This window comes from Acinetobacter sp. CIP-A165, assembly GCF_000367985.1.
Classification (GTDB): domain Bacteria; phylum Pseudomonadota; class Gammaproteobacteria; order Pseudomonadales; family Moraxellaceae; genus Acinetobacter.
Window position 1 is genome coordinate 465,683 of sequence record NZ_KB849202.1, and the last position, 57,671, is coordinate 523,353.

The window sequence follows — 57,671 nt, forward strand, 5'->3', positions numbered from 1 at the left end:
CACGGCGGTACACGCCATTTAGAAAATGTCATGTACATCATTAGCATTGCAGATAAGGTTCATGGCGGCATACGCCATTTAGAAAGTAATATGTCGAAATAAAGGGCGCTGTCTTTTGTTCATGGCGGTACACGCCATTTAGAAAGCTTTCTTGGTACACCAAAGAGGCAGAGAATTGTTCATGGCGGCATACGTCATTTAGAAATCAGCTAGACCAACAATAGGGTATTCACCCAAGTTCATGGCGGCACACGTCATTTAGAAAGACATGCGCTTCTATGCCACGTTGTTCAAGTCGTTCATGGCGGCATACGCCATTTAGAAAATTGTGTTATCGAGTACTGTCTCACCCTCATTGTTCATGGCGGCATACGCCATTTAGAAAGTGATGAATTGGGTATGGACCCTGTTCAAGATGTTCATGGCGGCATACGCCATTTAGAAATCGTAGTCTGCGATGGCTTGCAAATCTTCTTGGTTCATGGCGGCATACGCCATTTAGAAAAATGTCAGGCGCGTAAATCTCTTTGAGTAAAGGTTCATGGCGGTACACGCCATTTAGAAAGCCAGTAGCAGCCACAGCTTTATTCGCAGCTTGTTCATGGCGGCACACGTCATTTAGAAAAGACGAAACGGATGGCGTGATTGATGGCATGCGTTCACGGCGGTACACGCCATTTAGAAAAGTTACTGATTACTTTGCATGTCCTGTCGATGGTTCACGGCGGTACACGCCATTTAGAAATAAGTCGGCTTGAGCGGTTATGTCACCTGATTGTTCACGGCGGTACACGCCATTTAGAAAATCGAGCATATTTTTTAATGTTTGACCGTCAGGTTCACGGCGGTACACGCCATTTAGAAATTGAATTCATCACGTAGTACGATTAGAAAATTTATAGTTGCACCATAACAATTAGGATAACGTTCATGGCGGTACACGCCATTTAGAAAAGTTGAGATTCTAGCGAAGATCACGGGTCATAGTTCATGGCGGTACACGCCATTTAGAAAAGGGAATAGATCCGCTTTATACTCGAATGTAGGTTCATGGCGGTACACGCCATTTAGAAAAAACGGGTGTGAATCTTTAGATAATACGCCAAGTTCACGGCGGTACACGCCATTTAGAAAATGCTTTGGTGTCCATGTTGCTATTCTTGCGCGTTCACGGCGGTACACGCCATTTAGAAACTTTTGAGCGCATGTTCGTTTATACTTTAAGTGTTCACGGCGGTACACGCCATTTAGAAATTGCTGATTGATAAAACCTAAATGCTTCAGGTGTTCACGGCGGTACACGCCATTTAGAAAGATAGATAAATCAACTTGTTCAGGTTGCAAGTGTTCACGGCGGTACACGCCATTTAGAAACATTAGAAAGCGTGGACTCCGCAAAAGTCGATGTTCACGGCGGTACACGCCATTTAGAAAAAAAACTGAACCTGAATTATTAGAAGCATATTGTTCACGGCGGTACACGCCATTTAGAAACTAATGCTCGCTCACATAAAAACGCCCAAGGTGTTCACGGCGGTACACGCCATTTAGAAATAGCCCATCTTGCATATTGCCCCAATCGACACGTTCACGGCAGTACACGCCATTTAGAAATTAGAAAGTTCGTCGGGAGGGTTGGAAATAAATTGGAGCAGTTCACGGCGGCATACGCCATTTAGAAATATCTGATCAGCAGATCAGCCATTTAAGAAGTGTTCATGGCGGCATACGCCATTTAGAAAGCGTGAAAACTTAGCAGCGGGGGCTGCGTTATGTTCATGGCGGCATACGCCATTTAGAAAATTCACGCCACTTAGTTACGTCTCCAAGCGCTGTTCATGGCGGCATACGCCATTTAGAAAAGTGTAGGTCAACGGGGAAGTGAGGAGTTCACTGCCATGTAGGCAGCTTAATTTTGATCACTAGCACACAACCTCTCTTTAAATTTCCGAATAGAAAATATAATCTGATGTGAACTTACTTATAGTGAAATTCTAATGCGCGGCGTTTACCTCATTACCAATGATGATCCTCTCCAATTATTACTAGAAAAATTAAATGCAGCATTGGGGACAGGGCATATTGCCGTTTTGCAATATCGCCGTAAAAAAGTAGCGAAATTAGATCAACCAACCGAAGTCGAACAAATCAAAAGCCTTTGTGAAAAATACCAAGTTCCTTTTGTGATTAATGATGATTTGGCAATGGCGGAAAAATTTGGTTTAGGTGTTCATCTTGGACAGTCAGATGGTGAAATTACCGAAGCGACTCAACGCTTAGCGCAAGATGTCATTATTGGGCGTACTTGTCTCAATTCATTAGAGCTGGCTGACAAAGCAATTGCCGATGGGGCAAGCTATGTTGCTTTTGGTGCCGTATATGCAACGACAACCAAGCCTGAAGCAGGAAATGTTGGCATAGAGGTTATTCAACAAGCCAAACAAAAATATCATGTGCCCATTTGTGCAATTGGTGGTCTAACTGTGGAAAATTCTCAAGCTGTGATTGATGCGGGGGCGAGCCTTTGTGCGGTGATTAGTGATATATTAGGACGATCAACAGCCGAAATTCCTGCTCGTGTAGACGCATGGGCCAAGTTATTTGCATAATTTTTTCATTCGCCTTGTGGAACTGTAGTCGTTCCTCATTTTCGATTTAGGTTGAGTCTTTTATGAGTTTATCTCCAAAGCAAGAACAGTTATTTAAACAAGCAAATAAACATATTCCGGGCGGTGTAAATTCGCCTGTACGTGCATTTAACGGTGTTGGCGGTACGCCTGTCTTTATTGAAAAGGCAAAAGGTGCGTACTTATGGGATGTAGATGGCAAGCGTTATGTCGATTATGTTGGTTCATGGGGACCGATGATTTTAGGCCACGCACATCCTGATATTATTCAAGCAGTCCAAACTGCGGCTGAAGATGGTCTGAGTTTTGGTGCGCCAACAGTTCATGAAACCACTTTAGCGGACACGATTTGCGACATCATGCCTTCAATTGAAATGGTTCGTATGACCAGTTCGGGTACTGAAGCGACCATGACTGCGATTCGTTTGGCTCGTGGTTATACAGGTCGTGACAAAATCGTGAAATTTGAAGGCTGCTATCACGGTCATTCAGATTCGTTATTGGTGAAAGCAGGTTCAGGCTTGCTGACTTTAGGCGAGGGCGAACCAACATCGAAAGGTGTGCCAGCCGATTTTGCTAAACATACACTTACTTTACCGTATAACAATATTGAAGCTTTAAAGGAATGCTTTGCTAAGTTTGGTCATGAGATTGCCGGCGTAATCATTGAGCCTGTAGCGGGTAATATGAACTTAGTCACACCAATTGATGGTTTCTTACAAGCCATTCGTGATGTCTGTGATGAATACAAATCTGTGTTTATTATCGATGAAGTGATGACAGGTTTCCGAGTTGCTTTAGGCGGCGCTCAGTCAGTCTATAACGTAAAACCAGATTTAACCACTTTAGGGAAAATTATTGGTGCAGGTTTACCTGTTGGTGCATTTGGTGGTAAACGTGAAATCATGGAATGCATCGCACCTTTAGGTGGTGTCTATCAAGCAGGAACATTGTCAGGAAATCCATTGGCAATGCGTGCGGGTATCGCCATGTTCAAGCATTTACGCGAACCTGATTTCTATGCAAAGCTCGCTGCGCAGTTAGCAAAATTATTGAATGGTTTACAAGCTGCGGCAGACGAAGTGGGGATTCCATTTAAGACCCAACAAGTCGGTGGTATGTTCGGTTTGTATTTCACAGATCAAGATGACATTACCAGCTTTGATTCAATGTTGGCTTGTGATGTTGAAGCATTTAAGAAATTCTTTCATGGCATGTTAAAACGTGGTGTCTATCTTGCGCCATCCGCATTTGAAGCAGGATTTATTTCTTCTATGCATTCAGATCAGGATATTGCGGAAACGATTCAAGCGGCAAAAGAAACTTTTATTGAAATGAAATAATGCTGTGATGCCTACATAAGCCCGATTTTTTCGGGCTTTTTTAATGGACTAGATTTAGGTTGATCTGAATAAAAAATAGACATTGATCGATTTAAAATAATCAATAATCGGAATGCACTCTTACTGAGTTTCCAGTTATTTGTATGATAAACCTCAACTACGAACAGCAAAGTTAAATAATCTTTACTGTACCGCAAGATAAAATAATGCTTGAATAGTAAACTATATTTGCGCTTATCTTTAGCTGCCCCAAAGCCATAACGTTTTGGCTTGTGCAAGCTGTAGATAGGGCTTCTATGGATCATATTTTAAATAAGCTTTTGATAAAAAACTCATAGGAATGGAGTAACAATGAAAACTAAACATTATTTAACTGCGGCGGATGTGGAAATTCTGGTTGATGCGGCATTGCAATATGCAACAGAACATAGCTTTAATGTCAGCGTTGCTGTTGTCGATGACAGTGGAACACTGTTGATGATGAAGCGTATGGATGATGCATCGGTATTATCGACAAAGATTTGCCAAGAAAAAGCACACTCTGCTGCGGTCAGTCGTAGGGCAACCAAAGTATCAGAAGATCTGATTCGTGATGGTAAAATCGGTTTTTTAACAATAAATGCAGCGAATGGCATGTTAGAAGGCGGTGAGCCGATTGTCTATCAAGGGCAGGTTGTAGGGGCTGTTGGTGTTTCAGGTGTGCAATCTTTTCAAGATGCAGAAATTGCTCAGCATGCGATTCAACAATTTTTAGGGAAACAGGCCTAAATTATCGTTTAAATTCGATTCTGGATGAAATATCGAGAGAAACACGAAAAAAATCAGTAAAAATACGTGTCATGCATTGTAATTCAGCGCCAAGCTTTTTATGATTGCCCGCTTGTTTTCATCCAGTCGTTGGAAAGCTACCTTGAATGATTTTCTAAGTGAACATTTGATTCATCGTGATGAAGATTTTATGGTCATCCATAAACCAGCAGGCTTACTCACAGTACCGGGTAAAACTGCTGATTTACAAGATTGTTTGATCAATCGTTTACTAGAATTAGAAGCAAAAACGTTGCTCATCCATCGTTTAGATCGAGATACTTCAGGTATCCTAGTGTTTGGCTTATCTAAGTTCGGTCAAAGCACTATTTCACGTCAATTTCAAGATCGTCAAACCTCAAAAATTTATCAAGCATTGGTGGCAGGACATTTACAAGGTCAGGGCACGGTCGATATTCCTGTGATTTATGATCCAACTCGTCCACCACTTCATATCGTCGATGCCTCATATCACAAACCTGCATTAACCGAATGGCAAGCGATTGAGCATTTTGAAATCCAAGGGCAACCTGTTACACGCGTCAAACTAACGCCAATTACAGGGCGTTCCCATCAGCTTCGTGTGCATATGCAATATCTAGGTCATCCGATTCTTGGCGATACATTATATGCCACAGCACAACAGCAACAGCTTTATGCGCGTTTATGTTTACATGCAACGCAATTGAGTTTTGCTCACCCTAAAACTGGTGCAACACTCACTTTTGATTGTGCTGTGCCGTTTTAGCAGTAGATTTTTTGATTAAACAGGATATAGAGCACGCCATTTGAGCTTGCTTTATGTCAAAATATTGGGGTTATTAGGTGGTTCAATCACACCATAATACCAAACTTAAAACTACATAAAATAGCTTAAACTTTCGTCGGTTTAACGCATACAATATGTAGGCTAACATGAGATAAAGGTGGAATAAATTGCAGCAGTTTGCTATTGGTCAACGTTGGTTATCAGATACAGAAACTGAACTTGGTTTAGGTGTTCTTATTGATGTAGATGAACGTTCTATCAGCATTTTATTTCCAAAAAGCGATGAGACCCGTGTTTATGCGCGCAATAATGCACCTTTGTCTCGGATCATCTTTAATGTAAAAGATGAAGTTCAAGACCAAGAAGGCGTTAAATGGATTGTTGAGTCCATCGAAGATCGTCACGGTGTATTGCGTTATGATGTGATTCGCAGCCTAGAAAATGGCGAACAAGAACGTAAATCCCTGAACGAAACGCGTATCGGTGCGCAAATCCAGCTTTCAAAACCATTAGAACGTCTGTTAGCCAGTCAGGTCGATTACAAAGAATGGTATGACCTTCGCATTGAATCTATGCTGTTGCAAGCCCAAATGCACACCAGCCCATTACGTGGTTTTCTCGGTGCGCGTGTTGGACTGATTCCACATCAGCTTTATATTGCGCATGAAGTCGGTAAGCGTTTTGCACCACGTGTTTTATTGGCCGATGAAGTGGGGTTAGGTAAAACCATTGAAGCGGGTTTGATTATGCATCAACAACTAAAAACAGGGCGTTCAGAACGTATCCTGATTTTAGTGCCTGATTCATTGCAATATCAGTGGATGATTGAAATGCGTCGCCGTTTCAATTTGCAATTCTCTTTATTTGATTTGACCCGTACTGCTTCGATCAAAGAACATGATCCTGATCTCAATCCATTTTTAACTGAGCAATGCATTATTGCCAGCGTAGATCTGATGGTTGACCATGAAGATTTACGTGAACAAGCCATCGAAGCTGGTTTCGATTTGCTTGTGGTTGATGAAGCACACCATTTAATGTGGAGTGAAGAAGAGGGCGGCAATGATCGTTATGATCTGGTCGAAGAACTTGCAGAACAAACGGCGGGTGTATTATTGCTTACAGCGACACCTGAGCAGCTTGGCGTAGAAAGTCATTTTGCCCGTTTACGTTTGCTCGATCCGCAACGTTTTAGTAGCTTAGAGCGTTTCCTCGATGAAGAAGAAAAATATCAACACACTGCAAAAGTTGCAGAAGTATTGATGTCAGATGATGCATTGACTGAAGAGCACCTTGCGGCACTGGAAAGCTTATTGGGTCATCGTATTGATGATCAGCCAGAACAGCGTATGCGCGCAATTCATGAATTATTAGACCGTCATGGCACAGGTCGTATTTTATTCCGTAACACCCGTGAAGCGATTCAAGGCTTCCCTGGACGTGATTGTCAGCCAGCACCATTGCCAGCACCAGAAGGTTGGTCAATGGATGGCAAAATGCGTGAGCAAATGTGGCCAGAAGAAGGTCAACTTGATGGCGCATGGATGGAAAGTGATCCGCGTGTATCATGGTTGATGGAAGTGCTACGCAAAGATTTAAAACACAAAAAAGTGTTATTAATCGCACGTAGTGGGCCTGTGGTTGAAGCACTCGAAAATGTCTTACGTTTACATGCTGGGATTCGTACGGCGATGTTCCATGAAGGTATGAGCTTATTGGAACGTGACCAAGCGGCGGCATATTTTGCTGAAGACAGTTATGGCGCTCAAATTCTGTTGTGTTCTGAAATTGGTTCGGAAGGACGTAACTTCCAGTTTGCCAGCGATTTAGTTTTATTTGATTTACCTGCGAACCCTGATGTGCTTGAACAACGTATTGGTCGTTTAGACCGTATTGGTCAGGAAAATCGTATTCAAATCCATGTGCCATATTTAATCGGTACAGCGCAAGAACGCATGTTCCGTTGGTATAACGAAGCACTGAATATTTTCAGTACAATTTCACCGACAGCGCAAACTTTGCAAGAAAACTTTATTATTGAACTTAAAGATTGTTTGTTGGCGGATCAAGGTCAGACCTTTGAAGATTTACTTGAAGAAGTCAATGTTCAACGTCAAGCCTTAGAAGCTGAGCTACAAGCGGGTCGTGACCGTTTGTTAGAATACAATTCATGTCGCCCTGTGGTGGCACAAGGCATTGTACAAGCACTTGAAGACTATGATGACAATACGACATTGCCAATGTTTGTAAAACGTTTTATGTCATCGACCAATATTGATTTTGATGAGCAAAGCAATGGTACGGTGATCATCAAACCAACTGATCAGATGCAAGTTCAAGGTTTAACTTTAGACGAAGAGGGTATGACCGCAACTTTCTATCGTGATCAGGCACAGATCCGTGAAGACGCGCAATACTTGACGTTGGAACATCCATTTATCGAAAGTATGATGGAAATGATCCGGACTCAATCCTTTGGTAGTACCAACGTTGCATTGCTCAAATCCAATGCTCTGAAACAAGGCTCGGTATTACTCGAAGTTTGGTTTAAAGTGGAAGTGATCGCACCGAAAGCACTAAACTTGCCATCAAGCTTACCAAAGCAATTGATTCGCGTATTGCTCAGTGAAAATGGTCAAGATTTATCTGCCAAAATTGATCCAAGTATCTTACGTCCGTACTTACATCATTTAGATGGCAATAGCTGTCGCCAAGTGGTGAAAGCGCGCCGTGATGTGATTGAAGAGCGCTATGCGCAAGCTTTGGAAATTGCCAAGACATCTTTACCAGAGTTGATGCAACAAGCCAAAGAACACTATAGTAATAAGTGGCAATATGAAATTGAGCGTCTAACCTATCTTAAACAATTCAATCCAAGTATTCGTCAAGATGAAATTGAACGTTTACAAAAGTTCCAGCAAGAAGGCTTGGGTTTGTTGGATGGTCTTTCTGTGACACCAGAAGCGATTCAGGTTTTGGTTGTGGTTAAACCTTAAATTTAATCGTTTCAATAAAAAAAACGAGGGTATTTCCCTCGTTTTTTTATGCTGAGATCAAATTATTTTTGGTCAATATTGGCTTCCAAGAACCATAAATATTGATCTAAGTCTTCTAAAGCAGCATGGATAATATCTTCCGAGATTGGATCTTCAATTTCATCAATGGTGCCACGCAAATGATTTGCCACCACGCCATAACGATCGGCAAGTTCTTTTAGGTGATCTTGTACAGCGTGTATAGCGACTGGATAGGGTTTTAAATGTGAACTTTCAGCAACGGTTTGAGTCGTTCCCAATGCAGTTCCACCAATCTGTACCGCACGTTCTGCAACATTATCCAAATGCGTAATAAGCGAGGTGCGGAACATATCTAACATTTCATGGACAGCGATAAAATTACTACCACGCATATTCCAGTGTGCTTGTTTGGTCAGCAATGATAAATCAATAAGATTGGCAAGAATTTGATTGAGTATTTTTACGGTGGCTTCTTTGATCGAGTCGTCTAAATTATTACGTGTATAAACTTTTAAAGTTTTAGCTGCTGAAGAACTCATAGTTACCTCATTCAATTATAGTAGGGTGAAACGAAGTGAATAAAACGTTTATTTCAACTTTAGCCTACGCCTAATGATGGGGGACTGTGTGTTTTAATTTTCTATGCTTTTGTAATACTTAAACTATAAAAAGAGGGTAAGTATTTAATATTCAAATACTTACCATTTTAGAATTGTAATTTAGAGTTTTAGATGCCATTTATCTTAGACTGGCTTCATCCAAGTGGCGAGCACCTTCCAAAATCATACGAATCATTACCATGGTTTGCTCTGCAACTTCTAGACGTTGTTCGGCAGGCAGATCAAGAACTTTTGCCCCCATATTGAAAACCAACTGGGTGATGGCTTTCGCTGCAATATCCGCATGGCTGATTTTGCTGTTATTCATTTGCTCTAAACGAATCAAGTCTTCTTGTAATTCTTGTTGGAAAAAAATCAACTGGCGATCAACTGCAGCTTTATAAGAGGTCGAACCCGTATAGCTTTCACGAAGTAATAAACTGAGATTGCCTTCATCGGCATCGAGTTGTTGAATAAACACTTCGACTGAGCTACGGATAATACTTTGTTGCAATATGGCTTTTAATCGCGCTTCACGAATAATTTTACGCAAAACTAAGCCTGCTCGATCAATTAAGGCAATTGCAAGTTCATCAATATCTTTAAAATGACGATAAAAACTATTCGGCGCAATCGCTGCTTCACGTGCAATCTCTCGAAGACTGAGTGATGAAATGCTTTTTTGTGGACCGATTAAATTTAAGGTTGCTTGAAATAATTCTTCTTTGGTAATCGTCGCTTTTCGCCCAACAGTACGGATGGGTTGTTTAACTGGATTGACATCTTGTTGCGCTAATGTGTCATGAGTTGGTGCTGTCAAAGAAGAATGAACCATTGTTGTCAAAATATAAGTGAGCTAGTTCAGAGTATAGCGGTTGTCTGTGAACTTGTGAAACACAAATTATTATACACATGTATATATACAAATATATATACATGTGTATAATAATTAAAAAACAACCAGAGTACCTGCTCATGTATGCAACCGAAAAGAGAAATTCTCTATTCAATTCATTGGCTCAAAGCGTAATGAACAGCCATGACGCCAATTTTTGGTTACAGAAGATCAATCCGCTATGGTCGATTAATCAACCCTTAGCCAAAGTCGTAAAAAAACAAATTGTGGCAAAAGATACCGTGAGTCTAATTTTGCAGTGCAATCGTCATGTGCAGCGTGGAGTAGCAGGTCAGCATCATCCGATTACGGTTGAAATCGCTGGACGCCATTACGAACGTACTTATAGTTTGATGCAATTGGATGAAGATAATCTTTGTTTAACGGTTAAAAAGGTTGATCAAGGAATCGTGAGCTCTTGGTTGGTTGAACAAAGTAAAATCGGAGATATTCTGTATTTCGGTCAACCGTATGGCGAAATGCAACGCCGTCATATTCAAACCTCTCATTTATTACTATTGGCGGCAGGTAGTGGCATTACCCCGATGTTGAGTCTGGTTGAAGACCTTTGTCAGTCAAAACAACTTGTGCGTATGCCTGTTAAATTGATGTATTGGGTGAAAACGCATGAAGATGCAGCTTATGCTGAATATTTAAAAGAAGTTGCTGAAAATTTTCCGAATTTTAGTTATCAAATTTTTTATACCCAACAACAAGATCAACGCTTAAACCAAAGCCATGTTGAGCAATTCACGACTTTAAGTGAAACGACAGTATATGCATGTGGGCCATCAGGATTTGCAGCGACAGCGGAAACATTGTTTGCAGATGCAGCTTCGATTCAGACAGAAGCATTCAGTTTGAGTCAATTTGATGTTGATGCAAATGATACAGGCTTTATTAATGTTCGGTTGACCCAGTCCAATAAGACGGTAGCTATTCCAAAAGGTCAATCGATTTTAGCCAGTTTAGAACAGCAAGGCATCAAGCCAAATCACGGCTGTCGTATGGGCATTTGTAATAAATGCGCGTGTAGCAAAGCGCAAGGTGCAACCAAAAATCTTCTGAATGGTTCAGCAAATCATGAACCTGCTCAACTATTAAAAATTTGTGTAAATTCGGCTCAATCAGATCTTGTGATTGATCTATAAGCGAGAAAATGATTATGAATATGCCTGTTAAAATTGAATATTTTAAAAATCCTAAAAACCGTGATTTGACTGCCGCAGAGTTAGATGATTTTGCACGAGAGCTAGATCTAATCAAACAAGAGGTCTTGAATGATTTAGGTGAGAAAGATGCCAAATATATCCGCCGTGTCTATTCTTCCATTCGTTATAGCAGCATATTAGGACGTGCTTTGCTATTTGCAGGTTGGTTTCCGCCAGCATGGTTATTGGGCACAGGTTTATTGGGCTTTGCCAAAATCATGGAGAATATGGAGCTGGGTCATAATGTGATGCATGGGCAATATGACTGGATGAATGATCCAAAATTCAATGGTCAGACCTATGAGTGGGACACTGTAGGAACATCAGACAATTGGAGACAAACACATAACTTTAAGCATCATACCTATACCAATGTTAAAGGGATGGATGATGATGTTGGCTATGGTGTGTTTCGTCTGTTTCCTGAGCAACGTTGGTCGAAACTTACTTTAATTCAACCTTTGTACATCGTGCCATTTAGCTTGTTATTTCAATGGGGGGTTGCGATTCAAAATCTTGAATTAGGTAAAGTGATTTACAAGCGTAAATCAGTCGCGCAATTAAAGCGTGAATGGCAGCCAGCGCAAAAGAAAATCATGAAGCAAATGTTCAAAGATTATGTGTTTTTCCCATTGATTGCAGGGCCTTCGGCAATTCCTGTTTTTGCAGGTAACTTGGTTGCCAATGGGATCCGTAATGTTTGGACATTCAGTATTATTTTTTGTGGTCACTTTACCAAAGATGTGGAAGTTTTCCCCAAAGCTATTTTACAAAATGAAAGCCGTGGGCACTGGTATATGCGTCAGATTCGTGGCTCATCCAATTTAACGGGTTCGGAAGCGTTTCATATTTTGACAGGTCATTTAAGTCATCAGATTGAACATCATTTATTTCCAGATATTCCTGCACGTCGCTATCGCCAAATTGCACCGAAAGTTCAGGCTGTCTGCGAAAAATATGGCTTAAATTATAATAACGCGAGCTTTGTGAAACAGTTCGGTGAAGTGGTTGGGCGTATTTTTAAATATGCATTGCCGTTTAAGAAGTAAATTTTTGAACATAAAAAAGCCCCAAGTTTAATTGCCTCGGGGCTTTTTTCTATTTAGAAATCAAAAGATGTTTGTAAGAAGAAAGTACGTGGCTGTCCCACGTATTTACCGCCCGTTGAGTCAGATGAGCGAGTAAAGTATTGTTTATCGAATACATTTTTCACTCCTCCAGCAACTTTTAAACCTTTCAGTTGATGACTAAAATCATAACCCGCCCTTACTGCAAAAGTTGAATAACCCGGAATGTCGCCAATACGACCATCTGCGGTTTCTTGTGTCTGATAAACATCACCAGAACCCGGAGCATGTTGTTTTGATTGCGCAAACATGTCTGCATTAATTGACCACTGATCAACTTGAAACGCTAAACCGAGGTTACCTAAGTGTCGTGAATAATAGGGTAAATCTTTGCCTTCAAACTTGCCTGCTTCAGAAGTTGCTTTGGTAAAGGTATAGTTACCATAGACTTTAAGACCCTCTAAAGCATCAGCGAGTTGACCAAAATCATAACTGATCCCAGTTTCTATCCCTTTATGGCTGGTTGCACCTAAATCTGTCCAAATCCCTGTACCAATATTATCAGGGCGCTCTAAGAAAAGTTCTTTATCGAAGTCTAAATAAAATATGGTTAATTCGGCACTGAGACCATTACCTAAATATTTAGTACCAATTTCATAGTTTTTTGACTTCTCAGGATGTAAGCCATCAAGTGTTGAAAAAGCTGTATTTTTACCATCAACAGTTTTCGTCGTGACAAGTTGATTATATTGTTGTGGTCCAAATGAAACGCCTGCATTGGCAAAGATATTCCAGTTCTCATTCGCTTTATAAAGTACAGAAAGGCTTGGTAAGAACTCTTCTGATTTGATTTTTGGATTGATCGTGTTGGTTGGTATGCCATTGCTATATGCGGTGAAGTTATTATGTGTATCAATTGATTCAAATCGAAGGCCTGGAGTGATCACCCAATCTCCGATGCCAAATCGGTTATCGATATAAATCGCATGTGCTTTGGTGCCACCTTCACTGGTTGTGTTTGCAATAGACTTACCAGGACTTCCTGTAGCGGTGTCATATTGTGAGCGTCCTGAAAATTCAGAGCTTTCTTCTTGTAAATAACGATAACCCACGGTCACTTCGTTATCCATACTTGCCCATTGATAGGCACGTGAGTAACGCGGCTCAATACCAAAGTATTTGTAATCACGCGGTGAGCTGCTGAGCGTACTTGTGCCTTTATTGCCAATTGATTCTAAATCGCTGGTACGAAAAGAATCAACGTAATAACCCAAAAGTTCAAAATTATTCAGTTCATCTTTGTGGCTATATTTCACTGAAATATCAGATCGACGCCCTGCGAAATAATTGCGACTTTGATTAGATTGATAAGGATTTTCTACAAACTTTTCGGCAGTTAACCCTTCGGGCATTTCTCCACGCCCTTCATAGTGATGTAGGTTAATGGCAATTTGATCTTGGTCAGTCCATTGGTAAGCTGTTTTTAACATGACATCATCAATGTCAATATTATTATTTGCTTCCCTATATCCATCTCCTTTTGTCCCAGAATAAAGTAAAGCTAGACCTAAACCATTGTCCAATGTTCCACCGAGGAAAAGATTTGGGGTGTATTTAAGTTGATCTGTACCCGTTGCAAATTCTGTGGTTAAGCCAACTGAGCCTGAAAACTCCTGTGGAATGGCACGTGTTGTAAAGTTAATGATTCCACCCACGTTTTGTGGTCCAAAACGAACAGAACCTGCACCGCGAACCACATCTACAGATTCAATATTACCCATTGATACTGGAGCTAAAGATAATTGTGGTTGACCGTAAGGAGCGACTGCAAGTGGGATACCATCCATTAATACAGTTGAACGAGGGGATAGGCGCGAGGTTAAACCACGTACGCCAATATTCAAGGAAACATCACTTCCACCAGTACCATTACTGTCTTGGACTTGGACTCCAGGAATCTGTTTTAAAGCATCGCGGATAGAGGTTGTTGCGATTTCATCGAGTCGGTTTCGATCGATAATGGTACGTGCACCTGCATGTTGCAGTACTTTTTCTGCATTTGCTTCCTCTAGCCAGTTACCTTGTGCTTGAATGGAAATTGTTGCAAGCGTTTGCGTTTCAGCTTGTGGTGCTTCATTGGCAACCGCGCTATGACATATGCCACTGAGTAATGTTGCGATAGCGAGACTTAAAGAAGAGGGCGGAAATTTTACTAAACAGGCGGTAGAGTAAGATGTAAATTTCATAAGGCTAGAAAATGGTGTAAATTTACCGAATATTAATCTTTTATTACACAAAATGAAATAATAACTATTATCATTTATAACAATTGTATGGCTTGGGTTTATTGTTTTTATGGGAGATATTTTAGTCCAATATATCTAAAAAAAGCCGTTCTTGAGCACGGCTTTAGTGAAATTGACCTTATTATTTAAACTGAATCGTTCCATTGGCATTGACAATAATCTTAGATTCACCCGCTGCCATATCTTGAGCAGGTGCAGCTTCAGCCATCGCGAATTTAGCCATACCACCACGCATAATCGGCTGCGGAAAATAATTACTGGTATTTAGATTTAAACTTACAAGGTTATATTGGGCTTTATTCCAAGCTTGGCTAATTGCTTGTGCGCGTTGCTGGAAGTTTTTAGATGCCTCAATCATTAATTCATTTTCAACTTTTTTACGTTGCTCATCTGAGACGGTAAAGTTGATGGATTGAGTTTGGAAGTTTTGTTGTAATTCACTGATCAGCTGACTAGCAGCTTTAAAGTCTTTACTTTCAAGTTGGATTTCAGCACGAGCTCGCCATTCTTTGAGTTTTCTGCTGTCATTGTCATAAACTGGATAAGTACTTTGTGCACCAGTCTCTACTTTTACTTGCGAGTATTTGCGAGAAATTGCTTGCGCTTGATTCATCAGTTGATTGATTTGATTTGATAGCTCAGCAGGCTGTTTATGGCTTTTCTCAATGTAGAGAACAGCTCGCATTTCATCATTCGCCACTTGACGTGAAGCATCGGCTTGAATATTGACAATGTTATAGTTTATTTTTTCTGGCTCATGGGCAAAAAGAGTTGGACTCAGTGTTGCTCCAAGCATCATGGTCATGAGAGCTAAAGTACGCATAAAAAATCCTTGGAATTTAGTATCAAAAATTTATTTTTACATGTTCGATATTAAAAAGAAGTCATGGAAAATATCTGCACATTTTGTGGGGTATTTGTAATATCTTGATGCTCTCTTGCAACGAAGAAAAAATAAACAAATACTTTATAAATCAATGCATTGGTTTGTAATATTTGACCATTTATCTAAAAATAATTGTCTGGTTAAAAAAAGCTTACTTTCTTTCGCTTGTCACATAGTATGATGATAATTCATCATACTTAATTGAAAGAACTTTTTTTTCAATAATATTAGATCAGTGTCAGGCATAAAAAGTATTTCTTTTCTCTAAAAATTAGGTATCATCTCGCTCCTAGTTGAAAGATATAAAATATTGTGTCTGCGCTAGATTCTTACAAGCACCGAGTCCTACGACCGCAAGTCACCAGACTTATTTCTTTTACCCATATCAGAGATGGTAATTCGATATGAGCGTTACTTCCGTAAATCCTGCCGCTAATGCAACCAACGAATATTATTTGACTCGCCAAAGTCAGATGGAATCAAATGTTCGTAGTTATCCTCGTAAACTACCGTTGGCAATAGCAAAAGCGCAAGGCTGCTGGGTTACTGATGTTGAAGGTACAGAGTACCTTGATTGTCTAGCTGGGGCAGGAACATTGGCTTTAGGTCATAATCATCCTGCGGTGATTCAAAGTATTCAAGATACATTGGCAAGTGGTTTGCCATTGCATACTTTAGATTTAACAACTCCTTTAAAAGATGCGTTTACAGAAGCACTTTTGGCATATTTGCCAGGTGGTAAAGAAGAATATTGTTTACAGTTTTGTGGGCCTACAGGCGCAGATGCGACTGAAGCAGCGATTAAACTCGCAAAAACTTATACTGGTCGTAGTTCTGTGATCAGCTTCTCTGGCGGTTACCATGGTATGACTCATGGTGCGCTGGCGATGACGGGTAATTTGAGTGCAAAAAATGCGGTCAATGGTTTAATGCCGGGCGTACAATTTATGCCTTATCCGCATGAGTACCGCTGCCCACTTGGTTTGGGTGGTGAAGCTGGTGTTGATGCTTTAACTTACTATTTTGAAAATTTCATTGAAGATGTTGAAAGTGGCGTAACTAAACCTGCTGCAGTGATCCTTGAAGCGATCCAAGGCGAAGGTGGCGTGGTCGCTGCACCTGTAAAATGGTTGCAAAAAATTCGTGAAGTGACTGAAAAGCACAATATCGTTTTAATTTTGGATGAAGTTCAAGCTGGTTTTGCACGTTCGGGTCAAATGTTTGCCTTTGAACAAGCAGGGATTGAGCCTGATGTTGTCGTGATGTCAAAAGCTGTGGGCGGTAGTTTGCCACTTGCAGTCCTCGGGATTAAACGTAAGTTTGATGCTTGGCAGCCGGGTACGCATTCAGGGACTTTCCGTGGTAATCAACTCGCAATGGGTACGGGATTGGCATCACTTCAAGTGATCAAGGAACAAAACCTTGCCCAAAATGCACAACAGCGTGGTGATTTCTTACAATCAGAGTTGAAGAAACTTGCTCAAGAATTCCCATGTATTGGTAATGTGCGTGGTCGTGGTTTGATGATTGGTATTGAGATCGTTGACGAGCGTAAACCTGCAGATCATATGGGTTCTCTTCCTGCGGATGCGCAGTTAGCAGCAGCTATTCAAACCGCATGTTTCAACAACAAATTATTGCTTGAAAAAGGTGGTCGCAATGGTACGGTTATCCGTTTACTTTGCCCATTGATCATCAATCAAGATGAATGTGTTGAAGTTATTGCGCGCTTCAAAAAAGCGATTGCTGAAGCATTAAAAGCAGTGCGAGGCTGATTCATGGTTGATTTTGCAGAACATCGTAAAGCGTTACTCTGCAATGATGCTCAATCCATTGCTGACTATCAGTCAGCAATGGGCGAGGCGGTTGAAGCCGTTTCAGCATGGTTGCAAAGCGATAAAATGTACACTGGTGGAAGCATTAAAGATTTGCGTGCAGCAATTTCTTTTAATCCATCGAAACAAGGTTTAGGTGTACAACAATCATTACAACGTATGATTGAGCTTTTTCTGAATAAAAGCTTAAAAGTACATCATCCGCATTCATTAGCACACTTACACTGTCCAACTATGGTGACAAGCCAAATCGCGGAAGTGTTAATCAATGCGACCAACCAATCAATGGATTCATGGGATCAAAGCCCTGCTGGTTCATTGATGGAAGTGCAGTTGATTGATTGGCTTCGTCAAAAAGTTGGTTATGGTGCAGGTCAAGCAGGCGTGTTCACTTCTGGTGGTACACAGTCGAACTTGATGGGTGTCTTACTTGCGCGTGACTGGTGTATCTCAAAAAACTGGAAAGACGAAAATGGCAAGCCATGGTCTGTACAGCGTGATGGTATTCCAGCCGATGCAATGAAAAACGTCAAAGTCATTTGTTCTGAAAATGCACACTTTTCTGTGCAAAAGAACATGGCGATGATGGGTATGGGCTTCCAATCTGTTGTCACTGTTCCTGTGAATGAAAATGCACAGATGGATGTTGATGCGCTTGAAAAAACCATGGCGCATCTTCAGTCTGAAGGCAAAATCGTGGCGTGTGTGGTCGCAACTGCGGGTACAACCGATGCTGGCGCGATTGATCCACTCAAGAAAATCCGTGAAATTACCACCAAATATGGTACATGGATGCATATTGATGCAGCTTGGGGTGGTGCACTGTTACTTTCGAACGACCATCGTGCAATGCTTGACGGTATAGAGTTATCAGACTCTATCACGCTTGATTTCCATAAGCATTATTTCCAAAGCATTAGCTGTGGTGCTTTCTTATTGAAAGACGAAGCAAACTATCGCTTTATGCATTATGAAGCAGAATATCTAAACTCTGCTTATGATGAAGAACATGGCGTACCGAACCTTGTGTCTAAATCATTACAAACGACGCGCCGTTTCGATGCGTTGAAATTGTGGATGACGGTTGAAGCATTGGGTGAAGAACTTTATGGTTCGATGATCGATCATGGTGTGAAGTTGACGCGTGAGGTTGCTGACTATATTAAAGCGACCAATGGTCTTGAATTGTTGATTGAACCTCAATTTGCTTCAGTGCTGTTCCGTGTTGTGCCTGAAGGCTATCCTGCTGAATTCATCGATAGCTTAAACCAAAACGTCGCAGATGAATTATTTGCACGTGGTGAGGCGAATATTGGTGTGACGAAGGTTGGTCAAGTTCAATCATTGAAAATGACGACTTTAAGCCCAGTGGCAACGCTTGAGAATGTACAAAACTTGCTTTCATTGGTATTGATTGAGACTGATCGTATTAAAGATGCGATTGTTGCAGGAACGTATGTTTCAGCGCTCGATTAATCATTGAATCGGTTGAAAAAGGCACAGATATCTGTGCCTTTTTCGTTTTTGGAGGAGAGGGGCGATTGAAGTTGCCGAATTTCTGGTGCATTGCATTGTGATAAAAAATAGCTAAACTAGAAAAAACTGCAAATAATTTACAACTAAAATTGATCATCATCAAAGCGTCATAAAGCTGTAACTTTATTGTCATATTATCTATTCAAAATGCAGTTAACCAAAGTGCAACACTTAAATCCAAAAAGAGTTGTAATTCAAATTGCATAAATGAGAGAGAAATAGAATGCGCTTAAATCCACGTCAAATCGCACTTGCTATAACATTAACTGGGGTAGCTGCGGCATCCACTGCACATGCAGCTCGTGATACTATTCAGATCGCTGGTTCTTCAACTGTGCTGCCATTTTCAAGTATTGCAGCGGAAGAGTTTGGTAATACGTTCCCACAGTTCAAAACTCCTGTTGTCGGTTCTGGCGGTTCTTCAGGCGGTTTGAAACAATTCTGTCAAGGTGTTGGCGACAACACGATTGATATTGCAAACTCTTCACGTCCGATGCGCAGCAACGAACTTCCAGCTTGTGCCAAAGCAGGTGTGAATAAGATTCATGAAATCAAAATTGGTTATGACGGGATTGTTTTTGCATCAAATATTAAGAAAGCAGAGTTCAAATTAAAGCCATACCATGTCTTCACTGCGATTGCAGCAGAGTTACCATCAAATGGTAAAATGGTTCCAAACCCTTATACACATTGGAATCAAATCGATAAAACACTTCCAAATGAGCCGATTACTTTGGTCATCCCTGGTTCAAACCATGGTACGCGTGAAGTGTTCCAAGAAAAAATGGTTGATGCAGGCTGTGAAGCTTACGAATACATTAAAAACCTAGACAAAGATGCACAAAAGAAAGCATGTACGACTTTCCGTCAAGGCGGACGTGTGATCGAAATCGCGGGTGATTATACTGAAACATTGGCTCGTTTAAAAACTTCTCCAAGTGCGGTAGGTGTTTTTGGTTTGAGTTTCTATGATCAAAACCGTGATAAATTACGTGTAGCAAAAGTAAACAATATCGTACCAACAGAAGCCGCGATTTTAAGTGGTAAATATCCTGTATCACGCCCTTTATTCTTCTATGTGAAAGGCGAACATTTACAATCAGTCAAAGGTTTACCGCAGTTTGTTGAATTTTTCTTAAACAAGAAGACTTCAGGTAAAGGTTCAAAACTAGAACGAGCAGGTTTAATTCCTTTGTCTGATGCTGAGCGCGCAAAAATCCTTGCCGACTTTAAAGCTGGTAAAGTATTTAAGTAATATTGGTGTTAACAGAGGCTGATGGTGAGGGGAATTTACCATCGGCCTTTTTGTCAAACTAGGTTTTTTCAAATGATTAGAATTGGAAAAACGGTGGAGATCGCATGAATCTGCTACTCATAGGTGTGTTATTAGCCCTTATGGCAATTGCATATCAAATCGGGCTGAGCAAAAGCCGTAACCTAGCAGGTAAAGGAAATAACTCAGTCACACTACATTCACGCCCTGGTTATTATGGCGCGTTGGTTGCTTTGTGGTGTGGTATTCCTGCTTTTTTAATTTTGATCACGTGGAACTTGATTGAACCGAGTATTTTACAACATATCATTCTCAATCATATTCCTGCATCTGTGAGTGCTTCTTTAGATCCTGCTAGTCAGGATGTATTGATTCGTCGTGTTCAGGCAATTGCATCAGGTTTTGGTGTGACTGGCGAGCCTGTTGCTTATGAAGTTGCAGCAGCACAGCAACTGGCTAGATTTGAAGCGATCGGGACCTTTGCAAAAATAGCGGTGGTCATTAGTGTCGCGCTGGGTGGTTTGATTTGGGCCAAAAAACATATAAGTGAACAGTATCGCGCGCGTAATCAAGTAGAGCGTGCGATTAATGTGGCGTTGATCTTATGTTCGGGTGTTGCCATCCTCACCACCATCGGTATCGTGATGTCGATGTTTGGAGAAGCACTCAACTTCTTTAAATTCGTAAGCCCTTTCGATTTCTTCTTCGGTACTGTATGGCAGCCTGGATTTAGCCAAGTTGGTCAAGTATCAGGCAGTTACGGACTATTACCATTATTGTGGGGTACATTAATGGTGAGTGCAATTGCACTCTTAGTTGCAGTACCCGTTGGCTTAATGATCGCGATTTATCTCGCCGAATATGCTTCTCCACGCTTACGTTCTTGGGCAAAACCAACCATTGAAGTTTTAGCGGGTATTCCGACCATTGTGTACGGTGTATTTGCGATGATGATTATTGGTCCATTTATTAAGCTGGCAGGCGCAAGCGTCGGGCTTGATATTAATGCCACCAGCGCATTGACTGCTGGTTTGGTGATGGGGATCATGATTATCCCGTTTGTGTCCTCTTTATCAGATGACATTATTACCCAAGTACCTCGTACGCTACGTGATGGTTCATTAGGTTTGGGAGCGACCAAATCAGAAACGATTCGTCGCGTGATTATTCCTGCTGCTTTGCCGGGTATTATCGGCGCATTCCTATTAGCAGCTTCTCGTGCGATTGGGGAAACCATGATTGTGGTACTTGCTGCAGGGAATAGCCCAGTTTTACATGCGAATCCATTTGAAGCGGTTTCTACGGTCACGATGACCATTGTTACTCAGTTAACAGGTGACTCAGATTTTTCTAGTCCGCAAGCTTTAGTGGCTTTTGCATTAGGCTTAACGTTGTTTGTTATTACTTTAGGTTTAAACATTGTCGCATTGTACATTGTGCGTAAATATCGTGAGCAATACGAATGAGTTCATCAAATACATCTTCTCCTGTGGATCAAAATGTATTTGATCCGCAAACGGCGCAAGAGTTACGTGCACAACGTAAAGAAAGAATCGAAAAGTCGCTTGGCAAACGCCATCGTAAAGAAAAGGCATTTCGCTTCTTTGGATTTTCTGCTGTTGTGCTTGGTTTGGCCTTTGTCGCGCTGTTATTTACGAGTATTTTAGCAAAGGGTTTACCTGCATTTTGGCAAGCCAGCATGACAGTGCCTGTTTATTTTGATCCAGCCATCATTGATGTTGGACCAAAACCAAAACAGCTTGCGGGCGAAGCTCCTGTTGACTATCAAGAGCGCTATGTTGCTTGGCAAACTGAAATGGGAATGGTTGATTGGGATGCATTGATTATCAATGGTCTGGTCGCAAAAGATCCGTCTTTAGCAGATAAACAAGATGATTTGAGCAGATTGTATACCAGCTCTGAGTCGTATCGTTTACGTGATATGGTTTTTGCAAATCCATCTTTGATCGGTAAAAAACAGGAAATCGAATTTCTTGCTGATGCCAATATTGATGTCTGGTTGGCAGGTAATATCGATCGATCTTTGCCAGATGAGCAGCAACAATTGAGCCCAGAAGTTCGTCAGATTGCAGATGAACTTAAAGAAAAAGGGATCATTGCTAGTACGTTTAACTTCAACTTATTTACCAATCCTGATTCTCGTAGCTCTTTGGCATCAAGTGGTTTAGCTGGTGCTTTCATGGGCTCGCTGTTTATGATGTTGATTGTGATCTTTATCTCGATTCCAATCGGTGTTGCGAGTGCGATTTATCTGGAAGAGTTTGCTAAACAAAACTGGTTGACGGATATTATTGAAGTCAATATTAATAACTTGGCTGCTGTACCTTCAATTGTTTTTGGTTTATTGGGTGCTTCGATTTTTATCGGTTGGTTCCATTTACCGATTTCAGCACCTTTGGTCGGTGGTTTAGTTCTGAGTTTGATGACATTGCCTACTGTGATTATTACCACACGTGCATCATTAAAAGCAGTGCCACCTTCGATCCGCCAAGCAGCTTTAGGGCTGGGCGCATCTAAAGTTCAAACTGTATTTCACCATGTTTTACCATTAGCTTTACCGGGTATTTTAACAGGTGCAATTATTGGAGTTGCTCAAGCATTAGGCGAAACAGCACCGCTCTTGCTTATTGGTATGAGTGCTTTCGTGGCAAGTGTACCTGCTTCGCCATTAGATCAATCTACGGCATTACCAGTACAAATTTTCTTATGGCAAGGTAATGAGTTGCGTAATTTCTTTGAAGGGCGAACTGCGGCAGCAATTATTGTATTGCTTGCATTAATGATCGGTTTAAACAGCCTTGCAATTTGGTTACGTAAGAAATTTGAAGTACGTTGGTAATCGGAGATAACATGATGAATACTATAGATACCACGAACTCCTTAGAAAAGGATAAATCAGTGAACCCACAGCAAACTCAATTTACATCGTCTGAACAACCTGCACAGCAAGGTACCGCTTTCGTCGCACAATTTGAAACATCGGCCCATACGAAAAAATTGCAGCATGGTGATGTGAAGATCAGTACGCAAGATGTTCATGTTTATTATGGTGAAACTGAAGCGATCAAAGGCATTAATCTTGATATTTACCAAAATGAAGTGATTGCATTTATTGGACCGTCAGGTTGTGGTAAATCAACTTTTCTACGTACCTTGAACCGTATGAACGATACGATTGATATCTGTCGTGTAACCGGTAAAGTCACTTTAGATGAACAAGATATTTACGATCCTAATCTTGATGTTGTGTTGTTACGTGCACAGGTAGGTATGGTGTTCCAAAAGCCGAATCCATTTCCAAAGTCGATTTTTGAAAATGTCGCTTATGGACCAAAATTACATGGGCTTGCACGCAATAAATATGATTTAGAAGAAATTGTAGAAAATAGCTTGCGTAAAGCAGGGCTATGGGACGAAGTGAAAGATCGTTTAGCCCAACCGGGGACTGGTTTGTCAGGTGGTCAGCAACAACGTTTGTGTATCGCACGTACGATTGCAGTCAGTCCAGAAGTGATTCTGATGGATGAACCATGTTCTGCGCTTGATCCGATTGCAACAGCAAAAATCGAAGAACTTATTTCCGAGCTTTCAGAGCAATATACCATTGCAATCGTAACGCACTCAATGCAACAAGCGGCGCGTGTTTCTGATCGTACAGCTTATTTCCATTTAGGTGATTTAATTGAAGTGAATTCGACTGAAAAAGTCTTTACTCAACCTGATCATCAGCTTACTGAAGCCTATATCACGGGTCGTTTCGGTTAATTATTTTCCGCACGAACGCTCTAAAAAAACACCCTTCATGTCGGACCAAGCGTCTGGCCGGTTGGGTGTTTTTTTTGTTATATTGATGAAAATGAATCTATTTTGCAAAATCGCTATTGAATTTTTATTGAACAGACCACATCTTAGAGCAATAAAGCCGAACTAAAGAGCACTTATTTTATGTTATTCCATTTACCTAAATTTCCTGCTGAAATTCGTATCAGTCATTTAAATGCGCGTGTAAATGAACAAAGAAAAAAGATTACGCAAACCACCGCATCTCGTTTGGAATTATTACAGCTTGTTCAACAACTCGCTAAAGAAGCAAAAGTTCGTAAAAAGAATGATCGAAAAATTTATGTCCTCGATTTTAAAGGAGACATCCAAGCTTCGGCAGTAGATTCGATTCGTGAAGAAATTACCTTGATATTGGCCACAGCCAAAGCGGGTCAGGATCGTGTCGTAGTACGTTTGGAGAGTCCAGGTGGTATGGTGCATGGCTATGGCTTGGCAGCTGCACAGTTGGTACGGTTACGTGATGCTGGCTTTCATGTCACCATCTGTGTCGATAAAGTCGCTGCAAGCGGTGGCTATATGATGGCATGTATTGCCAATGAAATTATCTCAGCACCATTTGCGGTGGTGGGTTCAATTGGCGTGGTCGCGCAGGTACCAAATTTCAATCGTTTACTAAAACATAATAATGTTGATTTTGAATTGTATACGGCTGGGCAGTACAAACGTACTGTAACCATGTTTGGAGAAAATACAGCGGAAGGCAAAGCCAAGTTTGAAGAAGAGTTACAGCAAACGCATGTCTTATTTAAACACTTTATTGAAAAATATCGTCCACAACTCGATGTTGAAAAAGTTGCGACAGGCGAACATTGGTATGGTGAAGATGCGCGTGAATTAAACTTGGTCGACAAGTTACAGACTTCTGATGAATATTTGCTTGGCTTACTTTCACAGCACGATGTCTATGTGATCAATACGCGTAAACGTCCAACTTTGGGTGAAAAACTCGGTCTGCAAGCTGCGCAAATGGCTGAGAGTTTGATTCCGACGGTAATGAATAAAATTACTGATAGTTTAGTTAAAGCGAACAGTACATTGGTTCAAATGCGTGATCCTAAATTCTAATTAAATTTACAATCAATTTTTTCATAGAGCCTTAGAAGAAACCAGTCCATGTGACTGGTTTCTTTATTTTTTGGTGGTTATTTTTTATCATTTCTGACAGGAGTTTTGAACAAATGGTTAGTTAAATAAAATTGACAAAACTTCTGTCGGCAAAGATTGTCCTTATCGTGATCATTTGATATTTTAATTGCTAGATTAATAACTTAATTATTCATTAATCGACAAGTGTTTAAAAATATAATTGATCAGTGAGTATAATAATGACAAAGGTTGTCGTTTCTTCAAAAAAAAATTTAATGACTTTACAAGATGCGCAAATGCAAGATGTGATTCTTAATCAACCTTCTATTGTTCAGATTGGTGTAACTCAAGCAGATATTAAATCCATGATGAAACAAGGTGATGACCTTGTCATTACACTCAACAGTGGAGAAAAAATTGTTATCAGTGGTTTTTATAATGATGTAAATGTCACTGAACATACCTTAGCACTCGTCAAAGAGGACGGTACTTATGAGGTTGCTCAATTTGATGATTCTGGAAAATTTATTCGTTATGTCCCAACAACGCAGTTAACTCAATTTGCATATACGGAAGTCCCTGCACAAACGCCCATGGGACAGGATGGAATAGATGATAGTGGGATCAGCAAATCACAATTGATGAAAGCGGGTCTGGTGGCACTGGCCGCGGAAGGGGTTTATTTATGGGCAGTGAAAGATGACGATGACAAAGATAAAAATAAAGATAATAAATCGCCAGATACTACTCCCCCAGCTACACCAACCGCAACGTTATCTAGTGACACCCAAACCATCACAGGAAAAACCGAAGCAAAAGCGAAAATTCTGATTCGTGATCTGACTGGCAAAGTGATCGCTACGGGTCAGGCCGATGATCAAGGGAATTATACCATTAAGCTCGATCAACCTTTGGTCGATGGCAATAAGGTTAGCGTCGTTGCAGTAGATCGAGCGGGAAATGTTTCACAAGGTGTGATTGTCACGGGAAGCAAAGATACAATTGCTCCAGATGCACCAACTGCACAATTAAATGCAGATGGAACGATTGTGACTGGAAAAACCGAAGCGAATGCAAAAGTGTCTATTTTTGATGCGGATGGAAATCTTTTAGGTACGGTCAAAGCCAATAAAGAGGGTTTATATTCGATTCAAGTTTCGCCGCCATTAACCAGTGACAAAGGAGGTACCGTCATTGCTGAGGATGCGGCTGGTAATAAGTCGGAACCTTCCAAGGTGGTTGCGGGCAAAGATACGGTTGCACCTGAGCAACCTTTGATCGAGGTGAATAAAGAAGGTACTTCTATCCATGGAAAAGCTGAGGCTAATGCCAAGGTCATTATTAAAGATGCGGCTGGGAATGTGATTGGTAGTGGTACGGTTGATGCACAAGGTAAATTTGAGGTGAATATTTCTCCTGCACTAGCTTCAGGTGAAAAAGGTTCAATTATTATTGAAGATGCGGCAGGAAACCAATCTAAGCCTGTGGAAATTAGTGCAGGAAAAGACACAATTGCACCCGATAAAGCCTCAGTACAAATCACCGCTGATGGAGACTCGATTTCAGGCACAGCGGAAGCCAATGCCAAAATTGAGATTAGAAATGCGGAGGGAAAAATTATCGGTACGGGCACAGTTGGAGCTGATGGGAAATTCACTATTGCTGTATCACCAGCTTTAACTGATAAAAATAACGGTAAGGTTTACGTGATTGATGCAGCAGGAAATCGTTCGGTTGAGGCAAATGTTGTGGGAAATAAAGATACCATTGCGCCAAATAAGCCAATCTTAGATAAGGTCATGGATGATGTTGGTGCCGTAAAAGGTGCAGTCGCAGCAGGTGGCAGTACCGATGATGCCAAACCTGTTTTATCTGGAAGAGGCGAAGCAAAAGCTGTTTTAACCATTTATGATAATGGTCAACCAATTGGAACTGTTACTGTCGGAAATGATGGAAAATGGAGTTTCGAAATCAGCCAAGATCTTGCTTTAGGGGCACATAAGATCACCCTCACGCAAACGGATGCCGCAGGTAATACCAGTGAAGTGAGTGATTCATTTAATTTTACTGTGGTTGCACCGATGACAACCAATACCGTTGCATACAGTGAAAATTTTGAATCAGACCTAATAGAGATGTCTTTGATAGAACCCATTGATTTAGCGGCTTTGGAAAGCGATTCGATCGTAACTTTTGATGAACCGCCAGAGCTTGAAAACATGCTAATAGATGATTTACTGCTCTCATCAGATTCTTCTGATCACCAAGTTGATGATGTACTCAATCAGTTTGTAGGGACAGAATCAACTGCTGCCGTCACAACCCAAGCGGCATACTCAACACATGTTGAATATGCACAAGTAATGAAATCTGATCCTTTTGAACAGTTAGAAGTAGTGCAACATTCAATCGTTTATTAATAGGCGAAATCGTGTCAATTTAAACTCTTATTTTCGAATAGGAGTTTTTTCTTTATAGAGTTGAATTATTCCGATGAGAATCGCACCTATCGTTGCCAAGAACATGTCTTTGTGTGCATCCCACATATCACCTTGTTGACCATTATAGTTTTCAGCATCTTCAGGAGATAAACCCAACGAAAGTCCCCATTCCAGTAGCTCATAAAGCATACTCGAAGCCATGACAAATTGAATGACCAATAGGAACAGTGTAAAAGGCTTTGCAGTTGGGAACCACACTTGAAAGCAACGATAGAAAAAAGGGTAGAGTAATACCCCATAGGCAAAATGCACTAGTCGATCATACATATTGCGTGACCAACCCATGGTTTGATTTAAGTCGAAATTAAATAATTTTAAGATCCATTCATTATAAGGAACATAGGAATAGAGGTAATGTGCCGCAACGATATGAATGAAAAGAAAAAGTAGATATAAACAAAAACTGACAAAGCTGATGCCGATCCTTTTTATGCTTAGGATCAGTACGATCAGCATCAAAACCGTACCTGCCTGATGGAGCAGGTATGATTCAAATTCGAGTGGATCAATACTGGCAACGACTACAGCCAGTATAAGCATAGCAAGTGCAATGTAGTGCTTCAAACATAGATGTTTTTCGATCATGCGATTTCCAAAAATAAGCCAAGCACATCTGTTTTTCTTTACTCAGCAGAACCTAAAGTAATCTGTTGCTTTGGGGATGATACTCCGCCAAGTGCCTGACAAGCTTGTTTATAAAGTTGATATTTTTGTTCTACAACCTCATCCAAAGGAATGTTAAAAAGATCTTCACCATTTTTATATTGGTCTATGTAAGTTGACACTTTTTCTTTATTTACTGCAAGGGTTTGTTGATGAAAGTTGGTGATGGATGAGGTGGCGAGTTGGCTCGTTTCAATATTATTACATTGAAAATTTTGCAAAATTTTTTCGGCACGTTTTATTTCATTCGATTGTCCAAAGACACAACCAGTTAAGCTTAAAGTGACAATAGACAAGAAAAAAAGCTTCATGAGAGATAAGGTGAAATTTAAGAGTTGGCATTATTGTATAAAATATTGATTTTATATATTAATTATTTATGTCTAACATAATAAAATTTAATCTTTTTTTGCTGTGTATATCTAATTGAACAAAAATTAAATAGGTTGGATTTAAAAATGGAACTATTCTTCTAAAATGACTGTGTATCAAGCATAAAAAATATTCAATTGATTGATAAAAAATGATTTTTAGCGGTATGCTAAAGAGGGTCATCATTACACATCTTGTTATGCATATTAAGCACATTCTCTTATTCTATTTTTTGATGATTCTCTCTGTTGGAACTTATGCGAATGACTATGATTTTTTTGCAGAGATAAACGATGATGCTGAACACATGTTTGATTCAGCCTATCCACAGAGGCAGGCTGATTACTCCGTTTTGCATAATCAATTTTTTCAAGATGAACGTTGGCGTGTATATAACTACACCGCATACCAAACCAATCAGTTTAATCAAAAAATGTTAACAGGCGATACCACAAACTTGTCTTTGGACGATTTCTCAATTTCACTGGGCTATGGCATCGTTTATCAACTCAATCAAAGCAATCGCATCGGTTATGAATATCTATCCAGTTTCCCTTATGATCGTGGACAATTGATTCGGTTCTTTTGGCTAAGTATTTTTTAGCTTATTTTTTGATATAAAGCTGCTCGAACCAGACCTGCTTTGGTTTCTTTAACTTTTTGCCATGTAGCTGGAAGTTTGAGTTGAGATAAATCTCGATCAGCTTCGACGTAAATATAAGCTTTTTCTACGATCAATGGATCAGTCAATTCAGCCAGTTCTTGCCATAGATCAAGACGATAAGGTGGATCGAGAAAGACCACATCAAATGATGAAGTGCTTAATTTCTTTAAAGCCTGTTGTGCTGTTGATACGAGCAATTTGCAGTTTTGGGCTTTTAACAGTTGAATGTTTTCTTTTAAAAAACCTGCTTGAGTTGCATTCGGTTCGATCATCACGACCTGAGCAGCACCACGTGATAGGGCTTCAAAAGCAAGTGCACCTGATCCAGTACATAGATCTAAAACCTGTGTATTTTGAATATCCCACATCAGCCAGTTAAATAAAGTCTCACGAACCCGATCAGGTGTAGGTCGTAAACCTTCAATATTGGCAAATGGGAGTGTTCGACGTTTCCACTCTCCACCAATAATACGCAATTGATTTTTCATTATTCAGTTGCTCCTTCACTTGCTTGAGCAGGAGTTGTTGTCGCTGTGCTATTAGTTACGATTGGAGGATTATTGGTCGGTGCTGCATCTGTCGCTACCGTTGTATTTTGTTGGGTGCTTTCGATCGTTCCGTTACCACTTGGTAACTCACCCGGTTTAATACCAGCAGTCATGAGACCACCGCTAACTTGATGGTTGGCTGGACGCAATGGATCAGTTTTACGCTTTACCAGCCAATAATCAAAAATCGGACGAGCAATTTGTGTGGCTGCACCGCCACTTCGACCGTTTTCCCAAACCACTGCAATGGCAATTTCAGGATTTTCGGCAGGCGCAAAACCAACGAATAGACCATGATCGCGCTGACGTTCAGAAAGTGCCGCTTCATTATAACGCTTGCCTTGCGCAATACTTTTAACTTGGGCTGTCCCTGTTTTACCAGCAATGGAATATTGTAGACCACTTTTGATGCCTCGACCTGTACCTGATTGAATGACATCGACCATTGCCTCACGCATTTTGATCCAATCATCGAGTGTGCCATTAAATTTAATTTGTCCGTCTGGGGCATTGTGGACATCAAATTTTTTGGTACCTTTGGTTTCACGTAATACATGAGGGGTTACGTGAGCACCTTGATTTGCTGTAATCGCAGTTGCCATTGCTAACTGTAAAGGTGTTGAGGTAAAAGCACCTTGTCCAATACTCACGGAAATCGTTTCACCTTTTAACCATTTTGCATTTCGGGTGCGCATTTTCCATGCAGGACTAGGGTATAAGCCTGTACTTTCACTCGGCAAATCAATTCCTGTTTTTTCGCCAAAACCGAATTGGCGCATCCAGTCATTCATTTTTTCAATGCCCATGCGATAAGACAGGACATAAAAATAGGTATCGCATGAAACAATCTGTGCTTTGTGCATATTGACGAGACCATGACCACTCTTTTTGTGATCACGGAAGCGGTGACTATCTCCCGGTAGTGAGAAATAGCCCGGATCAGAAATCGCTGTATTCCAATCCACCAAGCCATAGTGAATACCACCTAAACCAAACATCGGTTTAATGGTTGACCCTGGAGGGTACACACCTTGGACAGCACGGTTAAATAGGGGTTGATCCAGATTGTCGCGCAGCTCGCCATAATCTTTGAAACTAATTCCAGTTACGAATAAGTTTGGATTGAAACTTGGACTAGACACCAACGCTAAAATTTCACCTGTACGCGGGTCCATCGCCACAATTGCACCACGACGCCCTGCGAGTTGCTCTGATGCAATGGTTTGTAAGCCATAGTCCAGTGACAAATATAAATCATTACCGCGAGTGGGATCTTTGCGGCCTAGATTGCGCAGTACATTGCCGTGAGCATCAGCTTCAACTGACTCGTAACCAGGGAAACCATGTAACAGTTCTTCATAGCTTTTTTCCACCCCAATTTTGCCAATGAGGTTAGTACCCGCATATAAGTCTTTATCAATCGCTTTGAGTTCTTTATCGTTAATACGACCTACATAGCCGATTACATGTGCAAATAACTCACCAAATGGATAATAGCGCGTCATTTGTGTTTCTATTTTTACGCCGGGAAATGCATATCTAACTTCACTAAACTTGGCAATATCTGCTTCGGTTAGATTAAGTTTGATGGTGATTCGCTCAGTCTTTCGTGCTGTTTTTACACGACTTTTAAATCGGTCAACGTCTTCTTGTGTGAGATTTAGGATTGGAACTAAGCGCTCAATGCTATCGTCAATCTCACTGACATCAGCACGACTGAGTGTGGCTGTAAATACCGGATAATTGTCTGCTAACAGAATACCATTGCGGTCATAAATATAACCACGAGCAGGCGGAAGCGGTTGCAAGCGAATTCTGTTCTTATCTGAGGCCGTTGTAAAATCATCGTAATGAACAATCTGTAAATATGCATAACGACAAATCAGTAAAAGTAAAAAAGTCGCAACCAGAAACATTGCAAACAAAATTCGACCCTTATAAATGCGCTTTTCTTGTTGCATGTTTTTTAAAAGAAAGTGCTGTTTCATAGGGTGTCGACTTAATTATACGATTGAGGGGTGGATTGGCTAAACATTTTAACGTAAGTTGCATGATCTTACTGTAGAATTTTCAACACTTCATGCAAATGATGACGCGACAGTTTTTGACTTTGCAGACATTAAAATTGTACGGTCTTGTATATTAGAAGCAAAATAATTCTGTTAAAGTCACAAACTGTTTGAAATGGAAAGACCAATATACACTCTTAGGGAAAATGGAGAAAATAATGAGAAAAATTTATCTTTTACTCGCGGTTTTAGCATCAAATGGTTTAGCGCATGCTGGAGAGAAAGCATATCTTCCCGAAGCAAAATTGACAGGGGCAAATGTTTCAACGTGGAATGTTGGGGCCGGTTTTACCAAAAAATTATTACATGCCAATCTTGAGTGGGTAAATCCTTATGGGATCGCCTATGCCAAAGCTGGTGTTTTTTTAAATGATGAAAATCCAGCAGGGGGACAAGTCGGATTTCGCTATCCGTATCATCTTACTGGCACAGATAAAAATGGTTATTACATCGGTGCGTATGCCGGCCATATAGAAAGTAAACAAATTGATGGTGAAGAAAAAGCGCGATTAGGCGCAGGTGTCGATCTTGCGTACGTGTGGCTAAATTCAGAACGCATCAGTACCTTTAGTGTGGGAATTGGAGCGGGTGAAAAACTCAAAAATGATCGTGGAAACGTGATTGAGAAAACTGAACCAACGCTGCAATTTTCATATTCGTTAAGTTTTGGTTTATAGGAGTGAACACACTGTTCATTTTTTTATAAACCATCATGTATCAATAATTCTGAGAGTCATGCATGTTTGATTACGTCAATGAATTGTGGCAGATTTTTTTAGCACGTCCAGATTTTTGGGCAGTCCTCAGTATTATACCTGTAACTGCTTTTGTGACTTGGGCACATGTGTGGATGGCTTTAAAAATGGTGTTTTACCCGATTAATTTTTGGGGATTTCACTTAGGGCCATTGCCTGTGGGGTGGCAAGGAATCGTGCCACGCAAAGCGGGGCGTATTTCAGGCATTATTACCGATAATACCCTGTCTAAATTGGGCTCATTGCGCGAGTTTTTAGAGGCAATGGATCCTGAAGACATGGCGATGATCATTGGTGAGCAAGTTGGTTTTGAGCTTGAACATCTCATTGATGAAGTCATGATTGATCGCAATGCGGTGTTATGGGAAAACTTACCTTATTCCATTAAACGCCGTATTTATGCACAAGCACATAAGCAATTACCAACCACCTTGAGAGAGCTTGTCACTGAGCTGACTCTGAATGTTGAGTCATTGGTAGATATGCGCGAAATGGTGGTCAGCCAGATGGAAGGTGATCGCCGTTTAATGGTGCGCATGTTCCTCAAGGTCGGACAAAAAGAAATTAACTTTATTTGGCATATTAGTGCACTCATCGGGATGTTCTTCGGTATCTTCCAGATGATTGTATGGTTCGTGGTGCCTTGGCATTGGACAGTGCCGTTTTGGGCTGCGATATGGGGTTTCTTGACCAACTGGATCGCAATTTGGATGGTATTCAATCCAATTCAACCCCATCCTGTTCGTTATCCGCAGTTTTTCCGTTTGACCAAAGACCGTAAATTCCCTTGGGTTGTGCCAGTCCTCAAGATTGGAACTTATAATGTTCAAGGTGCATTTATGAAGCGTCAGGAAGAAGTTTCTGATGTATTTGCGAGTGTAGTGACTGAAGATTTGATTACCTTGAAGTCAATTATGACTGAAATGATGTATGGCAGTAAGAAAGATAAAACACGCCGTATTGTTAAACGTCATATCAATGAAATCATGGAAACACCATTGGTACGCACGTCGTTGCAGTTATCTTTAGGTCCTAGGGAGTATGCTAGACTAAAGACCGACTTGATTGATCGTTCAATTGAAATTACCATGGGTCCAGTATGTGATCCAGCCTTGAATGCAAGCCGTGCGCAGAAAATCTTTCATATGTTTAGAGAGCGTATTCGTGAACTAACACCGAAAGAGTTCCAGAACTTATTACGTCCTGCATTCCAAGAAGATGAATGGATTTTAATTGTACTGGGTGGGGTAACCGGTTTCTTGGCTGGTTTAATTCACTTATTTGTTGCTTTCTTATAATTAATTTGATGTTGGTTGAGTGATAACTCTGTATGATATTGCTCAATTTAAAATTTATTGTTTTTAGATGAGGATGTTCTTTATGCGCATTATTTTACTCGGACCACCTGGGGCAGGCAAAGGTACTCAAGCTCAGTTGATCTGTAAGCGCTACAATATCCCACAAATTTCAACCGGTGATATGCTCCGTGCTGCAATTCGTGAAGGTACTGAACTTGGCTTAAAAGCGAAAAGCGTGATGGAGTCAGGTGGCTTAGTATCTGACGAGCTGATTATTGGCTTGGTTAAAGAACGTATTGCTCAGCCTGACTGTGAAAATGGTTGTATTTTTGACGGTTTCCCACGTACGATTCCACAAGCTGAAGCATTAGAATCAGCGGGTATCAGTATTGATCATGTGATTGAAATTGATGTACCAGATGAAGAGATTGTTCAGCGTCTTTCAGGTCGTCGTCAGCACCCAGCTTCTGGTCGTGTCTATCACATTGTTTACAATCCACCAAAAGTGGAAGGTAAAGATGATGAAACAGGTGAAGAGTTGGTACAGCGTCCTGATGATCAAGAAGCTACGATTCGTAAGCGTCTAACGTCTTATCACACCGAAACTGAACAATTGGTTGGTTTCTACCAAGGCCGTGCAGCTTCTGGTGAGAACGCACCAACTTACAATAAGTTAGATGGTTTACGTGCGATTGAAAATGTGCAAACAGATTTATTTGCGATCCTAGATAAATAATTTGGATTGTTGATCGGAAAAGAGCTCTGAATATAGGGCTCTTTTTATTTTGGAGAAAAAATGCTAAAAATTGTCTTGATCGCCGCTGTTATTTTAAGTTTTGCATTATTGTTATTCTTACTGTACCAAAGTCAAAAAATGCTGCGTCATGTGCAAGCGCAACAAGCTTTGGAAAATAAGAAAAATGGCAAAGAACGTCAGTTACATCCTGAATTGCAAAAGAACAAGAATAAAGAGACTCAGGATTAAGTGAGATTTTTGATTGGAATTGCTTTGGCAGCGCCAAATTCAAAACGCTCAGGCCAGTTGCATACATCAGAAACGATGCACTCATTACACTTGGGTTTACGTGCAATACAGCAATAACGTCCGTGTAAAATTAACCAATGATGCGCATCTAAAATAAATTCTTTAGGAATGACTTTAACTAAGCGATGCTCTACCTCTAAAACATTCTTGCCAACCGCTAAACCTGTACGATTCCCGACACGAAAAATATGGGTATCTACCGCCATTGCAGGTTGTCCAAAAGCCGTATTTAACACCACATTCGCTGTTTTTCGACCTACACCGGGCAAAGCTTCGAGTGCTTGGCGTGTTTCAGGCACTTGACCTTGATGTTGTTCCAGCAAAATACCACAAGTTTTGATGACATTTTCAGCTTTAGAGTTATATAAGCCAATGGTTTTTATATAGGTTTTTAAACCGTCTACACCGAGGTTGAAAATGGCTTGGGCGGTATTCGCAATCGGATAAAGTTTGTCGGTGGCTTTATTTACACTGACATCGGTGGCTTGTGCTGAAAGCATGACCGCAATCAATAACTCAAATGGTGATGAATAATTGAGTTCCGTTTCAGGGTTTGGTCGCTGTTCGCGTAAACGCTCAAAAAAAGTTTGAATTTGCTTTTTGGTCATATTTTTAACGGGCATTTAGACTTCCTGTAGCTCGTTTAAACGTTGTTGAAGTGCAATGAGCTGGGCTTGTTTTTGTTCATCTGGACGGACACTGAGTTGCTTTTCTAACTTCTTAATTTGAGTGCGAGTTTTAGCAAGTTCAATGGTTGTTTTGGCATCAAGGGTAGAGCTTTCTTTAGGTTTATCTGCCAAGGTAATCGTCGGAATATTATTTGAGGCCTGTGAAAACTGAGCAAAGAACTCAATATCAATTTCTGCACGTACGATAGGCCCTTTACGACTGATACGACGTTTTTCTTCACGTTGGATATGCACATAGTAACGATGTCTAAGATCATCTTGTTCGATATGACGTTGTTGTATCGTGGGTAAAGGTTGGGGATCTGCAACTAGATCAATACAATCGACAGGACAAGGTGGGATACACAATTCGCAGCCTGTACAAAGATTAGTCAAAATACTATGCATCAGTTTACCACTACCGATGATGGCATCAACAGGACACGCACTGATACATTTGGTACAACCGATACATTCATCTTCACGAATGATGGCTTTCATGCGTTGCGGGCGACCATCTGCTTGGATATCCCAAACACTGGGTTCAGCCGTAAGATAAGGGCGTTGTAGTAATACAGCAAGTGCATCGGCAACAGGCTGTCCTCCCGGAACACATTTATTGGCTGCTTCACCTTCCGCAATCGATTTCGCATAAGGTAAACATCCATCACGATGCCCACATAAACCGCACTGTGTTTGTGGTAAAAGTTGGTCAATTTGGACAATAAGAGAACGTTGTGCAGATGGTGACATGAAAAAGGGTGGAGCGAAAAACAGGATAGGTAGTATAGCAAATAATAGTTTAGTGCGACGAGTCATCTAGGCATTGGATTTCACTTTATGTAAAGTGCCCGTTTCAATTGGTTGACATTAAAAACATAGACTAACTTGTATGTTTATTATAGAATCGGGCAGATTTTAGTAAATATTTTATAACAAATGTTGAACAACATATTCCAAGCATTGTCGCAATTAGGCTTAACCGCCCAAAAACGCGCGATACATATTCAATTTGCCAATCAAGCGCTCAACACAGAAGTGTTCCTACAAAAAATACAAGGTCAGCATGCCATTAATCAGGGCGTAACTGCGGAACTGATTTGCCTATCAACCAATGCCACTATTCCATTAAAACAATTCATTGGTTGCCAAGTCGCCGTTGATCAAGTGACTGACACAGGCACTTTATTTAGAACCACAGGCATCATTACCGAAGCTGTGCAAGGACAGTCTGATGGAAGTTTGACCCTATATAAACTCAAACTGCAAGATGCCACCGCACTCTGGCATAAACGCCGCAACAGCCGCGTGTTTATGAATAAAACCGTACTGGATATTGTTCAAACCCTGTTTAAAGAATGGCAACAACGCAGTCCCTTATTCGCATCCAGTCTCACGCTTGATATCAGCGGCATGACACAAGACTACGACATCCGACCCTTTGTGATGCAAGCCAATGAAAGCGACTACGATTTCATTACCCGACTACTCAGAAGCGAAGGCATTAACTGGCTCATCGACGAAGCCGAACTCAACGTTGCCAACAGCAATAGCCCGATCCAAGCACAAAAACTGCGTTTAATTGACGATAACAACCAATACCAAGCCTTAAATCGCAGAACGATTCGTTATCACCGCAGCAGTGCCACCGAACAATACGACAGCATGACCAGCTTGATTGCTGAACGTAGTCTACAACCGACAGCCGTGCATATCCAACGCTGGCAAGCCGATGCCCTAGAACAAGAAGACGGTGCAGGCAGTGTCCAACGCAGCCATCAACATAGTGGACAACACGACAATGCCAGCCTAGGACTTGAAGATGCATGGCACTTCACCCCAGCATGGATGCAAGACCTCAATGGCGAAGATGGTGCAACTGCATCAGGCAACAACCAAATTGAAAAGATCAATCAAAACCTCGGTCACTACCACGATGCCCAAGCTAAACAGTTTATTGCCAATACCACAGTACGTGACACACAAGTGGGCTACTGGTTTAAACTGAACGAACACCCTGAAATTGACCAACACAGCGGATCGGACCAAGAGTTTTTGATCATCAGAAAAGATTGGTTTAATCAGAACAACTTACCGAAAGATTTAGACCAACAAATCAGCCAATTAGTTGAACAAAGCCAATGGCAGTATTCAAACAATAGTGAAGAACGTCAAGCCAACCAACTGACGCTACAACGTCGCAGCATCAAAACCGTACCCGAATACCAACCCCTACAACACCGTCCAGCAGCTCATCCGCAACGAGCCAAAGTGGTTGGGCCATCAGGTGAAGAAATCCATGTCGATGAATGGGGCAGAATCAAAGTCCGCTTCCTGTTCACTCGAAATGACGACCACCAACACGATGGTGGTGCAGGTAGTAACGACAACGATACCGATTCGGCATGGGTGGATGTACTGACGCCTTGGGCTGGTGAAGGCTACGGGGCACGATTCCACCCACGTATTGGTGAAATTGTTATTATCGACTTCTTTGATGGCAACATCGACCGACCTTATGTCACAGGACGACTGCACGAAGCACAACGTAGTCCAACAAAATTCGATAACCAAGGACAACTGCCAGATACTAAGAAACTGGCAGGGATTAAATCCAAAGAAGTCCAAGGCTCAGGTTATAACCAACTACGCTTTGACGACACCACCGGACAGATCAGCGCCCAACTGCAAAGTAGCCATGCAGCCAGCCAACTCAATCTCGGCAAACTCAGCCATCCCAAAACAGAAGCAGAAAGCGAAGACCGAGGTGAAGGCTTTGAACTACGCACTGACCAATGGGGAGCGATCCGAGCAGGCGAAGGCTTACTGATCACCACCCATGCGCAAGAACAAGCACAAGGCGAACACCTCGAAGCGCAAACAGCCAAACAACAGCTGGAAGGCAACCAAAGTAACGCCAAAGCCTTGAGTGAAGTGGCAAAGAACCAACAAACCGATGAGTTGGAATCGGTTGAGCAGTTACAGGCATTTGCAGAGCAGATTCAAGATAAAATCTCTCGTTTCGAACAAGCGATGTTATTGCTGAGTTCACCCAATGGTATTGGGCTCAGTACATCGGAGGATATTCATCTATCTGCGGATGGACAACTGAACCAATTTGCAGGGGACAGCATTAACCTGACCACCCAGAAGAACCTGATTGCCCAAGCCAGTCAAAAGATCAGTCTATTTGCAGCACAAGGCGGGATTAAACAGGTTGCAGCAAAAGGTAAGTTTGAGATCTTAGCGCAAGGTGATGCCTTGGATGTGATCGCTCGTGGTGGTATTCAAATTATCTCGACGGAGAATACGATTTACATTACCAGTCCGAAAGAGATCAATTTGATTGGGGGTAGTTCAGGTATCAAGATTAATAGCTCAGGAATCTTTCCAACCACCAGTGGAAAGTTTGAGGTCAAGGCTGGGCAGCATTTGTTTAAAAGCGGAGCATCTGTTAGTACGCCTGCGATTGATTTACCTGATTGTTCGGCGAAGCAGACTCAAGCTGCTCAAAATGGTTCAGCAAAGGTGGATTTATCGTGATTGTTTCTCCTTTTCAAAAGCAGATGGAAGCAGAACATTTAAATTTTGATTGCTTAGCTTTAGAAAATCGCTGCTTACAAATATTAGATACGCATGGACATATTTTATTTTTACTTGATCGGACATTAAATGAATCAATCTTTGATGATCTTTTACCTAAGATTGAGAAAAAAAATATTGCCTACATTCCATTAGCTTTAAAAAAGAATATGCAGGTTTCAAATCTTTTATTTATAAAAATTGAAGCGAAAGACAAGTTCAACTTAATAAAAGATAACCTTATTCAGTTGCTTCTAAAAAATCATGAAATAGAAAACGACAGCTATTTTGTTCATGGTTTCGGAGTTGGTAAGTCTGATATAGAACTAGATGAATTAGTTGAGTCTATAAAAAAGAAATTGGTGATTGTTGATCAAGATAAAAAAATTCTTTTTCGCTGGTATGATCCACGGGTATTAATCTATTTACCCGAAATTATTAAAAAAGAATATGTTCTAGGTCTGTTGAGAGATTTTAAAGAATGGCATTTTTTGCATCCTAAAGGTTTTTTTAGTTTTGATGCAACCTTAGACGTAGTCTCCATATTGACTTTAAGGCAAGTGAATGATGAGCAGTCTATAGATTTAGACTTAATTGAAATTGCGAATAGTGTATTTCAGCAACTAAATGAGTTTGAACAGATTGAAATGGCCGAGATCAATCCTATCGATATACATCAAAGCTTAAAATATGCATATCAGGAATATGGTATTCAAAATTATTTAGATTTGGTGACATATGGTCTTTATAGCCAGATTGTACATAAAGATTTTATTCAGCACTCGATTGTTACGGATGTTCTTTATGAGCACTGCGTCGTCGGTGAAATGACATTTACTGATGCCATGGATTATGTAAGTAAAGATTTATATGAGCAAATTGGTAAAGAATTGAATGGATATGAAATATGACTACGAATCAAAAGACGGTATTGGCTAAGCCGCAAACAAATAACATACTGGCTGAGAAAATTGCAAAGCAAAAACAACAACAAGCTAGAATTCCTGTTGTTGGAAAAACGGAAACAGTGGGGGACATGCGCAAGCCAACAGTTGCCAAGAATGTAAATAAAAAAATAGAGCAAGGTCCGATTGCTAAATCAGCAAAGCAGTCTACACCTGCAAATATGCAGAACAGTAGTGCTGGACAGCCTCAAAAAGAGTGTTCTAATTTTTGCCGAAAAACTGGTTTTAATATTTTACCTCTGCGCTATACCGTTGTAGAGGGTGCAGTATCTAATTTAGCTGCTACATTAGGCAAGAATGTCAAAGATATTCAATTAAAACATTTCAAATATGCCGTGGAAATGATAGATACAGGATATATCTATCGTTTAATAAAACGAGCATCTGGTGCTTTAGAATGGGCTGGCTATTTGGTCACACCAAAGGGGCATTTATCATATTTTCCTGTTGGCAAAGTCGCACCTAAAAGTGTTCCTGAGTTTGCCTGCAAAGGTGCTGGGCATAGTGTTAATTCATCATTGATTACCATAGAAAGTAACCCGAAAGACGAAGCTAAAGTTGCTTATATAATCCATACCCATGATCCGATGAGTAAGTTAAAACTCAAAGAGTATGAAAAAAATGCTGAGAAATTTGTAGCTGAAGGCAAATGGCAAAAGTTTATTGTGGGTGGTGGAGCAACCCAAGAGCATTGTTTGGCTGCAGCTAATCTGAAAAATTCAATTTATAATATTAAAAGCTTTGGTACAGGACGTATCGAACAGATTTTGAAAAAGTTTGCTCAAGAACCAAATACTGTTGCATGTATGGCGCTATACGATCCAATTGGAATCACGCTTAAATTAAATGATAGTAGAAATGGACGATTTGAAAAACTCACAAGGTACATTGCTGAAAGTGAAAAAGACATCACGAATGAACACCGACTCCAATCATCTCAGTTGATTGATAGTATTAAAATCATTGTAGAAAATAAACTCATTAATCAGAAATTGAGTACCAATAATCGGCAAGTTGATTTGAGCACTAAATTAATATTTGCGCAAGATAAAATCCCTCGCTTCGGTTCGATGGGTAACAGAGAATACCAACGTAAAGTCAACGAAATTTGGGATAAGGCATCTCCAGAAGAAAAAGAAAAATTTTTACAACAGCACAATAAAAAATATGCAGCGGGACAAAAGCAACAAAGAAATAAGATTATTAGTCAATCCAAAGCCCAAGCGAAATTGGATTGGGAAACGAAGTATTCGACAAAAATTAATTGGGCTGAAAAAAATGCTTTCGATACAAAAGTTAAAGCATTAACTGATGACGCACGTAAACTGGCCCAAGCTTATGCAAGTGATCATTTGAAATGGCTGCAATCAAAGCAGTTGTTAAAAGCCTTTTATATATACGATCAAACCGTTCTAAAAGGTGATGGTGCATTATTTCATATAAAAGCACTATCAGTCATGAATGGCATGACAGGCTGCGATGAAGGCCAAGCATTGATGGAAAAATGGTTAGGGGTGGATAAAATCTCTGACGATAATTTATATATGCGGGCTGTGACTTATAATCAAAAAAGTTTGATTGATGAATATAATGCGAAAAGTCCTGAGATCACGTCCTTAACATGGGATCAAACACAAACAAGTTTAAAAGGATTAATTGCTGCATTTGTCAGTGCAGATCAGTTATGGGAACAATGGCTTGCTGATTCAACGAATAAAATCAATGAGTTGAAGTGGTATAATCCAGCACGGACTTTGCCTTGGATTTCTGAGATTACACGTAGCGTCGCCAAGTGGAGTCTGCAATATAATGCAAATCCTTTGATTGCAAAGAAACTTTCGAGGGTTTCTTTTATCGCTTATGCGCATAGTTCTCTGTTAACCGATAAAGTGCCGAAATGGTCATTGCTGTATAACATTGACTTAAAAATGACAAATGCAGGCAGCCAACTGAATGCGACTGAGATCCAAAAACGTTGGAAAAATGCTGGGCAAAACACGGCAGCACAAAAGATTCAAGATATTTTAAGCAAATCTCCACAAAGTGTTTCTATCAGGATCTCTGGTATTGTTGCTTTGTTTGAACTTATTAATCTTGGGACACAAACCAATAACTTTGCTGGGGATAAGAATTGGGAAAATGGCTTTAAAGTAACAGCAGGTTTATTTGCATCTACAGCAGTTGTCTTAGATATTGCTGGTGGCGGTATGGATGCTTTAAGTTTCCAAGAGAAAGCCAATAAAATAAGGTTATATGGCGCGGGGTTTGCTATTGCCGGTGCCACGTTTAGTTTTATTGTAGATACAACGGCGTTAGGTAAAGAATATTTGGGTGATCGAAATGGTTGGTTAATGGCATTGCTCATACTTAAGTTAGTCCCCTCTATAGGGATGTTAGTAGTCGGTATGGGAATATTAATTCAACTACCTATTTTAAAATCTAAAATGACAGAAATCGCAGGGAAGAATATTGTGATTAATAGATTGCTTCTTATGAATGTGATTCGTGGTGCATCAATCTTTAACTGGCTGGGTTTGGGTTTAACTGTTTTAGAAATTGTTTTGAGAAATTACTACTACACAGAAGATGAACTGCAAAAATGGTGTAAAAAATCGGTATTTGGTATTGACTCAAACAAGTATAAGTCTCTTGAAGATGAGGAAGAAACTTTTGGTAAAGCAATTGTGAGTATTTAAAATGGATAAAATGCGTGTAATTCAAGGTAAGATACGAAATTTAAAGACTGAAGACTCTCATGTACATTCCTTAAAGAATCTTAAAACACAAGCAGCAGGTACTGCTGCGATTGGTGCCTTAACAGCAAGCAGCACCTTGGCAACCAATGCTCCAATTATGATAATGGCAGCAAAAGGAAGAGAGGCTAAAACTTTTACGGGCGAGATTGATGACATTAGAGTGATTGGACAGTTTACTACTGTAAAGTTTCAAACAAATGATTCTTTAATATTCGTCATCAGCGAAGAAAAAGAACAAGGGCGGCATTTAGTTTATGCGACTTTAGATCCTAAAACAGGATTGCTGTATATGATGTATGAAATGGGACGTTCATTAAAAAAACTATATAAAAGTACTATAAAAGCAGGTTTCTTATTCTTTTTATTTTTCTCTGTATTCTTTTTTATAATTTTTAATGTTCTTGTTATTATTGATGATAGGGAGTTTAATATTAATGAATATATGAGTTTTATAGGAATGGGGGGGGGATGCTTTTTATACTTAGTTTTATTGTAGTGTTTGGATACATTACTATTGGGAACTCATTAATTTCACTATCTAAGTTGTCTGAAAATATTTTTGAAACATTAGGTTTTGAAAATCCTAAAGATCAAGATTTTTATAAAAAAAACTTACTTGATAGAGATGGTTTACATGTAAGTGTTATGGAATATCGTAAAAATTTAAAAGGAAAAGATCCATATCCAGAAGATTATTTTGATAAGAAATGAAAAAGATAGAAGGTCGTGTAAGGAATCTGAAAGTTGAAGATTCTAAGGTATTCCCATTTAGAAACATCGAAAGGCAAGCTGTCGGTACAGCTATGGTTGGCGCTTTAACCGCAAGTAGTAGTATGGCTGCTAATGCTCCAATTATGATGATGGCAGCTAGAGGGGAAGATGCTAAATCCTTTACTTGTGAAGTGGGCGATTATCGATTAATTGGTCAGTTTACAACAGTGCAGTTTAAGAATGGTGATGAACTGGTTTGGGTAATCAAGGAGCAAAAAGAACGAGGTAGACATTTGGTTTATTCAACCTTGGACCGGCTTTGTTGCACAAAGATTTGAAATGCAAAGCGCCCCTAATTGAGCCAAATTTAAGGCGTAACTTGGGTAAGTGGTCGACCTAATTCCGTAAATCTGTTAAGGACTGCCACACGTGCATGGATCTCATTGACTTGGCTATCAAAACTCCTTGCACTGAGTTTATCTCCTAATAATTTGTGAACCGTACCGGGTTTGTCGGAGACTCAATATTCTGAGAGACTATTCCGATGAAAAAACCAACCTATACCCCCGAAATTAGAGAAAGAGCGGTTCAATTACTAATTGAATCTGAAAAAGATTATCCTTCTACTTGGGCTGCAATCACAGCAATTGCGCCTAAGATTGGTTGTACTCCTGAAACACTTCGTGCCTGGCATCAAAAGCATTTAGATCAGCAAAATCCTATTAAAGTACAACAGATATCTGATCAAGAAAAAATGAAGCAAATGGAACGTGAAATTAAAGAATTAAAGCGTGCCAATGAAATTCTACGTAAAGCAGCCGCTTTTTTCGCCCAGGCGGAGCTCGACCGCCCACACAAATAATGGTGGATTTCATCCATAACAATAAAGACTTATATGGTGTTGATGCGATTTGTAGGATTTTACCGATCGCAGCTTCAACCTATTACCGAACTTTAGATCTCGCTGACAATCCAGAACATCGAGCGAAACGAGATCTACATGATGAGCATCATGCTGAACAAATTAAACGAATTTGGAAGGAAAGTTTAGGTCGATATGGTGTACGTAAAGTTTGGCAAAAATTGAAACGTGAAGGCTATGTTATTGCACGTTGTACAGTTGCTCGATTGATGCAGAAGCTAGATATACAAGGTGTTTGGCGTGGTAAGAACAAACAAACTACCCGCAACCGAGATGATCAAAAACGAGCAGATGATTTAGTGAAACGTAATTTTAGTGCTGATCGACCTGACCAATTATGGGTCAGTGACTTTACGTATATTCAAACTCATTCAGGCTGGGTCTATACCGCCTTTATTATTGATGTGTTCTCACGAGCAATTGTTGGATGGAAAGTATCTACACGGATGAATACAGATATGGTGCTCGATGCACTTGAGCAAGCATTGCACGATCGAGGCATGCCAAAGAATGTGATTCATCATTCCGACAGGGGTGTGCAATATCTTTCGATTCGCTATACCAATCGTTTAGAAGCAGCAAATTTACGAGCATCAGTCGGTACAACTGGTGATTCATACGATAATGCTTTGGCTGAAACGGTGAATGGCTTATACAAAACAGAGGTGATTGAATATTTAAAAGCAGATTGGCAAGGTTTAGCAGATGTACAACTTGCGACACTAAACTGGGTAGATTGGTTCAATAAAAAGCGTGTACACAGTGCACTGGGTTATGTGTCGCCTTTTGAGTTTGAAGCAATGTACTATGATAAGATTAACCCGTTAGGTCAGGTGGCTTAACTTAAATAAAAAAGTCTCCGACAAACCCGGTACGGTTCATTGATGCAATGCATCTTAGTTTCAACCAAACTTCGCCGATGATAGCCTGACCATTTTTTCCATAGTGTCCTGCCTAAACGTTTAATTGTTCGAAGTAATTCATTTCGCTCTAGCGAGCTACTCTTTGTATCTTTCCATGGTTTCGCATTTTTTCTAGGTGGAATCACCGCATGCGCTTGCCGATCTGCAATGACCTGACGGCATTGCTTGGTGTCATAAGCTCCATCGGTATAAACAGAGTTAATCTGCTCATCTTGTGGAATCTGATTAAGTAAATCACCAAGCACCTGTGAATCACTGACATTATTGGTTGTAAGCTGAACTGCTCGTATTTGTAGGGTTTTAGCATCTATACCAATATGAAGTTTACGCCATTGGCGACGATATTCAGGTCCATGTTTCTTGCGTTTCCATTCGCCCTCACCTAGAAACTTCATGCCTGTAGAGTCCATGAGTAGATGCAGCCCATCGCTACTTTTTTGGTAGCTGATTACAATATCAATATGCTTTTGTCTTCTACAAAGCGTGGTGTAATCTGGAGCTATCCAATTTAATCCGCAAAGTTTAATCAGACTTTGCACAAAGCCAGTGACCATACGTAAAGACAGACGGAATAAGGATTTAATCATTAAGCAGCATTGGATGGCTGCGTCGGAGTAGGTTTGATTTCGCCCTTGTTTACCGATGGACGGAGCATACCATTGCGTAGCAGGATCAAACCAAATGGCAATATTTCCGCGACTCATGAGTGCTCGGTTATATGCGGGCCAATTGGTTGTGCGGTAGATTTTGTGTGCAGGCTTCTTCATTTGAAAATTATATCGCTGAAAAACCCTTTACAGATAGGTTTGTGCAACAAAGCCCCTTGGACCCTAAAACAGGATTGTTACATATGATCAATGAAATGGGACGATCCTTAAAAAAAGGATATATTAGCTTTATTAAAGCAGGAATCTTAATTGCTTTATTTTTTTTATTATTCGTTAATATAATAATATTAATTACTTCTCTTTTAAGTGGTCAAAGTTTAGATTTTAGTTTTTATGAATATATACTGCCACTTGTTGTGGCACCATTTATGTTCACTTTTCTATTTATATTTAGTATGTTTTTCTTTTCTAGTGACCTCAAACAAGCTTGCCGACTATCTGAAAAAGTTTTTTTGGTACTTGGTTTTGAGGATGTTAAAAATCAAGATTTCTTTGGAACTACAGATCATTTTAAGGAAAATGGGCATACTTTCAAACGTAGTGTAATGTATTACCGTAGAAGTTTAAAAGGTACAGACCCATATCCAGAAGATTATTTTGATAAAAAATGAAAAAGATGAAAGTACATGCAATAAATAATAAGGTGAGAACTAAAATAAATTCATTGTAACTTTATATATGTATTTTTAATAAATTCTATATTTATTAGATTATTATACATTCCAAAAAACTATATTTTATACTGCTTACAACTGGACACATCTTATTGATATCAATATTTGAATTAAGCGCTTATGGTGGATGAGTGCTAGATAATTATCTACACATCATTATAAAGGAGAGACACTCATGTCTCAGAACCAAGATAACTCTAAACAACAACCTAATCAGCAAAATCAATCACCTGGTCAACACAACAGTCTGAGCCAAATGCTAAGCCTCCAGCACAACAAGACCAAAAACAGCCAACTCCAAAGCAACCTAGCGAAAATAATGGGCAACAGAAATAATCATTATTTTTATGCTTGTAAGAATCTAATCAGCTAAATCAAAATTTATAGGAAACTAATTTATTTAGTTTCCTATATTATTTATAAGGTTGATTTTATATAACTTCAATAATGAATTAGTGATTGATTTAAATAAATCGCTGATCAATTTTAGGATGCTATATTTACTCAGTTTCAGTATGAGCATTCATGTTTTATTAGTTTTAACTTTCCTTCTTCTTTTTGATATCGTAAAGTTAAGCATCGATAGTGTTTATAATTTTAGAATAAAAATGATTGTGAAAGCAGCAAGCGAGATAGAAAGAGCATAGATCGTCAGGTACTTTCGCTCAAAAACAATGCTTATATTGTTCTCTTTTGTGCAATAAAAGAAAATGCTTGTTAAGACTAAGCTGTAGCAATGGCAAAAATAATTGAAAAGTGTTTATTTTATCTATATTTACTATAAAAATAACGAATATACAAAAATTTATCTATATGATTTTTAAGGTTTAATTAAGATTTTATTGAAAGTCGTATAAAAGTTGAATAGTAATCTATGTTCGTTGTGTGAGATATTCTATTTTGGTGCATTTCTAGCACTAAAATAAATCACTGACTCGGGGGTGAATGTTGAAATACGATAGCTTAAATGACTTTCTGGCTTATGTGAAAGCTAGAGATCCTGATCAACCTGAATTTTTACAAGCTGTTGAAGAAGTAATGTTGAGCTTGTGGCCATTCATTGAGAAGAATCCAAAATATGCTCAATATGGCTTATTAGAGCGTCTAGTCGAGCCTGAGCGTGCAATTCAATTCCGAGTGTCTTGGATGGATGATCAAGGGCAAACACATGTTAACCGTGCTTTCCGTATTCAATATAATTCATCCATTGGACCATATAAAGGTGGGATGCGTTTTCATCCATCGGTGAATTTATCAATTCTAAAATTCTTGGGTTTTGAACAAACCTTTAAAAATGCATTAACCACCTTACCCATGGGTGGAGGAAAGGGCGGCTCGGACTTTGATCCAAAAGGAAAGTCTGAAGCGGAAATTATGCGCTTTTGCCAAGCATTAATGTTAGAGCTATATCGTCATTTGGGTCCGAATACCGATATTCCCGCTGGTGATATTGGTGTTGGCGGTCGAGAAGTTGGCTTTATGGCTGGCATGATGAAAAAGCTAAGTAACGATACTGCTTGTGTATTTACAGGTAAAGGTATTTCATTTGGTGGAAGTTTAATGCGTCCTGAAGCAACAGGATATGGTGCAGTGTATTTTGCTGAGGAAATGCTCAAAACGCGCGGTGAAAATTTTACTGATAAAACAGTTTCAATTTCAGGTTCAGGAAACGTTGCTCAATTTGCAGCAGAAAAGGCCATGTTCTTGGGTGCAAAAGTGGTTAGTCTTTCAGACTCAAATGGCACAGTTTACTTAAAAAATGGTTTTACTGATGAGTTGCTTGCCGAAGTGATGGAGCTTAAGAATAATAAGCGTGGGCGTATTTCTGAGTTTGCTTCAAAACATGGCTTTGAGTATTTTGAAGGGAAGACACCTTGGCATATTCCTGTTGATATTGCATTGCCTTGTGCGACTCAAAATGAGTTAGGCGAACAGGATGCGGAGTTGCTGCTTGCAAATGGTGTGATCTGTGTCGCTGAAGGTGCCAATATGCCGTGTACATTAGATGCTGTAGAAAAATTTATTGCTGCAAAAATTCTTTACGCACCAGGTAAGGCTTCAAATGCAGGTGGTGTTGCGACTTCTGGGCTTGAAATGTCACAGAATGCTTTGCGCCTCGGTTGGATGCATGGTGAAGTCGATGAACGTTTACATGCAATCATGAAAGATATTCATGCCAATTGTTTGAAATATGGTACTAAAGAAGATGGTACAGTGAATTATGTGGATGGAGCAAATATTGCTGGATTTGTGAAAGTTGCTGATGCAATTTTGGCTCAAGGTATTTATTAATATTTCGCCGAGCAAATAAAAACTCCGATGTAAAAACATCGGAGTTATCATTTATAGCTACGTATTAAGGTTTCTTAACAATTTCTTGTTCAACAACCATATCTAATACGTCAGCTAGGCTAGATTGGTCAGCCGCTGGGTTTTTAATTTCAAAGCGTTTCACACGAACGATGACACGTTGATTTGGGTTGTGTTCAAAACCTTCGATTTCACCGTAGTAAAGTGACCAGTCTTTATCTGCGTAAGTTTTTACACCTTTGTCATCATATTTAATTTCACGAACTTGCATACAAGTCTGTGGCGCTACACCTACACAAGACTTAGTTTCTGGTGAAATTTCCATGAAAACAGTTTTAGGTTCTGTTTGGTATTTTGCTTCAGCTGTCATTTTTCCGACAAATGTATATTTTTGACCTTTTGCATCAGTAATCACGAGTGTTGGTTGGTCAAGGTTGCTTGCATTCACTTCAAACGGAATCTGACGTTTTTGTAAAAGGTCACCAGCGAATTGCTCTTGTTTCATAAGTGCTGGATTACACGCCATCATCGTTGATGCACCATCACCTGTCGCGATCAAACCATTTTCAATTTTCCATGATGTATTTAAGCGGTTACAACCTGTATCTACAGATAAGCGATCATTGGCTAAGAAGCTTAATACGATTGGACGTTTGGTATCAGCAGGTTGATATGACCAAGTGTAGTTAGTTAACACGTTGCTATTCGTCACTTTTGCACCTGTAAATACGTGTTTTTGCCCTTTGCTATCAGTTACAGTCAAGATTGCTTGACCATTCATAGTACTGATTTGAAATGGAACTTTTTTATCACTGAAAATATCAGCAGATAAACGTTCTTGTTTCATTAAATCATCTGCACAAGCCATTTTTGTTGATATAAGCGCAGAAGTAACAATATTGTTGCCTTCAACTTTCCAAGTACCACCTTGACCATTACAACCCGTTTGAATTGAAAGTTGTTGATTGTCATTAAAGTTTAAAACCAATGGCTTTGACGCTGTAGATGCTTGATAAGTCCAGCGATAATCCGTGAGGTTTTTAGCCGCTGTCGCGTTAATTTCAGTTGTTACATGATCAGCAACATTTTGTACTGTTTGACATGCTATTAAAGAAAAAGGGAGTAAGGCAAGAATTAAATATTTGATTTTCATATTCAAAGAACATATATAATAGGCTTTGTTGCACAAACCTATCTGTAAAGGGTTTTTCAGCGATATAATTTTCAAATGAAGAAGCCTGCACACAAAATCTACCGCACAACCAATTGGCCCGCATATAACCGAGCACTCATGAGTCGCGGAAATATTGCCATTTGGTTTGATCCTGCTACGCAATGGTATGCTCCGTCCATCGGTAAACAAGGGCGAAATCAAACCTACTCCGACGCAGCCATCCAATGCTGCTTAATGATTAAATCCTTATTCCGTCTGTCTTTACGTATGGTCACTGGCTTTGTGCAAAGTCTGATTAAACTTTGCGGATTAAATTGGATAGCTCCAGATTACACCACGCTTTGTAGAAGACAAAAGCATATTGATATTGTAATCAGCTACCAAAAAAGTAGCGATGGGCTGCATCTACTCATGGACTCTACAGGCATGAAGTTTCTAGGTGAGGGCGAATGGAAACGCAAGAAACATGGACCTGAATATCGTCGCCAATGGCGTAAACTTCATATTGGTATAGATGCTAAAACCCTACAAATACGAGCAGTTCAGCTTACAACCAATAATGTCAGTGATTCACAGGTGCTTGGTGATTTACTTAATCAGATTCCACAAGATGAGCAGATTAACTCTGTTTATACCGATGGAGCTTATGACACCAAGCAATGCCGTCAGGTCATTGCAGATCGGCAAGCGCATGCGGTGATTCCACCTAGAAAAAATGCGAAACCATGGAAAGATACAAAGAGTAGCTCGCTAGAGCGAAATGAATTACTTCGAACAATTAAACGTTTAGGCAGGACACTATGGAAAAAATGGTCAGGCTATCATCGGCGAAGTTTGGTTGAAACTAAGATGCATTGCATCAAATTATTAGGAGATAAACTCAGTGCAAGGAGTTTTGATAGCCAAGTCAATGAGATCCATGCACGTGTGGCAGTCCTTAACAGATTTACGGAATTAGGTCGACCACTTACCCAAGTTACGCCTTAAATTTGGCTCAATTAGGGGCGCTTTGCATTTCAAATCTTTGTGCAACAAAGCCTATATAATATAGCAGCCATAAGCTTAATGGATTCTTAAAAAAAGAGCATGTAGTCAGTTTAGGTATTAAGTTCGTTAAATGTATTGATTTGTAATTTTAAATAAAAGTATAGGATTTTTAAAAGCTTGGTGCTCAGTTATTAAACTTTTCTGCCGAGCACCAAGAATATGATTCAGTCGAAACGATAGATATCCATCCCTAATGAACCCATTGAAAAACTACTATGTACGATATTAAAACGATGACCTGTGCCCATTACAAAGAATAGCGGCGCAAAATGTTCAAGTGTCGGATGATTACGTTGAACATAAGGCAATGATGGCCAATCCAAAACAGCATCATAGTTTTGATGCGTAAGATTGTTGACGACCGCATTACGGAAGGTACTTGCCCATATCGGTACATTGGTATCAGTATGCCAAGAAAGCTCCGCAAGGTTGTGGGTAATGCTCCCTGAGCCAATTAATAACATCTGTTGTTCTCGCAAAGGCGCAAGGGTTTGTCCGATTTTGTAGATGTCGTCGGCATTTAAGTGAATAGGAAGTGAAATTTCGATCACCGGAATATCTGCTTCAGGATACATGTGTAATAAAGGCATCCAGACCCCATGATCTCGCGGACGTGTGCTGTTAGCATGCGCAGAAAATCCTGCTTCAGCAAATAACGTGAGTATTTTTTCTGCGAGTTCTGGTGCACCTGGGGCAGGATAGCGAATGTCATATAGCGCCTGTGGGAAACCACGGAAGTCGTGCCATGTTTGTGGTCGGATAGAGGTACTGACTTCAAGCGCTTGGCTTTCCCAATGAGCAGACATGACGATAATTGCCTGTGGTTTGGGTAGATTGGTACTTAGCCGATGCAGAGCAGGACCAACTTGTTCTGGATCAAGTGCGAGCATTGGTGAACCATGAGAGATAAATAACCCTGGTAAAGTTTGCACGTTCATCGTTAAGCACCTGACTGGAAATACATGGTTATGGTGACAAAAATAAGCACTGTTTAAAAGCGGCTAGGTTTCAACAGATTGTTCCAAAACTAGAACACGATATTAAATCACGCACGGTGGTAAGGGTGATTGTGATTAATACTCATGGCCCGATAGAGTTGTTCGATGAGTAACACACGAACGAGGGGGTGAGGCATGGTCAGTTTAGATAATGACCAGTGCCAAGCAGCAGCTTTGCGCACTGCATCGGATAGCCCATCAGGACCACCTATGGCAAGTACAATATCGTTGCCCTCCAGCATCCATTGCTTCATGGTATCCGCAAGTTTTTCGGTACTCAGTTCACGTCCACCCACTTCTAAGGCGATCAGTGTTTCATTTGCTTTGACTGCATTGAGAATACTTTCACCCTCGATTTGGCAGTATTTTAGGATGTCAGCTTCTGAATCATTTTTGCCACGCTTCGCCATCGGCAGCTCAATCACTTGGGTTTGTACAAAAGGTTGAATACGTTTGAAATAGTCTTCAAACCCAGTCAGTACCCATGCAGGCATTTTTTGGCCAATAGTTACAATACGAATTTTCATAGGGCAATACGTGTAAATAATATGAGCGCATTATAAACGCTGAGACGGATTCATGTAGACTCGAATAGATTTATTGTTCTTAAACGCTACGCAGGGTGGTGCTTTATTCCACTACATAAAAAACGCAGCTCAAAATGCGTATGAGCTGCGATCAAAGCATCATCCGTCTGGAGTTCAGATGACGCTAAAAAAATGAGTTCACAAGTCAAATTTAGCTTTTGTTTTTATCGACTCTATTTCATTATGCAAGATATTGGTTGTTTTTCAACCTAATTTTGTAATAAAAAATTATGTAACAAAAAAGAGAGCCGAGGCTCTCTTTTTTGTTACACACAGATTAGTGTCGCGCAGCCTTGGTATCTTCTACTGGTTTAACAATAGGTGTTTTAGCCAAAGGTTTCGGCATATCTGTTAATGCTAAAGGAAGAATTTCATCAATGCTTTTCACTGCTTTGATTTCTAAACCTTCTTTGACATTGTCAGGGATTTCAGCCAAATCACGTACGTTATCTTGTGGAATAAATACTAATTTAACTCCACCACGATGTGCAGCAAGAAGTTTTTCTTTCAAACCACCGATACGCATCGCACGACCACCAAGACTTGTTTCACCTGTCATGGCAATATCTGGACGGATCGTGATACCTGTAAATGCAGATACCAGTGCGGTCGTCAATGCCAAACCTGCAGATGGACCATCTTTCGGCGTTGCACCTTCTGGTAAGTGAACGTGAACATCAGTTTCTTCAAAACGAGAAGCTTCGATCCCAAGTTCATCAGCACGCGTACGAACTACAGTCATCGCAGCAGTAATAGACTCTTTCATGACATCACCGAGCGAACCAGTGGTAATGAATTTACCTTTACCTTTCACTGCAGCAACTTCAATAGTCAACAGTTCTCCGCCCACAGAAGTCCATGCTAAGCCGTTTACACGACCTATTTGAGCTTCATCTTCAGCAATACCAAAGTCAAATTTATGTGGACCTAAGTAATCTGGAAGATTTGCAGAGGTGATATCAAGCTGTAAGTTTTTCGATTTCTTACTCACCGCTTCTTTCACAACTTTACGTGCAATTTTAGATACTTCACGTTCCAAACTACGCACACCCGCTTCACGAGTATAACGTTGTACGATGTCACGAATCGCTTCTTCATGCACAGTCAGTTCTTTTGCCCGCAGACCATTGTTCTTAATGGCTTTTGGAACAAGATAGCGTTGAGCAATATTCACTTTTTCATCTTCGGTATAACCCGGTAGACGAATCACTTCCATACGATCTAATAACGCTTCTGGAATATTCATACTGTTTGCAGTACAGATGAACATCACTTCTGAAAGGTCAAGATCAAGGTCTAAGTAATGATCGTTGAACTTGCTGTTCTGAGACGGATCAAGCACTTCTAGTAATGCAGAAGCAGGATCGCCACGGTAGTCTTGTGCCATCTTGTCGATTTCGTCGAGTAAGAACAATGGGTTCTTCACACCAACTTTTGTCAAAGATTGCACAATTTTACCTGGCATCGCACCAATATAAGTACGACGATGACCACGGATTTCCGCTTCATCACGTACGCCACCGAGTGCCATACGGACAAATTCACGACCTGTTGCTTTAGCAACTGATTCACCGAGTGAAGTTTTACCTACACCAGGAGGACCAACTAAACAGAGAATCGGGCCTTTGAGTTTTTTCACGCGAGATTGAACCGCTAGATATTCAACAATACGATCTTTCACGTCGTCTAAGCCGTAGTGATCTGCATCCAGCGTTTCTTGCGCTTTACTCAAGTTAATGCTGACTTTGCTGGCTTTATTCCATGGCGTATCTAAAATCACTTCTAGATAGTTACGGACTACAGCGGCTTCGCTAGAAGCAGGTTGCATGGCTTTGAGTTTACGAAACTCTGCTTCGGCTTTTTTGCGTACATGTTCAGGCAAATCTTCTTCAGCAAGACGCTTTTCAATCTCAGCTACATCATCTTCAGCACCGCCATTCATATCGGAAAGCTCACGCTGAATAACTTTCATTTTTTCATTGAGAAAGTATTCGCGTTGATTTTTTTCCATCTGACGTTTTACGCTGTCGTGCAGTGTCTGCTCAATTTGCTGTTCAGCAGATTGATTGGTCAAATAACTCATCAACTCTTGTAAATGTTCTTCAAACTCATCGTGCTCTAAGAACTTTTGCTTTACTTCAATGTTCAAAGGTACACGTGTTGCAACGAAGAACATCAATTGTAATAAGTCTTCGATTTTGTTGGCAGCTGCAACGAGTTCGCGTGCATTACGTAATTTTGCTTCAGCATATTGAGCAAAAAGAGTACGTAATTCATTCAAGCGAGTCTCTTGGGTCTCTTGATCCAATGCAACAGTCATCGGGCTTAAATGATGTTCAGCGGTTAAGTATTCTTCACCATCAATAATCTGTTCTAGTTTTGAACGGTGTAGGCCTTCAATTAGTACTTTAATGCAGTTTTCATCATTTTCATGATTCACGACTTGTACGATTTTAGCTACAGTTCCATATTGATACAGGTTATCGTGATCAATTTCTTCTGTAAGCGAATCTTTTTGCGCAACTACAAATACTAAATTATCACCGTTACGAGCTACGTCCACTGCATTGATCGATTTTTCACGACCCACGAATAGCGCAATTTGCATGTGCGGATACACCACGACATCACGTAATGCTAAAAGTGGTAATACACTCGGAACTTGCGGCTCTAAGATAGTTTCATCATTCATAATAAATTCGGACATGAGCACTCCTAATGAGTGACAACGGTGTTGCCATGCTTTTTATAGTGATGTGCATTTTAAAAATTACAAGGGTTTTCTCTCAGAAAATATTAAAAAATAACTAAATTAGTCGGGATTTGGGCAAAATAAACTAAATTTCATAGATTCAACGGCTAAAACGGTACTGTTGCTTTGGCGTGAGCAGTCCATCAAGCGGTTGATCCCATTTTTGCCGTAATAGTGGCTCATCAATATATTGAAAAGAGTGAGCGAGTCCTAAGCGATATGGATGATGTTTGGCTGTCGCAAGTGTACGGTCGTAAAAACCTCCACCCATACCAATTCGAGTGCCATGATGATCGCAGGCGAGTAAGGGCATAATAAGCAAATCTAATGTTGAAACATGTTTGCCTCGACTAGCCATTGGCTCTTTCATCCCTAGTGCGTGGTGTGAAAAACGTTTGTTGAAATATTGGTTCGCGCTAATTTTCACCCACACAAGAGTTTGATTCATATTGCAGATCATCGGCAGGTAAACTTGTTTTTTTTGCTGAAAGCAGAGCTCTAACAGTTTTTGGGTGTGTATTTCCCCAAATGCATGTAAATACAAACCAATTTTTGTCGCTGTTTTAAATTGAACTGTATGTCGCAGTTGGATCAAAACTTGATGTTCCGCTTTTTTTTGTTCGTAACGAGAAAGGCGTTTTCTTTTTAAACGGAATTGTTTTCTTAATGCGTTTAATGTATTGCTCATAAAGCTTTAGAAAATGGTTTTGATAAAATAATCATACTTGATTTGTTTGTTAATAGCTTGATCGACTTTTTCGTTTTCTTAGAAGGATCATGAATGTAAAATGATTATTCGTTTTGGCTACTTTAATGTGGCCATTTTTTTGCGCTATAAGAACAGCACAGACGACAAAATGTCATGTTATATGATTGATCAGAAGGCTTATCCTATTAAATATTTAATTTGATTTCTTAAGTTCTACCAATATCGGACAGCAATCATTTTCTGTGCTTTTACAGTCATCTAGCCAAGTTGAAAGACGTTGTTTGAGTCCTTGTAACTCCTGAATTCTCTCATCAATCTTGCTTAAGCGTTGCTCGATGACCTGACGGACTTGGATACGATCGTCTAAATTTAAGGTCAATAATTCTTTAATTTCATTCAATTGTAAGCCTGCATCTTTGGCTTTTTGGATGAAACTCAATGTCTCCAAATCTTGTTGATGATAATAACGATAACTTTGCTTGGTTTCGGGCACGCGCATTAAACCAATTCGTTGATAATAACGAATCGTTTCGACATTGACGCCACAGGTCTTTGCTAATTTGCCGATGGTAAGGTTCATGCTATGCTCCTAAAATCATGCATTTAAAAATCATTCTCAAAAGTGCTTGACTCTGTACCTAGGTACAGACTTTATCCTAAACCTATCGCGTAATAAAAGATAGGTCGAACCATGACTCAACATGAGACTTCATCATGCTGTTCAAAAGACAAGCAAGTAAAAAAAAATGCCAGTGACGATGCTAAAACAGCGCAAGTAAATGAATCAGTCAATGCTACATCTTGTTGCGCACCTAAACCCATTGAACCAAAGAAAAGTTCATGCTGTGGCTCTAAAGCTGAATCACAACCCATTAAAGAACAAGAAAAAAAATCATCCTGTTGCGGTGGAGGACAAAGCCATCAACACCATGTCGCCGCCGATGGCCAAACCGAGATCGATCCAGTCTGTGGCATGTCAGTCAAGACCACGACTGATTTAAAAACTGACTACCAAGCAAAAACTTATTATTTCTGTAACCCTTCCTGCTTAGATAAGTTTAAACATGATCCAGCGTTTTATTTAGTTCCTGTGGACCAACGCCCAGTACCCGAAGGGGCAATGGATATGGATTATACCTGTCCAATGGATCCAGAGATTGTGCAAAAAGGGCCGGGTACCTGTCCGATT

General features: G+C 40.1%; 45 protein-coding genes, 3 pseudogenes, 1 CRISPR repeat array and 1 other annotated feature (1 of these 50 cut by a window edge). Of the genes and pseudogenes, 30 read left to right on the forward strand and 18 right to left on the reverse strand.

Annotated elements, in window-relative coordinates; genetic code table 11:
- Positions 1 to 57: 57 nt before the first annotated feature.
- Positions 58 to 1,862: direct repeats of the CRISPR family, unit length 28 nt; unit sequence GTTCACGGCGGTACACGCCATTTAGAAA.
- A gap of 135 nt (positions 1,863 to 1,997) precedes the next feature.
- The 5 genes from thiE (at position 1,998) to rapA (ending at position 8,542) form a co-directional block, all read left to right on the forward strand.
- Complete coding sequence (thiE, locus tag F991_RS07745) at positions 1,998 to 2,609, forward strand: thiamine phosphate synthase (RefSeq protein ID WP_004670434.1); 612 nt, start codon at positions 1,998 to 2,000, stop codon at positions 2,607 to 2,609.
- A gap of 62 nt (positions 2,610 to 2,671) precedes the next feature.
- The gene (hemL, locus tag F991_RS07750) at positions 2,672 to 3,970 is read left to right on the forward strand and encodes a glutamate-1-semialdehyde 2,1-aminomutase (protein ID WP_004670435.1); all 1,299 of its coding nucleotides are present in this window, start codon (positions 2,672 to 2,674) and stop codon (positions 3,968 to 3,970) included.
- Between the two features lie 351 nt (positions 3,971 to 4,321).
- Complete coding sequence (locus F991_RS07760; protein ID WP_004670436.1) at positions 4,322 to 4,738, forward strand: GlcG/HbpS family heme-binding protein; 417 nt, start codon at positions 4,322 to 4,324, stop codon at positions 4,736 to 4,738.
- 142 nt (positions 4,739 to 4,880) lie between these two features.
- A complete protein-coding gene (locus F991_RS07765; protein ID WP_171063424.1) occupies positions 4,881 to 5,525 on the forward strand; it encodes an RluA family pseudouridine synthase in 645 nt (214 codons plus the stop codon).
- Positions 5,526 to 5,713: 188 nt separating this feature from the next.
- Positions 5,714 to 8,542 carry an RNA polymerase-associated protein RapA gene (rapA, locus tag F991_RS07770; RefSeq protein ID WP_004670438.1) on the forward strand — a complete coding sequence of 943 codons (2,829 nt, stop codon included), beginning with the start codon at positions 5,714 to 5,716 and terminating at the stop codon, positions 8,540 to 8,542.
- Between the two features lie 62 nt (positions 8,543 to 8,604).
- Here rapA and dps read toward each other — a convergent pair whose 3' ends face one another.
- Positions 8,605 to 9,102 (reverse strand): DNA starvation/stationary phase protection protein Dps, encoded by a 498-nt coding sequence (gene dps, locus F991_RS07775; protein WP_004670439.1) that lies wholly within the window; start codon positions 9,100 to 9,102, stop codon positions 8,605 to 8,607.
- A 199-nt stretch (positions 9,103 to 9,301) separates the two neighbouring features.
- Positions 9,302 to 9,997 (reverse strand): HTH-type transcriptional repressor FabR, encoded by a 696-nt coding sequence (gene fabR / locus F991_RS07780; protein ID WP_004670440.1) that lies wholly within the window; start codon positions 9,995 to 9,997, stop codon positions 9,302 to 9,304.
- 140 nt (positions 9,998 to 10,137) lie between these two features.
- Here fabR and F991_RS07785 point away from each other — a divergent pair, with 140 nt between their 5' ends.
- Both F991_RS07785 and F991_RS07790 read left to right on the forward strand, forming a co-directional pair.
- The gene (locus F991_RS07785) at positions 10,138 to 11,208 is read left to right on the forward strand and encodes a ferredoxin reductase (protein ID WP_004670441.1); all 1,071 of its coding nucleotides are present in this window, start codon (positions 10,138 to 10,140) and stop codon (positions 11,206 to 11,208) included.
- Positions 11,209 to 11,222: 14 nt separating this feature from the next.
- Positions 11,223 to 12,317 carry a fatty acid desaturase family protein gene (locus F991_RS07790; protein WP_004670442.1) on the forward strand — a complete coding sequence of 365 codons (1,095 nt, stop codon included), beginning with the start codon at positions 11,223 to 11,225 and terminating at the stop codon, positions 12,315 to 12,317.
- 53 nt (positions 12,318 to 12,370) lie between these two features.
- Here the strand turns inward: F991_RS07790 and F991_RS07795 are convergent, their stop codons facing one another.
- Complete coding sequence (locus tag F991_RS07795; protein ID WP_004670443.1) at positions 12,371 to 14,581, reverse strand: TonB-dependent receptor family protein; 2,211 nt, start codon at positions 14,579 to 14,581, stop codon at positions 12,371 to 12,373.
- Between the two features lie 181 nt (positions 14,582 to 14,762).
- The gene (locus F991_RS07800) at positions 14,763 to 15,464 is read right to left on the reverse strand and encodes an SIMPL domain-containing protein (protein ID WP_004670444.1); all 702 of its coding nucleotides are present in this window, start codon (positions 15,462 to 15,464) and stop codon (positions 14,763 to 14,765) included.
- Between the two features lie 467 nt (positions 15,465 to 15,931).
- On the opposite strand from F991_RS07800, the gene F991_RS07805 reads away from it, so the two are divergent.
- From F991_RS07805 to blp2, 8 genes are all read left to right on the forward strand, one after another.
- Positions 15,932 to 17,302, forward strand: coding sequence for a diaminobutyrate--2-oxoglutarate transaminase (locus F991_RS07805; RefSeq protein ID WP_004670445.1), 1,371 nt, complete (start codon positions 15,932 to 15,934; stop codon positions 17,300 to 17,302).
- Positions 17,303 to 17,305: 3 nt separating this feature from the next.
- On the forward strand, positions 17,306 to 18,838 hold the full coding sequence (locus F991_RS07810; protein ID WP_004670446.1) for a pyridoxal phosphate-dependent decarboxylase family protein: 1,533 nt from the start codon (positions 17,306 to 17,308) through the stop codon (positions 18,836 to 18,838).
- 283 nt (positions 18,839 to 19,121) lie between these two features.
- The gene (locus F991_RS07815; RefSeq protein ID WP_004670447.1) at positions 19,122 to 20,153 is read left to right on the forward strand and encodes a substrate-binding domain-containing protein; all 1,032 of its coding nucleotides are present in this window, start codon (positions 19,122 to 19,124) and stop codon (positions 20,151 to 20,153) included.
- Positions 20,154 to 20,257: 104 nt separating this feature from the next.
- Positions 20,258 to 21,637, forward strand: a complete 1,380-nt coding sequence (gene pstC / locus F991_RS07820) for a phosphate ABC transporter permease subunit PstC (RefSeq protein WP_004670448.1) — start codon at positions 20,258 to 20,260, stop codon at positions 21,635 to 21,637.
- The gene (gene pstA, locus F991_RS07825; RefSeq protein WP_004670449.1) at positions 21,634 to 23,031 is read left to right on the forward strand and encodes a phosphate ABC transporter permease PstA; all 1,398 of its coding nucleotides are present in this window, start codon (positions 21,634 to 21,636) and stop codon (positions 23,029 to 23,031) included. Before pstC ends, pstA begins: the two co-directional genes overlap by 4 nt.
- Positions 23,032 to 23,045: 14 nt before the next feature.
- Complete coding sequence (gene pstB / locus F991_RS07830; RefSeq protein WP_004670450.1) at positions 23,046 to 23,957, forward strand: phosphate ABC transporter ATP-binding protein PstB; 912 nt, start codon at positions 23,046 to 23,048, stop codon at positions 23,955 to 23,957.
- A gap of 180 nt (positions 23,958 to 24,137) precedes the next feature.
- Positions 24,138 to 25,100, forward strand: coding sequence for a protease SohB (gene sohB, locus F991_RS07835; RefSeq protein ID WP_004670451.1), 963 nt, complete (start codon positions 24,138 to 24,140; stop codon positions 25,098 to 25,100).
- Between the two features lie 260 nt (positions 25,101 to 25,360).
- On the forward strand, positions 25,361 to 27,541 hold the full coding sequence (gene blp2 / locus F991_RS07840; RefSeq protein WP_004670452.1) for an Ig-like repeat protein Blp2: 2,181 nt from the start codon (positions 25,361 to 25,363) through the stop codon (positions 27,539 to 27,541).
- 27 nt (positions 27,542 to 27,568) lie between these two features.
- On the opposite strand, the gene F991_RS07845 is transcribed toward blp2, so the two are convergent.
- Together F991_RS07845 and F991_RS07850 are read right to left on the reverse strand one after the other, a co-directional pair.
- A complete protein-coding gene (locus F991_RS07845; protein ID WP_004670453.1) occupies positions 27,569 to 28,207 on the reverse strand; it encodes a DUF2238 domain-containing protein in 639 nt (212 codons plus the stop codon).
- Between the two features lie 38 nt (positions 28,208 to 28,245).
- A complete protein-coding gene (locus tag F991_RS07850) occupies positions 28,246 to 28,596 on the reverse strand; it encodes a hypothetical protein (RefSeq protein ID WP_004670454.1) in 351 nt (116 codons plus the stop codon).
- Positions 28,597 to 28,856: 260 nt separating this feature from the next.
- On the opposite strand from F991_RS07850, the gene F991_RS07855 reads away from it, so the two are divergent.
- Entirely contained in the window at positions 28,857 to 29,261 is a 405-nt protein-coding gene (locus tag F991_RS07855) for a hypothetical protein (protein ID WP_171063425.1), read from the forward strand.
- On the opposite strand, the gene rsmD is transcribed toward F991_RS07855, so the two are convergent.
- Together rsmD and mrdA are read right to left on the reverse strand one after the other, a co-directional pair.
- The gene (gene rsmD, locus F991_RS07860; protein WP_004670456.1) at positions 29,258 to 29,809 is read right to left on the reverse strand and encodes a 16S rRNA (guanine(966)-N(2))-methyltransferase RsmD; all 552 of its coding nucleotides are present in this window, start codon (positions 29,807 to 29,809) and stop codon (positions 29,258 to 29,260) included. The genes F991_RS07855 and rsmD overlap by 4 nt on opposite strands.
- Positions 29,809 to 31,857, reverse strand: a complete 2,049-nt coding sequence (gene mrdA, locus F991_RS07865; RefSeq protein WP_004670457.1) for a penicillin-binding protein 2 — start codon at positions 31,855 to 31,857, stop codon at positions 29,809 to 29,811. Before mrdA ends, rsmD begins: the two co-directional genes overlap by 1 nt.
- A 239-nt stretch (positions 31,858 to 32,096) precedes the next feature.
- Between mrdA and F991_RS07870 the strand changes: the two genes are divergently transcribed.
- The 4 genes from F991_RS07870 to F991_RS07885 all read left to right on the forward strand — a co-directional run bounded on the left by F991_RS07870 (position 32,097) and on the right by F991_RS07885 (position 34,976).
- A complete protein-coding gene (locus F991_RS07870; RefSeq protein ID WP_004670458.1) occupies positions 32,097 to 32,615 on the forward strand; it encodes a hypothetical protein in 519 nt (172 codons plus the stop codon).
- 62 nt (positions 32,616 to 32,677) lie between these two features.
- On the forward strand, positions 32,678 to 33,991 hold the full coding sequence (locus tag F991_RS07875) for a DUF445 domain-containing protein (RefSeq protein WP_004670459.1): 1,314 nt from the start codon (positions 32,678 to 32,680) through the stop codon (positions 33,989 to 33,991).
- An 82-nt stretch (positions 33,992 to 34,073) separates the two neighbouring features.
- On the forward strand, positions 34,074 to 34,727 hold the full coding sequence (gene adk / locus F991_RS07880; RefSeq protein WP_004670460.1) for an adenylate kinase: 654 nt from the start codon (positions 34,074 to 34,076) through the stop codon (positions 34,725 to 34,727).
- Between the two features lie 60 nt (positions 34,728 to 34,787).
- Complete coding sequence (locus F991_RS07885) at positions 34,788 to 34,976, forward strand: hypothetical protein (RefSeq protein ID WP_004670461.1); 189 nt, start codon at positions 34,788 to 34,790, stop codon at positions 34,974 to 34,976.
- On the opposite strand, the gene nth is transcribed toward F991_RS07885, so the two are convergent.
- On the reverse strand, positions 34,973 to 35,659 hold the full coding sequence (gene nth, locus F991_RS07890; protein WP_004670462.1) for an endonuclease III: 687 nt from the start codon (positions 35,657 to 35,659) through the stop codon (positions 34,973 to 34,975). The two genes, F991_RS07885 and nth, sit on opposite strands and share 4 nt — an antisense overlap.
- Positions 35,660 to 36,457, reverse strand: a complete 798-nt coding sequence (locus tag F991_RS07895) for an RnfABCDGE type electron transport complex subunit B (protein WP_034595509.1) — start codon at positions 36,455 to 36,457, stop codon at positions 35,660 to 35,662.
- A gap of 186 nt (positions 36,458 to 36,643) precedes the next feature.
- On the opposite strand from F991_RS07895, the gene F991_RS07900 reads away from it, so the two are divergent.
- The 5 genes and pseudogenes from F991_RS07900 to F991_RS07925 form a co-directional block, all read left to right on the forward strand.
- Positions 36,644 to 39,247 carry a type VI secretion system Vgr family protein gene (locus F991_RS07900; protein WP_004670464.1) on the forward strand — a complete coding sequence of 868 codons (2,604 nt, stop codon included), beginning with the start codon at positions 36,644 to 36,646 and terminating at the stop codon, positions 39,245 to 39,247.
- A 23-nt stretch (positions 39,248 to 39,270) separates the two neighbouring features.
- Positions 39,271 to 40,197: a hypothetical protein gene (locus F991_RS07905; protein WP_171063465.1), complete on the forward strand. Its 927-nt coding sequence runs from the start codon at positions 39,271 to 39,273 to the stop codon at positions 40,195 to 40,197.
- Positions 40,194 to 42,947 carry a T6SS effector BTH_I2691 family protein gene (locus F991_RS07910; RefSeq protein WP_004670466.1) on the forward strand — a complete coding sequence of 918 codons (2,754 nt, stop codon included), beginning with the start codon at positions 40,194 to 40,196 and terminating at the stop codon, positions 42,945 to 42,947. The genes F991_RS07905 and F991_RS07910 overlap by 4 nt, the downstream gene beginning before the upstream one ends.
- Before the next feature lies 1 nt (position 42,948).
- A pseudogene (locus F991_RS17460) lies at positions 42,949 to 43,718 on the forward strand (putative type VI secretion system effector).
- Positions 43,715 to 44,032, forward strand: a pseudogene (locus F991_RS07925) (putative type VI secretion system effector); the annotation flags it as partial. The pseudogenes F991_RS17460 and F991_RS07925, both read left to right, overlap by 4 nt.
- A 53-nt stretch (positions 44,033 to 44,085) precedes the next feature.
- Here the strand turns inward: F991_RS07925 and F991_RS17155 are convergent.
- Positions 44,086 to 44,211, reverse strand: a pseudogene (locus F991_RS17155) (IS5/IS1182 family transposase); the annotation flags it as partial.
- A gap of 51 nt (positions 44,212 to 44,262) precedes the next feature.
- Between F991_RS17155 and F991_RS07935 the strand changes: the two are divergent.
- A protein-coding gene (locus tag F991_RS07935; RefSeq protein WP_145972635.1) for an IS3 family transposase occupies positions 44,263 to 45,482 on the forward strand; the annotation gives its coding sequence in 2 pieces (ribosomal slippage) (positions 44,263 to 44,539 and positions 44,539 to 45,482; 1,221 coding nt in all).
- Positions 44,538 to 44,654 (forward strand) — a sequence feature (AL1L pseudoknot). (Overlaps the previous gene by 117 nt.)
- Here the strand turns inward: F991_RS07935 and F991_RS07940 are convergent.
- The gene (locus F991_RS07940; protein ID WP_051064203.1) at positions 45,479 to 46,330 is read right to left on the reverse strand and encodes an IS5 family transposase; all 852 of its coding nucleotides are present in this window, start codon (positions 46,328 to 46,330) and stop codon (positions 45,479 to 45,481) included. The genes F991_RS07935 and F991_RS07940 overlap by 4 nt on opposite strands.
- On the opposite strand from F991_RS07940, the gene F991_RS07945 reads away from it, so the two are divergent.
- Entirely contained in the window at positions 46,315 to 46,842 is a 528-nt protein-coding gene (locus F991_RS07945; protein ID WP_051064204.1) for a putative type VI secretion system effector, read from the forward strand. The genes F991_RS07940 and F991_RS07945 overlap by 16 nt on opposite strands.
- A gap of 1,008 nt (positions 46,843 to 47,850) precedes the next feature.
- Positions 47,851 to 49,197, forward strand: coding sequence for an NADP-specific glutamate dehydrogenase (gdhA, locus tag F991_RS07950; RefSeq protein ID WP_004670475.1), 1,347 nt, complete (start codon positions 47,851 to 47,853; stop codon positions 49,195 to 49,197).
- 64 nt (positions 49,198 to 49,261) lie between these two features.
- Here gdhA and F991_RS07955 read toward each other — a convergent pair whose 3' ends face one another.
- On the reverse strand, positions 49,262 to 50,368 hold the full coding sequence (locus F991_RS07955; protein ID WP_004670476.1) for an META and DUF4377 domain-containing protein: 1,107 nt from the start codon (positions 50,366 to 50,368) through the stop codon (positions 49,262 to 49,264).
- A 75-nt stretch (positions 50,369 to 50,443) separates the two neighbouring features.
- On the opposite strand from F991_RS07955, the gene F991_RS07960 reads away from it, so the two are divergent.
- The gene (locus F991_RS07960) at positions 50,444 to 51,376 is read left to right on the forward strand and encodes an IS5-like element ISAba12 family transposase (protein WP_051064200.1); all 933 of its coding nucleotides are present in this window, start codon (positions 50,444 to 50,446) and stop codon (positions 51,374 to 51,376) included.
- A gap of 224 nt (positions 51,377 to 51,600) precedes the next feature.
- Here the strand turns inward: F991_RS07960 and F991_RS07965 are convergent, their stop codons facing one another.
- The 5 genes from F991_RS07965 to F991_RS07985 all read right to left on the reverse strand — a co-directional run bounded on the left by F991_RS07965 (position 51,601) and on the right by F991_RS07985 (position 57,062).
- On the reverse strand, positions 51,601 to 52,374 hold the full coding sequence (locus F991_RS07965) for a DODA-type extradiol aromatic ring-opening family dioxygenase (RefSeq protein WP_004670477.1): 774 nt from the start codon (positions 52,372 to 52,374) through the stop codon (positions 51,601 to 51,603).
- A gap of 107 nt (positions 52,375 to 52,481) precedes the next feature.
- The gene (gene rlmH / locus F991_RS07970) at positions 52,482 to 52,961 is read right to left on the reverse strand and encodes a 23S rRNA (pseudouridine(1915)-N(3))-methyltransferase RlmH (RefSeq protein WP_004670478.1); all 480 of its coding nucleotides are present in this window, start codon (positions 52,959 to 52,961) and stop codon (positions 52,482 to 52,484) included.
- A 337-nt stretch (positions 52,962 to 53,298) separates the two neighbouring features.
- On the reverse strand, positions 53,299 to 55,728 hold the full coding sequence (gene lon, locus F991_RS07975) for an endopeptidase La (protein WP_004670479.1): 2,430 nt from the start codon (positions 55,726 to 55,728) through the stop codon (positions 53,299 to 53,301).
- A gap of 145 nt (positions 55,729 to 55,873) precedes the next feature.
- A complete protein-coding gene (locus tag F991_RS07980; RefSeq protein ID WP_004670480.1) occupies positions 55,874 to 56,461 on the reverse strand; it encodes a 5-formyltetrahydrofolate cyclo-ligase in 588 nt (195 codons plus the stop codon).
- 214 nt (positions 56,462 to 56,675) lie between these two features.
- The gene (locus tag F991_RS07985; RefSeq protein ID WP_004670481.1) at positions 56,676 to 57,062 is read right to left on the reverse strand and encodes a MerR family transcriptional regulator; all 387 of its coding nucleotides are present in this window, start codon (positions 57,060 to 57,062) and stop codon (positions 56,676 to 56,678) included.
- A 111-nt stretch (positions 57,063 to 57,173) separates the two neighbouring features.
- Between F991_RS07985 and F991_RS07990 the strand changes: the two genes are divergently transcribed.
- On the forward strand, positions 57,174 to 57,671 hold the 5' end (the start) of the coding sequence (locus F991_RS07990; RefSeq protein ID WP_004670482.1) for a heavy metal translocating P-type ATPase. 2,022 nt of this gene lie beyond the right edge of the window; the window shows 498 of its 2,520 coding nt (coding positions 1–498); the start codon lies at positions 57,174 to 57,176; its stop codon lies beyond the right edge, outside the window.

What these genes read in the sequence shown, in the direction of transcription:
- thiE (WP_004670434.1), top strand. Translation starts at nt 1,998, where the DNA reads ATGCGCGGCGTTTACCTCATTACCAATGATGATCCTCTCCAATTATTA.
- hemL (WP_004670435.1), top strand. Translation starts at nt 2,672, where the DNA reads ATGAGTTTATCTCCAAAGCAAGAACAGTTATTTAAACAAGCAAATAAA.
- F991_RS07760 (WP_004670436.1), top strand. Translation starts at nt 4,322, where the DNA reads ATGAAAACTAAACATTATTTAACTGCGGCGGATGTGGAAATTCTGGTT.
- dps (WP_004670439.1), bottom strand. Translation starts at nt 9,102, where the DNA reads ATGAGTTCTTCAGCAGCTAAAACTTTAAAAGTTTATACACGTAATAAT.
- fabR (WP_004670440.1), bottom strand. Translation starts at nt 9,997, where the DNA reads ATGGTTCATTCTTCTTTGACAGCACCAACTCATGACACATTAGCGCAA.
- F991_RS07785 (WP_004670441.1), top strand. Translation starts at nt 10,138, where the DNA reads ATGTATGCAACCGAAAAGAGAAATTCTCTATTCAATTCATTGGCTCAA.
- F991_RS07790 (WP_004670442.1), top strand. Translation starts at nt 11,223, where the DNA reads ATGAATATGCCTGTTAAAATTGAATATTTTAAAAATCCTAAAAACCGT.
- F991_RS07795 (WP_004670443.1), bottom strand. Translation starts at nt 14,581, where the DNA reads ATGAAATTTACATCTTACTCTACCGCCTGTTTAGTAAAATTTCCGCCC.
- F991_RS07800 (WP_004670444.1), bottom strand. Translation starts at nt 15,464, where the DNA reads ATGCGTACTTTAGCTCTCATGACCATGATGCTTGGAGCAACACTGAGT.
- F991_RS07805 (WP_004670445.1), top strand. Translation starts at nt 15,932, where the DNA reads ATGAGCGTTACTTCCGTAAATCCTGCCGCTAATGCAACCAACGAATAT.
- F991_RS07810 (WP_004670446.1), top strand. Translation starts at nt 17,306, where the DNA reads ATGGTTGATTTTGCAGAACATCGTAAAGCGTTACTCTGCAATGATGCT.
- F991_RS07815 (WP_004670447.1), top strand. Translation starts at nt 19,122, where the DNA reads ATGCGCTTAAATCCACGTCAAATCGCACTTGCTATAACATTAACTGGG.
- pstC (WP_004670448.1), top strand. Translation starts at nt 20,258, where the DNA reads ATGAATCTGCTACTCATAGGTGTGTTATTAGCCCTTATGGCAATTGCA.
- pstA (WP_004670449.1), top strand. Translation starts at nt 21,634, where the DNA reads ATGAGTTCATCAAATACATCTTCTCCTGTGGATCAAAATGTATTTGAT.
- pstB (WP_004670450.1), top strand. Translation starts at nt 23,046, where the DNA reads ATGAATACTATAGATACCACGAACTCCTTAGAAAAGGATAAATCAGTG.
- sohB (WP_004670451.1), top strand. Translation starts at nt 24,138, where the DNA reads ATGTTATTCCATTTACCTAAATTTCCTGCTGAAATTCGTATCAGTCAT.
- blp2 (WP_004670452.1), top strand. Translation starts at nt 25,361, where the DNA reads ATGACAAAGGTTGTCGTTTCTTCAAAAAAAAATTTAATGACTTTACAA.
- F991_RS07845 (WP_004670453.1), bottom strand. Translation starts at nt 28,207, where the DNA reads ATGATCGAAAAACATCTATGTTTGAAGCACTACATTGCACTTGCTATG.
- F991_RS07850 (WP_004670454.1), bottom strand. Translation starts at nt 28,596, where the DNA reads ATGAAGCTTTTTTTCTTGTCTATTGTCACTTTAAGCTTAACTGGTTGT.
- F991_RS07855 (WP_171063425.1), top strand. Translation starts at nt 28,857, where the DNA reads ATGCATATTAAGCACATTCTCTTATTCTATTTTTTGATGATTCTCTCT.
- rsmD (WP_004670456.1), bottom strand. Translation starts at nt 29,809, where the DNA reads ATGAAAAATCAATTGCGTATTATTGGTGGAGAGTGGAAACGTCGAACA.
- mrdA (WP_004670457.1), bottom strand. Translation starts at nt 31,857, where the DNA reads ATGAAACAGCACTTTCTTTTAAAAAACATGCAACAAGAAAAGCGCATT.
- F991_RS07870 (WP_004670458.1), top strand. Translation starts at nt 32,097, where the DNA reads ATGAGAAAAATTTATCTTTTACTCGCGGTTTTAGCATCAAATGGTTTA.
- F991_RS07875 (WP_004670459.1), top strand. Translation starts at nt 32,678, where the DNA reads ATGTTTGATTACGTCAATGAATTGTGGCAGATTTTTTTAGCACGTCCA.
- adk (WP_004670460.1), top strand. Translation starts at nt 34,074, where the DNA reads ATGCGCATTATTTTACTCGGACCACCTGGGGCAGGCAAAGGTACTCAA.
- F991_RS07885 (WP_004670461.1), top strand. Translation starts at nt 34,788, where the DNA reads ATGCTAAAAATTGTCTTGATCGCCGCTGTTATTTTAAGTTTTGCATTA.
- nth (WP_004670462.1), bottom strand. Translation starts at nt 35,659, where the DNA reads ATGCCCGTTAAAAATATGACCAAAAAGCAAATTCAAACTTTTTTTGAG.
- F991_RS07895 (WP_034595509.1), bottom strand. Translation starts at nt 36,457, where the DNA reads ATGTCACCATCTGCACAACGTTCTCTTATTGTCCAAATTGACCAACTT.
- F991_RS07900 (WP_004670464.1), top strand. Translation starts at nt 36,644, where the DNA reads ATGTTGAACAACATATTCCAAGCATTGTCGCAATTAGGCTTAACCGCC.
- F991_RS07905 (WP_171063465.1), top strand. Translation starts at nt 39,271, where the DNA reads ATGGAAGCAGAACATTTAAATTTTGATTGCTTAGCTTTAGAAAATCGC.
- F991_RS07910 (WP_004670466.1), top strand. Translation starts at nt 40,194, where the DNA reads ATGACTACGAATCAAAAGACGGTATTGGCTAAGCCGCAAACAAATAAC.
- F991_RS07940 (WP_051064203.1), bottom strand. Translation starts at nt 46,330, where the DNA reads ATGAAGAAGCCTGCACACAAAATCTACCGCACAACCAATTGGCCCGCA.
- gdhA (WP_004670475.1), top strand. Translation starts at nt 47,851, where the DNA reads ATGTTGAAATACGATAGCTTAAATGACTTTCTGGCTTATGTGAAAGCT.
- F991_RS07955 (WP_004670476.1), bottom strand. Translation starts at nt 50,368, where the DNA reads ATGAAAATCAAATATTTAATTCTTGCCTTACTCCCTTTTTCTTTAATA.
- F991_RS07960 (WP_051064200.1), top strand. Translation starts at nt 50,444, where the DNA reads ATGAAGAAGCCTGCACACAAAATCTACCGCACAACCAATTGGCCCGCA.
- F991_RS07965 (WP_004670477.1), bottom strand. Translation starts at nt 52,374, where the DNA reads ATGAACGTGCAAACTTTACCAGGGTTATTTATCTCTCATGGTTCACCA.
- rlmH (WP_004670478.1), bottom strand. Translation starts at nt 52,961, where the DNA reads ATGAAAATTCGTATTGTAACTATTGGCCAAAAAATGCCTGCATGGGTA.
- lon (WP_004670479.1), bottom strand. Translation starts at nt 55,728, where the DNA reads ATGTCCGAATTTATTATGAATGATGAAACTATCTTAGAGCCGCAAGTT.
- F991_RS07980 (WP_004670480.1), bottom strand. Translation starts at nt 56,461, where the DNA reads ATGAGCAATACATTAAACGCATTAAGAAAACAATTCCGTTTAAAAAGA.
- F991_RS07985 (WP_004670481.1), bottom strand. Translation starts at nt 57,062, where the DNA reads ATGAACCTTACCATCGGCAAATTAGCAAAGACCTGTGGCGTCAATGTC.